50 protein-coding genes and 2 pseudogenes (1 of these 52 running past the window's edge) are annotated in these 56,948 nt (G+C 72.5%); 15 read left to right on the top strand and 37 right to left on the bottom strand.

Going from position 1 to position 56,948, the window contains the following annotated elements:
- Positions 1–99, bottom strand: the 5' portion of a protein-coding gene (locus ACZ7D7_RS32635) for a YbaB/EbfC family nucleoid-associated protein (protein ID WP_470829061.1). It extends 243 nt beyond the left edge of the window; only the first 99 of its 342 coding nucleotides appear in the window; its start codon is at positions 97–99; its stop codon lies beyond the left edge, outside the window.
- A gap of 275 nt (positions 100–374) precedes the next feature.
- Here ACZ7D7_RS32635 and ACZ7D7_RS32630 point away from each other — a divergent pair, with 275 nt between their 5' ends.
- Positions 375–1,124, top strand: coding sequence for an SLATT domain-containing protein (locus ACZ7D7_RS32630; protein ID WP_470829060.1), 750 nt, complete (start codon positions 375–377; stop codon positions 1,122–1,124).
- Positions 1,125–1,266: 142 nt separating this feature from the next.
- Complete coding sequence (locus tag ACZ7D7_RS32625; RefSeq protein ID WP_470829058.1) at positions 1,267–3,972, top strand: type 1 periplasmic-binding domain-containing protein; 2,706 nt, start codon at positions 1,267–1,269, stop codon at positions 3,970–3,972.
- Between the two features lie 22 nt (positions 3,973–3,994).
- Here the strand turns inward: ACZ7D7_RS32625 and ACZ7D7_RS32620 are convergent.
- From ACZ7D7_RS32620 to ACZ7D7_RS32605, 4 genes and pseudogenes are all read right to left on the bottom strand, one after another.
- Positions 3,995–4,459: pseudogene (locus tag ACZ7D7_RS32620) on the bottom strand (type 2 periplasmic-binding domain-containing protein); the annotation flags it as partial.
- A 244-nt stretch (positions 4,460–4,703) separates the two neighbouring features.
- Positions 4,704–7,040, bottom strand: coding sequence for a protein kinase domain-containing protein (locus tag ACZ7D7_RS32615; protein ID WP_470829056.1), 2,337 nt, complete (start codon positions 7,038–7,040; stop codon positions 4,704–4,706).
- A 76-nt stretch (positions 7,041–7,116) separates the two neighbouring features.
- Positions 7,117–7,584, bottom strand: a complete 468-nt coding sequence (locus ACZ7D7_RS32610; protein WP_470829054.1) for a MarR family winged helix-turn-helix transcriptional regulator — start codon at positions 7,582–7,584, stop codon at positions 7,117–7,119.
- A complete protein-coding gene (locus ACZ7D7_RS32605; protein ID WP_470829052.1) occupies positions 7,581–8,207 on the bottom strand; it encodes a type 1 glutamine amidotransferase family protein in 627 nt (208 codons plus the stop codon). The genes ACZ7D7_RS32610 and ACZ7D7_RS32605 overlap by 4 nt, the downstream gene beginning before the upstream one ends.
- A 205-nt stretch (positions 8,208–8,412) precedes the next feature.
- Between ACZ7D7_RS32605 and ACZ7D7_RS32600 the strand changes: the two genes are divergently transcribed.
- From ACZ7D7_RS32600 to ACZ7D7_RS32590, 3 genes are all read left to right on the top strand, one after another.
- On the top strand, positions 8,413–9,768 hold the full coding sequence (locus ACZ7D7_RS32600; RefSeq protein ID WP_470829051.1) for an aminotransferase class III-fold pyridoxal phosphate-dependent enzyme: 1,356 nt from the start codon (positions 8,413–8,415) through the stop codon (positions 9,766–9,768).
- 255 nt (positions 9,769–10,023) lie between these two features.
- Positions 10,024–10,764, top strand: a complete 741-nt coding sequence (locus ACZ7D7_RS32595) for a GntR family transcriptional regulator (RefSeq protein ID WP_470829049.1) — start codon at positions 10,024–10,026, stop codon at positions 10,762–10,764.
- 218 nt (positions 10,765–10,982) lie between these two features.
- Entirely contained in the window at positions 10,983–11,633 is a 651-nt protein-coding gene (locus ACZ7D7_RS32590) for a hypothetical protein (protein ID WP_470829048.1), read from the top strand.
- A gap of 21 nt (positions 11,634–11,654) precedes the next feature.
- Here ACZ7D7_RS32590 and ACZ7D7_RS32585 read toward each other — a convergent pair whose 3' ends face one another.
- The gene (locus ACZ7D7_RS32585) at positions 11,655–11,948 is read right to left on the bottom strand and encodes a hypothetical protein (protein ID WP_470829047.1); all 294 of its coding nucleotides are present in this window, start codon (positions 11,946–11,948) and stop codon (positions 11,655–11,657) included.
- A 130-nt stretch (positions 11,949–12,078) separates the two neighbouring features.
- Here ACZ7D7_RS32585 and ACZ7D7_RS32580 point away from each other — a divergent pair, with 130 nt between their 5' ends.
- Positions 12,079–13,914 carry a serine/threonine-protein kinase gene (locus tag ACZ7D7_RS32580; protein ID WP_470829045.1) on the top strand — a complete coding sequence of 612 codons (1,836 nt, stop codon included), beginning with the start codon at positions 12,079–12,081 and terminating at the stop codon, positions 13,912–13,914.
- Between the two features lie 57 nt (positions 13,915–13,971).
- Here ACZ7D7_RS32580 and ACZ7D7_RS32575 read toward each other — a convergent pair whose 3' ends face one another.
- Positions 13,972–15,255: an adenylosuccinate synthase gene (locus ACZ7D7_RS32575; protein WP_470829043.1), complete on the bottom strand. Its 1,284-nt coding sequence runs from the start codon at positions 15,253–15,255 to the stop codon at positions 13,972–13,974.
- Positions 15,256–15,448: 193 nt separating this feature from the next.
- On the opposite strand from ACZ7D7_RS32575, the gene ACZ7D7_RS32570 reads away from it, so the two are divergent.
- The gene (locus ACZ7D7_RS32570) at positions 15,449–16,303 is read left to right on the top strand and encodes a diacylglycerol kinase family protein (protein WP_470829041.1); all 855 of its coding nucleotides are present in this window, start codon (positions 15,449–15,451) and stop codon (positions 16,301–16,303) included.
- 32 nt (positions 16,304–16,335) lie between these two features.
- Here the strand turns inward: ACZ7D7_RS32570 and ACZ7D7_RS32565 are convergent, their stop codons facing one another.
- Positions 16,336–16,845, bottom strand: coding sequence for a GbsR/MarR family transcriptional regulator (locus ACZ7D7_RS32565; RefSeq protein WP_470829040.1), 510 nt, complete (start codon positions 16,843–16,845; stop codon positions 16,336–16,338).
- Positions 16,846–16,949: 104 nt separating this feature from the next.
- Between ACZ7D7_RS32565 and ACZ7D7_RS32560 the strand changes: the two genes are divergently transcribed.
- Positions 16,950–17,900 (top strand): ABC transporter ATP-binding protein, encoded by a 951-nt coding sequence (locus tag ACZ7D7_RS32560; protein WP_470829039.1) that lies wholly within the window; start codon positions 16,950–16,952, stop codon positions 17,898–17,900.
- Entirely contained in the window at positions 17,897–19,501 is a 1,605-nt protein-coding gene (locus ACZ7D7_RS32555; RefSeq protein ID WP_470829038.1) for an ABC transporter permease, read from the top strand. The genes ACZ7D7_RS32560 and ACZ7D7_RS32555 overlap by 4 nt, the downstream gene beginning before the upstream one ends.
- A gap of 57 nt (positions 19,502–19,558) precedes the next feature.
- Here ACZ7D7_RS32555 and ACZ7D7_RS32550 read toward each other — a convergent pair whose 3' ends face one another.
- The 6 genes from ACZ7D7_RS32550 to ACZ7D7_RS32525 form a co-directional block, all read right to left on the bottom strand.
- Positions 19,559–20,761, bottom strand: a complete 1,203-nt coding sequence (locus ACZ7D7_RS32550) for a cytochrome P450 (protein ID WP_470829036.1) — start codon at positions 20,759–20,761, stop codon at positions 19,559–19,561.
- A 138-nt stretch (positions 20,762–20,899) separates the two neighbouring features.
- On the bottom strand, positions 20,900–21,790 hold the full coding sequence (locus ACZ7D7_RS32545; RefSeq protein ID WP_470829035.1) for a S1 family peptidase: 891 nt from the start codon (positions 21,788–21,790) through the stop codon (positions 20,900–20,902).
- 287 nt (positions 21,791–22,077) lie between these two features.
- A complete protein-coding gene (locus ACZ7D7_RS32540) occupies positions 22,078–22,743 on the bottom strand; it encodes a response regulator (protein WP_470829034.1) in 666 nt (221 codons plus the stop codon).
- On the bottom strand, positions 22,740–24,071 hold the full coding sequence (locus tag ACZ7D7_RS32535) for a sensor histidine kinase (RefSeq protein ID WP_470829032.1): 1,332 nt from the start codon (positions 24,069–24,071) through the stop codon (positions 22,740–22,742). Before ACZ7D7_RS32535 ends, ACZ7D7_RS32540 begins: the two co-directional genes overlap by 4 nt.
- Positions 24,072–24,158: 87 nt before the next feature.
- The gene (locus tag ACZ7D7_RS32530; protein WP_470829031.1) at positions 24,159–26,060 is read right to left on the bottom strand and encodes a serine/threonine-protein kinase; all 1,902 of its coding nucleotides are present in this window, start codon (positions 26,058–26,060) and stop codon (positions 24,159–24,161) included.
- A 105-nt stretch (positions 26,061–26,165) separates the two neighbouring features.
- On the bottom strand, positions 26,166–27,092 hold the full coding sequence (locus tag ACZ7D7_RS32525) for an alpha/beta hydrolase (protein WP_470829030.1): 927 nt from the start codon (positions 27,090–27,092) through the stop codon (positions 26,166–26,168).
- A 182-nt stretch (positions 27,093–27,274) separates the two neighbouring features.
- Here ACZ7D7_RS32525 and ACZ7D7_RS32520 point away from each other — a divergent pair, with 182 nt between their 5' ends.
- The gene (locus tag ACZ7D7_RS32520; protein WP_470829028.1) at positions 27,275–27,925 is read left to right on the top strand and encodes a TetR/AcrR family transcriptional regulator; all 651 of its coding nucleotides are present in this window, start codon (positions 27,275–27,277) and stop codon (positions 27,923–27,925) included.
- Positions 27,926–27,952: 27 nt separating this feature from the next.
- On the opposite strand, the gene kynU is transcribed toward ACZ7D7_RS32520, so the two are convergent.
- The 12 genes from kynU to ACZ7D7_RS32460 form a co-directional block, all read right to left on the bottom strand.
- On the bottom strand, positions 27,953–29,152 hold the full coding sequence (gene kynU, locus ACZ7D7_RS32515) for a kynureninase (RefSeq protein ID WP_470829027.1): 1,200 nt from the start codon (positions 29,150–29,152) through the stop codon (positions 27,953–27,955).
- Positions 29,145–29,993: a tryptophan 2,3-dioxygenase family protein gene (locus tag ACZ7D7_RS32510; protein ID WP_470829025.1), complete on the bottom strand. Its 849-nt coding sequence runs from the start codon at positions 29,991–29,993 to the stop codon at positions 29,145–29,147. Before ACZ7D7_RS32510 ends, kynU begins: the two co-directional genes overlap by 8 nt.
- Positions 29,994–30,138: 145 nt before the next feature.
- Positions 30,139–30,552, bottom strand: a complete 414-nt coding sequence (locus tag ACZ7D7_RS32505) for a DUF3151 domain-containing protein (RefSeq protein WP_470829024.1) — start codon at positions 30,550–30,552, stop codon at positions 30,139–30,141.
- A 74-nt stretch (positions 30,553–30,626) separates the two neighbouring features.
- Positions 30,627–32,075, bottom strand: coding sequence for an MFS transporter (locus tag ACZ7D7_RS32500; protein WP_470829023.1), 1,449 nt, complete (start codon positions 32,073–32,075; stop codon positions 30,627–30,629).
- Positions 32,076–32,157: 82 nt separating this feature from the next.
- Positions 32,158–33,189, bottom strand: coding sequence for a class II fructose-bisphosphate aldolase (fbaA, locus tag ACZ7D7_RS32495; protein WP_470829022.1), 1,032 nt, complete (start codon positions 33,187–33,189; stop codon positions 32,158–32,160).
- 177 nt (positions 33,190–33,366) lie between these two features.
- Positions 33,367–33,918 (bottom strand): orotate phosphoribosyltransferase, encoded by a 552-nt coding sequence (gene pyrE, locus ACZ7D7_RS32490; protein WP_470829020.1) that lies wholly within the window; start codon positions 33,916–33,918, stop codon positions 33,367–33,369.
- Positions 33,919–33,928: 10 nt separating this feature from the next.
- Complete coding sequence (locus ACZ7D7_RS32485) at positions 33,929–34,717, bottom strand: aldose epimerase family protein (RefSeq protein WP_470829019.1); 789 nt, start codon at positions 34,715–34,717, stop codon at positions 33,929–33,931.
- 61 nt (positions 34,718–34,778) lie between these two features.
- Positions 34,779–35,765 (bottom strand): SRPBCC domain-containing protein, encoded by a 987-nt coding sequence (locus ACZ7D7_RS32480; protein WP_470829018.1) that lies wholly within the window; start codon positions 35,763–35,765, stop codon positions 34,779–34,781.
- 128 nt (positions 35,766–35,893) lie between these two features.
- Positions 35,894–37,594, bottom strand: a complete 1,701-nt coding sequence (locus ACZ7D7_RS32475; protein WP_470829017.1) for a polyamine aminopropyltransferase — start codon at positions 37,592–37,594, stop codon at positions 35,894–35,896.
- A 145-nt stretch (positions 37,595–37,739) separates the two neighbouring features.
- A complete protein-coding gene (locus ACZ7D7_RS32470; protein ID WP_470829016.1) occupies positions 37,740–38,360 on the bottom strand; it encodes a DUF2617 family protein in 621 nt (206 codons plus the stop codon).
- A gap of 343 nt (positions 38,361–38,703) precedes the next feature.
- Positions 38,704–39,006, bottom strand: a complete 303-nt coding sequence (locus ACZ7D7_RS32465; protein ID WP_470829015.1) for a hypothetical protein — start codon at positions 39,004–39,006, stop codon at positions 38,704–38,706.
- 153 nt (positions 39,007–39,159) lie between these two features.
- Positions 39,160–39,561, bottom strand: a complete 402-nt coding sequence (locus ACZ7D7_RS32460) for a VOC family protein (RefSeq protein WP_470829014.1) — start codon at positions 39,559–39,561, stop codon at positions 39,160–39,162.
- 159 nt (positions 39,562–39,720) lie between these two features.
- On the opposite strand from ACZ7D7_RS32460, the gene ACZ7D7_RS32455 reads away from it, so the two are divergent.
- Entirely contained in the window at positions 39,721–40,905 is a 1,185-nt protein-coding gene (locus ACZ7D7_RS32455) for a pyridoxal phosphate-dependent aminotransferase (protein WP_470829013.1), read from the top strand.
- Positions 40,906–41,032: 127 nt separating this feature from the next.
- Here the strand turns inward: ACZ7D7_RS32455 and ACZ7D7_RS32450 are convergent, their stop codons facing one another.
- Both ACZ7D7_RS32450 and clpB read right to left on the bottom strand, forming a co-directional pair.
- Complete coding sequence (locus tag ACZ7D7_RS32450) at positions 41,033–41,587, bottom strand: YbjN domain-containing protein (protein ID WP_470829011.1); 555 nt, start codon at positions 41,585–41,587, stop codon at positions 41,033–41,035.
- A 167-nt stretch (positions 41,588–41,754) separates the two neighbouring features.
- The gene (clpB, locus tag ACZ7D7_RS32445) at positions 41,755–44,376 is read right to left on the bottom strand and encodes an ATP-dependent chaperone ClpB (protein ID WP_470829009.1); all 2,622 of its coding nucleotides are present in this window, start codon (positions 44,374–44,376) and stop codon (positions 41,755–41,757) included.
- Between the two features lie 179 nt (positions 44,377–44,555).
- Between clpB and ACZ7D7_RS32440 the strand changes: the two genes are divergently transcribed.
- Entirely contained in the window at positions 44,556–44,972 is a 417-nt protein-coding gene (locus ACZ7D7_RS32440; protein ID WP_470829008.1) for a pyridoxamine 5'-phosphate oxidase family protein, read from the top strand.
- A gap of 111 nt (positions 44,973–45,083) precedes the next feature.
- Here ACZ7D7_RS32440 and ACZ7D7_RS32435 read toward each other — a convergent pair whose 3' ends face one another.
- The gene (locus tag ACZ7D7_RS32435) at positions 45,084–45,425 is read right to left on the bottom strand and encodes a hypothetical protein (RefSeq protein WP_470829006.1); all 342 of its coding nucleotides are present in this window, start codon (positions 45,423–45,425) and stop codon (positions 45,084–45,086) included.
- Positions 45,426–45,430: 5 nt separating this feature from the next.
- Positions 45,431–45,616 carry a hypothetical protein gene (locus tag ACZ7D7_RS32430; protein WP_470829004.1) on the bottom strand — a complete coding sequence of 62 codons (186 nt, stop codon included), beginning with the start codon at positions 45,614–45,616 and terminating at the stop codon, positions 45,431–45,433.
- Between the two features lie 104 nt (positions 45,617–45,720).
- On the opposite strand from ACZ7D7_RS32430, the gene ACZ7D7_RS32425 reads away from it, so the two are divergent.
- Both ACZ7D7_RS32425 and ACZ7D7_RS32420 read left to right on the top strand, forming a co-directional pair.
- Positions 45,721–46,734 carry a helix-turn-helix transcriptional regulator gene (locus ACZ7D7_RS32425; protein WP_470829002.1) on the top strand — a complete coding sequence of 338 codons (1,014 nt, stop codon included), beginning with the start codon at positions 45,721–45,723 and terminating at the stop codon, positions 46,732–46,734.
- A 37-nt stretch (positions 46,735–46,771) separates the two neighbouring features.
- Positions 46,772–47,770 carry a helix-turn-helix transcriptional regulator gene (locus tag ACZ7D7_RS32420; protein WP_470829001.1) on the top strand — a complete coding sequence of 333 codons (999 nt, stop codon included), beginning with the start codon at positions 46,772–46,774 and terminating at the stop codon, positions 47,768–47,770.
- Positions 47,771–47,797: 27 nt separating this feature from the next.
- Here ACZ7D7_RS32420 and ACZ7D7_RS32415 read toward each other — a convergent pair whose 3' ends face one another.
- From ACZ7D7_RS32415 to ACZ7D7_RS32385, 7 genes are all read right to left on the bottom strand, one after another.
- Positions 47,798–48,835 carry a helix-turn-helix transcriptional regulator gene (locus ACZ7D7_RS32415; RefSeq protein WP_470828999.1) on the bottom strand — a complete coding sequence of 346 codons (1,038 nt, stop codon included), beginning with the start codon at positions 48,833–48,835 and terminating at the stop codon, positions 47,798–47,800.
- Positions 48,836–49,026: 191 nt separating this feature from the next.
- Entirely contained in the window at positions 49,027–50,136 is a 1,110-nt protein-coding gene (locus ACZ7D7_RS32410; protein WP_470829103.1) for a sugar ABC transporter substrate-binding protein, read from the bottom strand.
- A 399-nt stretch (positions 50,137–50,535) separates the two neighbouring features.
- On the bottom strand, positions 50,536–50,985 hold the full coding sequence (locus tag ACZ7D7_RS32405) for a heat shock protein transcriptional repressor HspR (RefSeq protein ID WP_470828997.1): 450 nt from the start codon (positions 50,983–50,985) through the stop codon (positions 50,536–50,538).
- Between the two features lie 5 nt (positions 50,986–50,990).
- Complete coding sequence (gene dnaJ, locus ACZ7D7_RS32400) at positions 50,991–52,160, bottom strand: molecular chaperone DnaJ (protein ID WP_470828995.1); 1,170 nt, start codon at positions 52,158–52,160, stop codon at positions 50,991–50,993.
- 36 nt (positions 52,161–52,196) lie between these two features.
- Entirely contained in the window at positions 52,197–52,883 is a 687-nt protein-coding gene (gene grpE, locus ACZ7D7_RS32395) for a nucleotide exchange factor GrpE (RefSeq protein ID WP_470828993.1), read from the bottom strand.
- On the bottom strand, positions 52,880–54,721 hold the full coding sequence (gene dnaK / locus ACZ7D7_RS32390) for a molecular chaperone DnaK (RefSeq protein ID WP_470828991.1): 1,842 nt from the start codon (positions 54,719–54,721) through the stop codon (positions 52,880–52,882). Before dnaK ends, grpE begins: the two co-directional genes overlap by 4 nt.
- Before the next feature lie 93 nt (positions 54,722–54,814).
- A complete protein-coding gene (locus tag ACZ7D7_RS32385) occupies positions 54,815–55,843 on the bottom strand; it encodes an MraY family glycosyltransferase (protein ID WP_470828989.1) in 1,029 nt (342 codons plus the stop codon).
- Positions 55,844–56,118: 275 nt separating this feature from the next.
- Between ACZ7D7_RS32385 and ACZ7D7_RS32380 the strand changes: the two are divergent.
- Positions 56,119–56,948, top strand: a pseudogene (locus ACZ7D7_RS32380) (Fe-S oxidoreductase); the annotation flags it as partial.

The following is a 56,948-nucleotide window of genomic DNA, read 5'->3' as shown; positions in this document are numbered from 1 at the left end:
CTGCGCCAGTTCCTCCTGCGCCCGCTGCAGGTCCTGCTGCATCTTCTGGGCCTGCTGGAGCAGTTGCTGCATGTTGGGCTGGCCACCACCGGGGATCACGATCAGCTCCTCTTCGGGGCACGTACGACACGGGATTTCCGCGCTTTTCCGTTCGGCACGAGCCTACGTGGTCACCACGGGCGATGCCCCGCCACTCTTTCGAGTGATGCGCATCCGACTCCCATACCTGATCAAGCGCCACTTCCGGGCGGAAAGGCAGCGAAACCCGCCTCATCGCCACCCATTGGGCGGTAGGAAGGGGGCCGTCGCAACGGCATCAGGTGTCACAGCAGCTCCACAGAGCGTCACGCACCGTGATCAGTAGGGAGTGCCGGGTGGGTCAGCCGGAGATGCAGCCCGAGGGTCCGCCACAGGACGGCCGGGGCGAGGGCGCCGCCCGCGTGCGGCCGGGCGACCTCACGGGCCGGCCCTTTCCGCTCGGCGACTGGGAGGAACCCGCCCAGCGACTGGACGAGCTGTACCGGTGGGTGGAACGCGGCGCGCTGGACACGGCGGCCTGGTACCTCGCCGACCGGGTGTGGAAGCGGCGCGGGGCGCGGACCCTGCGCTGCGGTGCCGCCGCCGGCGCGGTCACCGGGGCCGCGCTGCCCCTGCTGGACCTGACCGGAGTCCTGGGCGGCGCCGCCCCCTGGGGATACCTGGCGCTGCTGCTGGCGGCGGCGTGCGTGGCCACCGACCGGTTCTTCGGGGTGACGTCCGGCTGGATAAGGGACGTCGCGACCGCCCAGGCGGTACAGCGGCGGCTCCAGGCGCTCCAGTTCGACTGGGCCTCCGAGTGCGTGCGGGAGGTCCTCGGGCCGACGGAGGGCACCGCCGGGGAGGCCGCCGAGCGGTGCCTGGGCGTGCTGCGGCGCTTCTCGGAGGACGTGACGGAGCTGGTGCGCGCCGAGACCGCCGACTGGATGGTGGAGTTCCGCACCGGCGCCGCGCCGCTCGGCATCCAGGCGGTCGCGCCCGGCGGCTCCCGGCCCGAGCCGGGCGCGCCGAACGGCCGCTTCCCGCTGCCGCCGGGGGCCGCCGCCCGCCCGAACATGCCCCGGCAGCGCCCGCCCGAGCCGCGCTGACCCCGTCGGCGCGAGGGCACGGGCCCCGGGCCGTCGTCACGCTTCGAGGAACGCGCACATACCCGTTGTGACCGGGCCACCCGACGCGTACCCTCTCCAATTCCCAACACGGCGACGGCAGTTGGCAACGGGGGCCTTGCGCATGACGCCATTTCGGAGCGATTCCGACGAGCTCTTTCCCGACCCGGAGAACGCCAGGGCGGACCTCTTCGTCGGCGAGTACCCGACCGCGGTCGCACCCTCCGACCCCGCCCGGCTGGCCACCCGGCCACCCCTGATCCTCTTCCGCATCGACGCCGAGGGCAGCACGTACGCGAGCGGCACCGCCCGCGTCCTGGCGGCGCTGCACCGGCCCCTGGACGACCGCGGCAAGCTCGTCCCGTACGCCCTCGTGCACGCCGACACCGAGCCCGTGCTGCTCACCGAGGCGGCCGGCGTGGCGCTCGCGGACGGCACGCCGCGCCGCATGACACCCGACCGGTACCCGCACTTCAACGCGGTCCTGTCGCTCGTCACCCACATCCGGACCAACCCCGGACAGCCGGCCGGCGGACGCGCCGAGGAACTGCGCCGGCACGCCTACGACAGCCGGCAGCGGGAACGGCGCGGCCTGATCGGGCACCTGCCGCGCCCCGCCTCGACCGATCTGACACCCGACGGCGGCGGTGTGCGGGACTGGCTGTTCAAGGTCTTCTGGCTCTCCTTCACCTACTACCTGCCGCGCCGGATCTGGACCGCGTGGACCTCGCGGAAGGTGATGCGGCGCTGGCTCGGCGCCATGCGGGAGGCCGGCGGCCGCCGGGACCTGTACGAGGTGATGGCGCACGTCGCCGCCACCCAGGCGCCCCGGCTGCGCGGCGCACCCGGCGGGCAGCGCCACGAGGAGGCCCTCCACTCCCTGGAGAAGCTGCTGCTGCGCGCGCTGCTGGAGGACCTCGCCACCCCGAAGGCCGGCCGGCGCCTGCCCAAGCGGCGCCGCCGCACCGCCCGGCCCGTGCTGCTCGTCGAGGTGCCGCCGGACGGCGCCGACGGCGCCCCGCGCGCCGAGCGCTTCCTGCGCGTCCTGCACGAGCTGCGCGACACCGCCCCGCGCCCGGGGCCGCTCGTCGTCGCCGTCGGCAGCCCGTCCGCCGCGCTGATCGCCGAACTCCAGCCGCGCGAGTGCACCTTCCCGCAGGCCGCCTCCGCGCTCGGCGCGCAGGACGGCACGCCCGTCATGGCGACCTTCCCCGCGGCGTCCCTGACCCGGCCGGGTCTGCCCGTCGAACGGGTCAGGCCGCGCAAGACGTTCCGCACCGGCTGGCGCACCACGACGTCGCTCCTCGCCGCCACCGCCGCGCTCGCCCTCACGGCGACGGCCGTCTTCGTCGTCGACCGCCGGGGCGGCGACGACCGCGCCTGCCTCGGCGGCAGCGTGTCCGTCGCCCCCGAGGCCCGCACCGAGCCCGTGCCCCTGGACTCCAAGGGCTGGTACGACGCCGCGCTGCGGGCCATCGGCGAGCAGAACCGGCGTGCCGAGGACTACGCCCGTCAGGGCCGCGCCGTGCGCACCGTCGTCGTCTTCGTCTCCAGCCGGCCGCGCACCGAGGACGAGGCACGCTTCGACGGGACGATCCCGGAGCTGCGCGGCATCGCCATGTGGCAGCAGAAGCTGAACGGCGACGCCTCCTCCGACGAGAACCTCGTACCGCTGCGCGTCGACGTGCGGCCCACCGGGGAGGCGTACCGCGACGCGGTGCCCGAGGCCCGGAAGCTGGTCGCCGAGGTCCGCGCCGAGGACTCCGGGCCCGACCACGAGAAGGTCGTCGGCGTCCTCGCGTACGCGCAGAGCCGCGAGGAGACGCGGGCCGCGCTGGAGGTGCTCGGCGCGGCCCGCATCCCCACCGTCGGCACCACCGCCACGGCCAACGAGATGCTCGCCGGGGACGCCAGCCTCAGCTACTGGCCGTTCACCCCGGACAACGGGCGAGAGGCGCGCATCGAGGCGGACTTCGCGAGCAGTTCGCCCATCATCGCCCGGCGCGACGACGGCGACCGCTGCACCTCCGCCGGGCACGCCGTCGTGATCGAGTCCTCCGCCGACCTCTACAGCCGCAGCCTCGCCGGACGGTTCGTGGCGGCCTTCCCCGGCACCACGCAGATCTTCAACTTCAACCAGGACGGCGACTTCGACCCGGAACCGCCGGGCGGCGCGCCCAACCTGTCCAGCGCCAACGTGCTCGCCGAGCAGCTCTGCCTGGCGCTCGCCGAGAAGCCGGACTCCGTCGTGTACTGGTCGGCGCGGGCCAAGGACTTCACCGCGTTCGTCACGGCCATGGACACCAACGGGACCTGTCTCGATCACCCGATCACGGTGCTCGGCGGGAACGAGCTGACCAACGTGGCGCAGACCGGCGTCTTCGCCAACAAGAACTGGCTCAGGCTGTACTACTCGGCGCACCGGCTGCCCGTCACCAGCGAGTTCGCCACCGTCAAGACCAAGCAGTTCGTGGCCGCGTACGACGAGTTCGTGGAGAACACGACGCGCGGCACCGACCCGTGGCGGCAGGACGGCCACTCGGCGGTGTCCTACGACGCCTTCCACGTCCTGTCGCAGGCGGTGGCCCGGGCGTGGCTGCTCGACGAGGAGGTCGACCGGCGTTCGGTGCTGATCGCGCTCAGCGGCGGACTCGCCTTCAACGGCGCCACCGGGCACATCGCCTACGGCAAGGGCGGCAACGCCCCGCCCGTCGACAAGACGCTGGTGATCCTGCGCCAACTCGGCGACCGGCCGCAGGCCGTGCTGGTGTGCGGCGCCTACGACGAGGGCGTGTCGAGCGACGAGCAGGGGCCCCCGTGCGCCCCGTGACCGGACGACGGCCCGGGCGTCGTCAGGGCCCGGCGCACAGCCGCAGGCCCTCCGAGGTCCAGCACGGCAGATGGCCGTGGGTGCGGATGATGTCCTGGCCGTTGCCCCGGCCGAGGTAGGTCAGGAAGCTGGAGACGAGGGAGTCGGCGGGCGGCCGTCCGTACGTGTAGGCGTACTCCAGCTCGCGGTACGGGTAGTCGCTGGTGCCGTCCTCGATGGCGTCCACGGACGGATCCTGGCCGTCGAGCCGCACGAGGTGCAGGCCGCGGGCGTCCTGGGCGGCGTTGAACTCGCTGTAGCCGACGGCCCCGGGGATGTCGGCGACGGTGTTCAGCACCTGCTGGGTGGAGTCGAGTTCGCAGCGGACGACCGGTGAGGCAGGGTAGTCCTTGTGGCGGCAGTCGACGGAGGTGTTGGCGATCTCGCTGCCGCCGAGCACGCGACGCTGGAAGACCTGACGCGTACCGGAGTTGGCGTCCCGGCCGAGCCGACGCGTTTGCGGCGCGGGACCCGGCGCTCGTACCAGACCATGACGCCCGAGGCGACGATGCCGAGCAACGCCGTCGCCACGGCCACGAGGTTCTCCGCGCTCAGCCACTCCATCGTGGGTGCCCCCGCCACTTCCCGGAGTCCGACAGGGCGATCACCGTACGGCCGCGGGGGCACGCGATCAGGACACGTCGCCGGAAGTTCTTCCGGCGTTCAACGGCCTTGTGTCCACGGCCACTTGGTCACTCCCGGCGGTAGACGAGCCGCTCCCCGCTGCTGGAGTTGAAGCGCTCCAGCGCGCCGTCCTGCCGCAGCGTGACCTCGGTGGCGGCGCCCGGGGAGCACGCGGTGGCGGGCTGTCCGCTGCGCACGGTGGACGGGCCGATGGCCAGGGCCCCGTCGGCGCCGGGCTTCTCGCTCAACTCGGCGACGAACACGCACCGGTAGTCGCCGCCGCCGTCGACGGGCCCCTCGGCGACAAGGGTCAGGACGGTGTCGCCCACCTCGCCCTGCTGGATGGTCAGCCGCCGGGGGTGCCGCCCGGACGCGTTGTCGATGGCGGTGGTCCAGGTGCCGAGGTATCCGGTGGGAATCGCGCCGTCGGCCGACGGGGAGGGGGAGCCGGTGGCGGGGTCGGAACCCGGCCCGGACGAGCCGGGGTCGGCGGACTCGCGCTCGTCACCGACGGTCGGGCCGGGTCCGGGGCCGGCGCCGGTCCGGTCGTCCCCGCGGTTCATCAGCGCGTACACGGACCCGCCGGCGGCGAGCGCGACGACCAGCGCGATGACGACGAGCAGCACGGTGGAACGCCCGCCGCCGTGCGGTGGGTTCTGCGGGGGGTGCGGGTCGTGGAGGTGGGTCGGGATGCCTGCGGCCGGGTGGCCGTAGGGGTGGTGGGGCGGGCTGCCTTGCGGGGGCGTGGCGTAGGGCGGGGGCTGGGTGGCGTACGGCGCGCCGTACGGCTGGGGCACTGTGCCGTACGCCGGGGACGGCGTGCCGTACGGCTGGGGCTGCGCGGCGTACGGCGGAGGTGGGGTGGCGGGGCCGCCGGGGGCGGCCGGCCGGGTGCCCGGGCTCGGTATCGGCGTGGAGGTCGGGGTCGGCGGCCCGGCGGCCGGGGCGGGTGCGGGTGTGGGTGTGGGCCGGGGGGTGCCCGGCGTCGGCGGAGGCGTGTGGGCCTGCCGGCCGGCGACGAGCGTGGGCAGGTTGTTCAGCGAATCCGGACCGCCCGCCACACCACCGGGGCCCGAGGCGAGCGAATCCCGACCGTCCGCCACGCCACCGGGGCCCGAGGCGAGCGAATCCCGACCGCCCGGCGCACCACCGGGGCCCGAGGCAGCCGAAGCCGCCGAAGCGCCCGCGGCTCCCGGAGGGCCCTCAGCCCCCGAAGGGCCCGAAGCCCCCGCACGGGCGTCGTCCCCGCGAGCGGCCGGCTGCGCGGGCACCGTGGGCGCGGCGGAGCCGTCCGGGTCGGCGGTCCCGCCCGGCGCGACGGCGGCCGCCCCCGCCACGGCACCCGCACCCGCACCCGCCGGCATGGCAGCCCTCGGCGTCGCGGCCCCCGGCGTCGCAGCCCGTGCCGGGGCCGGAGCGGAGACCGGGGCCGGAGCGGAGGCCGGGGTCGGTGCGGAGGCGGGGGTCGGTGCGGAGGCCGGGGCCGTCGGGTCCTCCGTGTCCAGCAGGCTCACCGCGTGCCGCCCCAGTTGGGCGACCAGGGAGGCCGGGAGCCACGGGTCGCGGGAGCGGCCGCCGGACACCGTGTCCTCCGCTCCCGTGCGCTCCAGGACACGGGCCGGCGTCGGCCGGGCGCCCGGGTCCTTCTTGAGGCAGTCGCGGACCAGGTCGGCGATGCCCTCGGGCACGCCCTCCAGGTCGGGCTCCTCCTGGGCGATGCGGAACATCAGCGCGTGCACACCGCTGTCGGCCGAGCCGAAGGGCAGCCTGCCGGTGGCGGCGTAGGCGAGCACCGAGCCGAGACAGAAGACGTCGCACGCCGGTGTGATCCGGTCGCCGCGCACCTGCTCGGGCGCCATGAAGCCCGGCGAGCCGACGACCGCGCCGGCCCGGGTCAGTCCCCCGTCGGTGACGGTCTCCAGCGCCCGCGCTATCCCGAAGTCGATGACGCGCGGCCCGTCGATGGTCACGAGCACGTTGGAGGGCTTGAGGTCGCGGTGGACGATCCCGGCGGCGTGGATGTCCTTCAGCGCGTGCGCGAGCCCGGCGGCGAGGGTGCGCACCGAGCGTTCCGGCAGCGCCCCGTGGTCGTGGCCGACGATCTGCTGGAGGCTCGGCCCGGCGACGTACCCGGTGGCCACCCACGGCACCGTCGCCTCCGTGTCCGCGTCGAGCACCGGCGCGGTCCAGAACCCGCCGACCTGCCGGGCGGCCCGTACCTCCTGCCGGAACCGCGCGCGGAACTCCTCCTGCCGGGACAGTTCCGCGCGCACGAGCTTCACGGCCACGGTGCGCCCGCGGTCCGACCGGGCGAGGTAGACGTGCCCCATGCCCCCTGCGCCGAGCCGCCCCAGCAACCGGTAGGCACCGATCACCTGCGGATCCCCCGGCCCGAGCTTCTCCATCAACCCGCCGCCTTCCCCCACACGAGCAACAGGCCGAGGATAGTGCCGGTCCGGGGCGGTGTGAGGCGGACGCCGTCTACGGTTCGGCAACAGGGGGTCCGAGGTCGTCCAGCACCTCGGACAGCCGTTCCAACACCTCGACCGTCCTTGCCAGTTCCGCCTCGCCGAGGGCATCCGCGAGACGGGCGGCGTACGCGGCGTGCCCGGGGTCGATGCGGCCGACCGCGGCGCGCCCGGCGTCGGTCGGCACGAGGAGCTTGGCGCGGCGGTGGGCGGGGTTGGGCCGGTACTCGGCGAGGCCCTTGTCGACCAGCAGGTCGGCGACGCGCTGCACGCTCTGCCGGGTGATGCCCATGGCGCGCGCGATCCCGGACACCGACAGCGGCTCCCGGAGGACCGCGCCCAGCACCTGCCACCAGGCGGCGGTCAGCCCGGCGGGCCGGGCCAACTCCTCGGCGACCGCGAGGACCTGCCCGTTCAGCCGGAACACCCCGAGGGCGCTGCGACTGAACAGGTCCTGGAGTTCCCGGCGTTCGGGGCTCACGCCGCACCCGCCTCGGCCAGCACCGCGTAGGCCTCCGGGTCGGAGTCGTGGAACAGCCGGTACCAGGCGTCGAGCAGTTCGCCGTCGTACACGCCGAGAAGGCGGAGGATCTCGCGGGCGAAGGCGACCGGCTCGGTGGGTCCGGCGGTGATCAGCGTGCCGTCGGTGACGGCGTCTGCCTCCACGTAGTGCGCGCCGCCCGCGTAGCCGGTGGCGGCGAGGTAGAACGAGACCGCGCCGGTGTGCCGGCGGTCGTCGAGCAGGCCCTCGCGGGCGAGTCCGGCGGTGGCGCCGCAGATCGCGGCGACGGGGACGCCGGCGTCGAGGAAGGCGCGGGCCTTGCGGGCGAAGGGCGCCAGGTCGTCGCCCGTGTCCCAGAGGTCGGCGCCCGGCAGGATCAGCAGGGAGCTGTCCTCGGGGCGCACGTCGTCCAGGGCGAGGTCGGGCAGGACGCGCAGCCCGCCGATGCTGGTGACGGGGTCGGTGCTCGGGCCGACGGTCCGGACCGGGTGGCCGGCGCGGGCCAGGTGCGCGGTGGCGTGGCCGGTCTCCCAGTCGGCGAGGGTGTCGTAGACCGCGAGGTGGACGGGCTTGCGGGCGGTGCCGGGAGTGCTGCTGTTCATGGCTTCTCCTCACGCCGTTGCGTATGACAGAAAGCTGTCATTTATGCAGCACACTGTCAAGGCCTTACGCGGCACGCTGTCCGTGCCCCCGGGCCCTCCCCGGCCGCACCCGGCCGCCCGTGTCGACAACCTGTCGCGGAAACCCCCGCACCGCAGACAGGACGCCCATACCGTCCGCGTCCGGCGGACATCTACGCTCGGCCGCATGACCCCTCAGCCCCGCCCCGAGGCCGGCGCCGCCGTGAAGGCCGCGGACCGCGCGCACGTGTTCCACTCCTGGTCCGCCCAGGAACTCATCGACCCGCTCGCCGTCGCCGGCGCGGAGGGCTCGTACTTCTGGGACTACGACGGCAAGCGGTACCTCGACTTCACCAGCGGCCTCGTCTTCACGAACATCGGCTACCAGCACCCCAAGGTCGTCGCCGCGATCCAGGAGCAGGCCGCGCGGATGACGACGTTCGCGCCCGCGTTCGCCGTCGAGGCCCGCTCCGAGGCGGCCCGGCTGATCGCCGAGCGCACGCCCGGCGACCTGGACAAGATCTTCTTCACCAACGGCGGCGCGGACGCCGTCGAGCACGCGGTGCGCATGGCCCGGCTGCACACGGGCCGCCCGAAGGTGCTCTCGGCGTACCGCAGCTACCACGGCGGCACCCAGCAGGCCGTGAACCTCACCGGCGACCCCCGCCGCTGGGCCTCCGACAGCGGCTCGGCCGGTGTCGTGCACTTCTGGGCGCCGTTCCTGTACCGCTCGCGCTTCTACGCCGAGACCGAGGAGCAGGAGTGCGCGCGGGCCCTGGAGCACCTGGAGACGACGATCGCCTTCGAGGGCCCGTCGACCGTCGCCGCGATCGTGCTGGAGACCATCCCGGGCACCGCCGGGATCATGGTGCCGCCGCCGGGCTATCTGGCCGGGGTCCGCGAGATCTGCGACAAGTACGGCATCGTCTTCGTACTCGACGAGGTGATGGCCGGGTTCGGGCGGACCGGCACGTGGTTCGCGGCCGACCTGTTCGGTGTCGTGCCGGACCTGATGACCTTCGCCAAGGGCGTCAACTCCGGCTACGTGCCGCTCGGCGGCGTGGCCATCTCCGGGGAGATCGCCGAGACGTTCGCGAAGCGGCCCTACCCGGGCGGCCTGACGTACTCCGGGCACCCGCTGGCCTGCGCGGCGGCCGTCGCGACGATCAACGTGATGGCCGAGGAGGGCGTGGTCGAGAACGCGGCCCGGCTGGGCACCGACGTGGTCGGCCCCGCGCTGCGCGCGCTGGCGGAGCGGCACCCGAGCGTGGGCGAGGTGCGCGGCGCCGGCATGTTCTGGGCGCTGGACCTGGTGCGCGACCGCGAGACGCGCGAGCCGCTGGTGCCGTACAACGCGACGGGGGAGGCGAACGCGGCGATGGCGGCGTTCGGCGCCGCCGCGAAGGCCGAGGGCCTGTGGCCGTTCGTCAACATGAACCGCACGCACGTGGTCCCGCCGTGCAACGTCACGGAGGCCGAGCTGAAGGAGGGCTTCGCGGCGCTGGACGCGGCCCTGACGGTGGCCGACACGTACACACGGTGACCAGGGCGTGACCGTCCGGCTCCGCCCGGGTGTCGGGCGTCACGCGGCCGGCCGCAAGGGGGAGCCGAACGCGTAAGGTGGCGTGCTCGAAGGCATGCGCGAACCTGCACGAGGCGGGCGCGGGCCGCACGCGGGGCGACACGATGTGAGCATCATCGCGGACAGGCGTGTCCCACCCATGGCGTCGCCCGCCCGGCCGTGGAACACGCCCCGGATCCGCGCACGCCACCGAACGCGACGAGGAGATCCCCGACCATGTCCGGCAGCAGCGGCCCCGGCGGCGTCACGCGCAGCACTCTGCGGCAGCAGATCGCCGACGCGCTCCGCGACGAGGTGCTGGCGGGACGGCTGAAACCCGGGCAGGAGTTCACGGTCAAGGAGATCGCCGAGCAGTACGGCGTCTCCGCCACGCCGGTCCGCGAAGCGCTCGTCGACCTGTCGGCGCAGGGCCTGCTGGAGGCCGACCAGCACCGCGGGTTCCGGGTGCCGCAGCACTCGCCCCAGGACCTGCGCGCCATGCTGGAGGCCCGCAGCCTCGTCACCGAGGGCATCTTCCGCGCCATGGCCGCGCGCACCGACCTGGACGCCGCGGCGGTGCCCGCCATGGTCGAGGCGATCAGCGTCGTCAAGCGCCGCGGCGAGGAGGCGCAGCGGGCCGCCCTCGCCGGTGACCTGACCGTGCTCGTCGGCTACGACCTGCGGTTCTGGCGCGAGCTCGGCATCCTGTTCGGCAACCCCTACCTCGGGGACTTCCTGCACCGGCTGCGCGTGCAGACCTGGGTGTGCACCGTGCAGCACCTGCGCCGGGTGACCGACCTGCGCGGCCGGCTGTGGTCCGGTCACGCCGACCTGGTGGACGCGCTGGCCCGCCTCGACACCAAGGAGGCGTACGCCATCGTCGAGTCGTACAACCGGCACGCCTTCGGCATGATCGAGCTGCTCCAGCAGCAGGACGCGGACGCCGCGTCGGAGGCGCCGGACGGCCCCGGGCAGTGACCGCCCGACCCCGCGCACCGCGCTTCCTGCCGCCCGGCGGCGTCAGCGACGGCCGGGCGGGTAAGGAACGGGCACGGGGGAACCCGCCCCGCGCGAGGAAGCCGAGCGCGCGGGTGACCGACGTCGGCCCGCACCGATTACGCTGCCATGACCACGCGTCCGCCCGACCCGTGGTCCGACCGCCCGCCCACGTGCTGTGCGCTAGCGAGGAGCCCTCTTTGGCCTGTGACCTGTGGCTGGTACCGCTCGTCGACGTGTTGTGCCACACGCCGGACAACCCCTTCGCCGAGGAACTCGCGCAATACAACAAGGTGCTGGCCGAGGCCGGACTCCCGCCGGTGCCGGTGTACCAGTACATGCCGGGCCTGTCCGGCGACGTCGCCCCGGTGGCCGGCTTCGACTACGACGCGCTGCACTTCCTGCGCCGCGCCTACCTGCTCCAGGTGTGCGGGCTGCCGGTCACCCCCGTGGACGAACTGGGCGGCGACTACGAGCAGTTGCTGGAGATGTTCGAGTCCACGGCCCAGCAGTCCCACCTGGTCTGGCACTACGACCACGCGGGCACCTACGTCCCGGTCGACTTCCCGCACCCGCTGTCCAACGACGAACTCCTCGCCGGCGGCGGCCCGTTGGGCTCGTCCCAGGCACTGCTCAGGGAGCTGGAGCTGGTGGCCGCGGCCATCGGCATCGACCCGGCCAACCCACCGGCCGCGCCCGAACCGCCCATGTCGCCCACGGAGTTGGAGGAACCGGCCATCCCGGCACCGTACGACCCCAGCCCCTTCTCCCGGGAACGCCACGTCTGGCTGGGCCTGCACGCCGCGGCGACGCGCAGCCTGGCGCAGGGTTCGATGATCGTGTTCAGCTGAGCCGCCCGGCCCGCCGGCGCCTCAGCGCCCGAGTTCGGCCAGGCCCTTCTTCACGTCGTCGACGTTCATCACCGGCGTGTAGGTGATCTCGGCGTTGAGCTGGAGGAAGAACGGCTCACTGATGACCGGCATCTGCGAGCTGTCCTGCATGTCGAAGACGATGTAGGCGGTCCGCTTGCCGCGCTCGGACGTGAAGTACGCCGCCTCGGGCTTGATCTGCTCCAACGACTCCTGGATCAACTTCCCCAGGGTGCCGTTCCTGATGGCCTCGTTGGCCTTCTCGGTGTCCATGGACGCCTTGAGCAGTACGCGCATCGCACTCACCTTCTCCGGTCGACGCACGCGGGGTTCTGGACTCAGCCTATGCCCGGTCACCGAGGCCCGCGCGGGCGTCGGGACCCAACACGGCCATGGCCCGGGTCGTTCTCTGGAATGATCCCGAGCCATGCAGTCCTTGGCTCCCGATGACCCGGCCCGGATAGGCCCGTACCGACTGTTGTCCCGGCTGGGAGCGGGCGGCATGGGCCGGGTCTACCTGGCCTGGCGGACCGACGAGGACGGTGAGGAGGACGACGGCGGCGGCAGTCCCACCGCCACTGTCGTCGCGGTCAAGTTGGTCCGTACCGACCCCGATGTCGACCACGACGCGTTCCGGAGCCGGTTCACCCGCGAGGTGGCCGCCGCGCGACGGGTCAGCGGAAAGTGGACCGCACGGGTCCTGGACGCGGACACGGACTCGGAGCACCCCTGGGTGGCCACCGAGTACGTCCCCGGGCCTACTCTGAGAGCCGTCGTTCGCGGTGACTTCGGTCCCTTGCCCTCTGCCTCCACGCATGTGCTGGCCCACCGCCTCGCACAAGCCCTGGACGCCATCCACACTGCCGGCCTCGTCCACCGGGACCTCAAACCGTCCAACATCCTGCTCACCGCCGACGGCCCACGCGTCATCGACTTCGGCATAGCCCGCGCCTTCGACGGCACCGCCGACACGACGCTCACCCGCACCGGACACCTGATCGGCACACCGGAGTTCATGTCCCCCGAGCAGGTCCGCGGCGAGCGGGTCACACCGGCCGGCGACGTGTTCGCCCTCGGCAGCGTCCTGACGTACGCCGCCACGGGGCGCTCCCCCTTCCGGGGCACCGGTGAGGGGGGAGTGCACGCCCTCCTGTTCCGCATCGCCTACGAGGAACCGGACCTCACCGGTGTGCCTGAGGTGATCACCGATCTGGTGCGCCGGTGTCTGGCGAAGGACCCGGACGACAGACCCGACGTGGCGGAACTGGTGGAACTGACGCGCCGGGCCCCCGCCGGGGCGTGGCTGCCGACGTCCCTCCTGGTCCGCCTCGACCGTGTGGCCGCGGAGCCCTTGCCCAAGGCCCCCCAGCGGGCGGAGACACCCGGGGAGGAACCTGCGGAGATCCCGGAGTTCCCAGACGTCCCCGACGCCCTCGCGCCCCTGAAACCGATCCTCAGACGCGACCCACTGGACGTGCCGGAGAGAGGCATCGCCCCGCCCCGGATCCGGCGCAGGCCGCTGTCGCGGGCGGGACTCGTCAGGCAGCGACTGTCGGGCGCGGTGCTGGCGACCATCGCCGTGCTCTCGGTCGCGGTGGGTGGTACCACGGTGTGGGGCGCATTCGCGGAGGACGAACCCGACGTCATTGGACCGGAGGCGGCGCACGCTGGTGACAGCATTACCTCCCCCTACGGGGAACGGGATGCCTACGTGAACGAGTACCTGGGACAGCGGCCTTTCAGCCTGCATCTCTCCCTCCACGACCCCGCGAAGGCGCGCTACATCGCCGGGACTGCCGTGGCGGTGTGCGAGGGCAGTTTCGGTGAAGTGGTCGAGAAGGCCGACGGCTTGGAGCTGAAAATTCCCACCCGCTCGGTGATCTTGCCCGAGGGCGCGCCGACAAGCATGTGCCCACAACTCAAGACGATCCGGGTGAAATCGTTTAACGGAGACCTCGTGTGGGACCGGGCACCCTTCGACGAGGCCGCTCACCTGAGACTGGGTGGCCGCCCGGGCGACCCTGTCCAGGCATCCTTCGTCGGCACCCGAACGGTCCGCGGCTGGAGCGTGGAGGTGCGGGAGGGCCCCATCGGCGCGCCCCTGGTCACCGGAACACGGGAAAAGTCGGGCCTGCGCTGCACCTGGCAGGCCGTTGTCCTGGACGCGAACACCGCCCTGCGGACCACCCCGCCCGTACTCGACGAGGCCCGTTCCGACCCGGGTTGCGTGGCGCCGAAGTCCCCGGTGGGCTGGGACGAGTGACGAAATACGCCCTCAGTCGCCAAAGCACCGACTGAGGGCGTATCGAAGCACCGTGTCCTACAGGAACGAGTTGATCTCGATCGTCTCGTCGCGGCCCGGGCCCACGCCGATCGCGGAGATCGGGGCGCCGGACATCTCCTCCAGCGCCTTGACGTACGCCTGGGCGTTCTTCGGCAGGTCGGCGAAGGTCTTCGCCTTGCTGATGTCCTCGCTCCAGCCCGGCAGCATCTCGTAGACCGGCTTGGCGTGGTGGAAGTCGGTCTGGGAGTACGGGAGTTCCTCGACGCGCTTGCCGTCGATCTCGTACGCCACGCAGACCGGGATCTGCTCCCAGCCGGTCAGGACGTCCAGCTTGGTGAGGAAGAAGTCCGTCAGGCCGTTCACGCGGGTCGCGTAGCGGGCGATGACCGCGTCGAACCAGCCGCAGCGGCGGTCGCGGCCCGTGGTGACGCCCCGCTCGCCGCCGATGCGGCGCAGCGCCTCGCCGTCCTCGTCGAAGAGTTCGGTCGGGAAGGGCCCGGCGCCGACGCGGGTCGTGTACGCCTTGAGGATGCCGATGACGCGGCTGATCTTCGTCGGGCCCACGCCGGCACCGGTGCAGGCGCCGCCCGCGGTCGGGTTCGACGAGGTGACGAAGGGGTACGTGCCGTGGTCGATGTCCAGCAGGGTGCCCTGGCCGCCCTCGAAGAGGACCACCTTGTCCTGCTCCAGCGCCTGGTTCAGCACCAGGACCGTGTCCGCCACGTACGGCGCGAGCTTGTCGGCGTAGCCCAGCAGCTCCTCGACCACCTGGTCGACGGCGATGGCGCGCCGGTTGTAGAGCTTGGTGAGGATCTGGTTCTTGACGTCGAGCGCCGCCTCCACCTTCTGGGTGAGGATCGACTCGTCGTACAGGTCCTGGACGCGGATGCCGACGCGGTTGATCTTGTCGGCGTAGGTCGGGCCGATGCCGCGCCCGGTGGTCCCGATCTTGCGCTTGCCGAGGAAACGCTCCGTGACCTTGTCCACGGTGACGTTGTACGGCGTGATGATGTGCGCGTTTCCGCTGATCAGGAGCTTGGACGTGTCGACGCCGCGCTCGTTCAGCCCGCTCAGCTCGGAGAACAGGACCGACGGGTCGACGACGACGCCGTTACCGATGACCGGCGTACAGCCGGGAGACAGGATTCCGGAAGGGAGCAGGTGCAGGGCGTACTTCTGGTCGCCCACGACCACCGTGTGGCCGGCGTTGTTGCCGCCCTGGTAACGCACCACATAGTCGACGGAGCCGCCGAGCAGGTCCGTCGCCTTTCCCTTGCCTTCGTCACCCCACTGAGCACCGAGCAGCACAAGTGCGGGCACGCGCGTACACCCCTTCCGGGCGGGGCATGTCCTGGGTCAGGGGCGTACGCGGAGGGTTTCCGCCGCGTGCCCCGCGGCCGTCGTTGGCCGCAACCGTCGGACCGGATGCCCCGGAATAGACGAAGCCCCTGGCGCAATAGCGCAAGGGGCTCTTGCACAAAGATGCTACCCGAGGAAGCGAGGCAGGACCGAGGTGGCGACATATCCGACGTCCGACCAGCTGCTCGTGGTGATCGACCCGGTCGCCCGTCGGGCCGACGGCGAATCGGTGCGGATCGCGAAAGACGTGCTCAGCGCGGGTGCGACGACGAAGGTCTGCCTGCCGGACGGGCCGGAGGAATTCGCCCGCGTCCTGGCGCGGCGGGGCTCGCGCCGCCCGGTCGTCATCGGCGACGACCGGACGCTGATCCGCGCGGTGTCGCTGCTCCACCGGCACCGGGAGCTGGCCGGATGTGCGCTGTCGATGGTGCCGGTCGGCGGCGACGTCCGGCTCGCCCGGTCGCTGGGCGTGCCCACGGGCGCGGTCGCGGCGGCGCGCGCCGTGCTGGACGGCGCGGCCCGGCGCCGTGACCTGCTCGTGGACGACAGCGGCGGGGTCGTGCTGGGCGCGGTGGGGATACCCCCGCTGCGGGACACCCCGGCGGGTGACCCGCAGGCGTCGCCGGACCCGGCCCGCCCCTGGCTGCGCACCTGCCAGTCCCTCGTACGGACGCTGGTCCCGCCCCGCCCGGCCCGGCTCGCGTCCCCCGCCGGCTCCGGCCCGTCCCGGCTGCGGATCGAGGTCGACGGCGCCACCGTGGTGGACCTGGACCAGCCGGTGGCGGGCCTGTCCCTGTGCCCGGGCGCCTCCGGGGTGGCCGCGCTCGAGGTGCGCCCGGTGTCGGTGGGCGCGGAGGCCTCCCCGGTCCTGGCGGAGGGCCGCACGGTCACGGTGTCGGGCACGGACTTCCACTACCGCGCGGACGCATCGGTCTCCGGCCCCGTCCGCCGCAGGACCTGGACGGTACGGGAGGCGGCCTGGTCCTTGACGCTGCCGCGGGCCGGGTGAGGCGGTGACGCCGCCCTCGGCCCGGACCGCGGTCAGCCGGTGCCGAACAGCTTCGCGCGGTGGGCGCGCCAGCGTTCCATCATGTCCGCCACGTCGTGCTCGACGAACTCGAAGAACGCCAGCGTCTCGGCGAGTCTGCGGCCCGCCGGGGTGTCCGGGCCGAGGCCGGCCACGCCCTCGCGCAGGGCGTCCTCCCAGCGCTTGATGATCGCCTCGCGGTTGGTGAGCGCCTCGTACCACTGGTCGCTGTGCACCCGGTAGCGCTCGCGGCGCGACCCCGGCTCGCGCTCGCGGGAGACCAGGTGGACCTGGGCGAGGTAGCGCACCGCGCCCGAGACCGCGGCGGGGCTGATCCTCAGCTGCTCGCCGAGGTCGGCGGAGGTCAGGGTGCCCGCGTCGGAGGCGAGCAGCGCGGCGAAGACGCGGGCCGGCATCCGCGGGACGCCCGCCTCGACGAGCTGCGCCGCGAAGTTCTCCACGAACCGCGAGACCGTCTCCGGATCCCGCCCGTCCGGCCGGCCCTGGGCCGTCGCTTCCGTCATGCCCGGATCATCTCCCCTGCTCGTGCCCGCTTCCCCGAGTCTACGGCCGATTCATACGCTTCCTTAACTTCACAAATTTCTGAAGGAAGCGTAGCTTCCGAGGCATGACCAAGGCCATCACCGTCTCCGGACTCCACAAGTCGTTCGGCCGGACGCACGCCCTCGACGGACTCGACCTCGACGTCGAGAGCGGCGAGGTGCACGGCTTCCTCGGCCCCAACGGCGCCGGGAAGTCCACCACCATCCGCGTCCTGCTCGGCCTGCTGCGCGCCGACGCCGGCGCGGCCCAGGTCCTCGGGCGCGACCCGTGGGCGGACGCGGTGGAGGTGCACCGCCGCATCGCCTACGTCCCCGGCGACGTCACCCTGTGGCGCAACCTCTCCGGAGGCGAGGTCATCGACCTGTACGGCCGGCTGCGCGGCGGGCTGGACGCCCGGCGCCGGGCCGACCTGATCGAGCGGTTCGAACTGGACCCGACGAAGAAGGGCCGGACGTACTCCAAGGGCAACCGGCAGAAGGTCGCCCTGGTCGCCGCGTTCGCCTCGGACGTCGACCTGCTGATCCTCGACGAGCCCACCAGCGGCCTCGACCCGCTGATGGAGGAGGTCTTCCAGACCTGCGTCGGGGAGGAGCGCGACCGCGGCCGGACCGTCCTGCTCTCCTCGCACATCCTCAGCGAGGTCGAGGAGCTCTGCGACCGCGTGAGCATCATCCGCAAGGGCCGCACCGTCGAGAGCGGCTCGCTCGCCGACCTGCGCCACCTGACCCGCACCAGCGTGACCGCCGACCTCGCCGGTCCGCCCGACGGCCTGTCCCGCCTGCCCGGCGTCCACGACCTCGACGTCCGGGGCAACCGCGTCCGGCTCCAGGTCGACACCGACAAACTCGACGCCGTCCTGCGCTCGCTCGGCGAGTCCGGCGTGCGCTCGCTGACGTCGACGCCGCCCACCCTGGAGGAGCTGTTCCTGCGGCATTACGTCGACGGGGCGGCCGGGGCGAGCGGGAGCGCCGAGTCGGACGAGTCCGGCGAGTCGACCGGGGCGGGCGCCCGATGACCGCCGCGGCCTGGGGCGTACGCCCCCGAAGCTCCCGCCGGCTGGCCGGCACCGGCACGCTGCTGCGGTTCGCGCTGCGCCGCGACCGCGTGATGATCCCCGTCTGGATCGCCGTGAACGCCCTCATGGTGCTGTCCATGCCGAACACCCTGAAGGGCCTGTACGCCACCCCGGCCGAGCGCGCCGACCTGATCGGCCAGGCGGCGGCCAACTCCTCCCTGCGCGCCATGGTCGGCCCCGTCTTCGGCGACTCGATCGGCGCGCTGACCGCCTGGCGCGTCGGCGTCTACGCCGCCGCCCTCGCCGCCGTGATGAGCCTGGCGATCGTCGTACGGCACACCCGCGACGAGGAGGAGAGCGGCCGCCAGGAACTCGTGGCGTCCGGCATGGTCGGCCGCCGGGCCTCCCTGACGGCGGCGCTGCTCGCGGCGGCCGTCGCCAACGCCGTCCTCGCCCTGCTCGTCACCGCCGGGCTCGCCGGCCACGGCACGTCGGGGGCGGTGGCCCTCGGGCTCGGCATCGCGGGCGTCGGCATGGTCTTCGCGACGATCGCGGCGATCGTCGCCCAGCTCACCGAGAGCGCCCGGCTCGCGCGAGGGCTGACGGCGGCGGTACTCGGCGCGGCGTTCGTGCTGCGCGCGGCGGGCGACTCGGCCACCGACGACGGCTCGTCGGTGCTGACGTGGGTGTCGCCGCTGGGCTGGCTGGAGAACCTGCGGGCCTTCGCCGGGGAACGCTGGTGGGTGCTCGCCCTGCCGGCCGCGGCCGTCCTCGTCCAGGCCGCGGTGGCCTTCGAGCTCACCGGGCGCCGGGACGTCGGCATGAGCTTCCTGTCCTCCCGGCCCGGACCGGCGACCGGCCGTCTCGCCACGGCGGGCGCGCTGGCCTGGCGGCTCCAGCGCGGCAGCGTGCTCGGCTGGAGCATCGGCTTCTTCCTCGCCGGCGTCGTCTACGGCTCGCTCGCCGACGGCGCGGCCGAGCTGGTCGGCGACAACGCGAACGCCCGCGAGATCATCGAGCGCATGGGCGGGCAGTCCGGCATCACGGACGCGTTCCTGTCCGCGATGATCGGCATGCTCGGCCTGATCGCCGCCCTGTACGTCGTCGCGTCCGTGCTGCGGCTGCACGGCGAGGAGACCTCCCAACGCGCCGAGCCGGTGCTGGCGGGCGCCGTCGGACGGCTGCGCTGGGCCGCCGGCCATCTGGTGGTCGCCTTCGGCGGGGCCGCCCTGATCATGCTGGTCGCGGGCGCGGGCTTCGCCGTCGGCCACGGCGAGGAGATCGTGCCGATCCTCGGCGCCTGCCTCGCGCAACTGCCCGCGGTGTGGGTGATCGGCGGCGTGGCGGTCCTGCTGCTCGGCGCACTGCCGCGCGCGGCGACGGCGGCGTGGGCGGTCGCCGGCGCGGTCCTGCTGCTCGGCTGGGTCGGCCCCGCCCTGGACGTCCCGCAGGCGGCCTTGAACCTCTCCCCCTTCGGCCACCTGCCCAAGCTGCCGGGTGGCGACATGCGCTGGACACCGGTCCTCGTCCTCACGGCGCTCGCGGCGACCCTGGTGACGGCGGGGCTCGGGGCACTGCGCAGGCGCGACATGACGACGTGAGCGGGGGGGGTGTTCGCCCGGGTCCGGAAGGGCTCCCCCGGCTCCCCCGGCTCCCGCTCACACCGTGACCGGGAGTCCTTCCAGCCCTCGGATCACGAAGTGGGGCTTGCGGGCCGGTTCCGCGGCGAGGGCCAGGGTCGGCGCCTTCTCCAGCAGCGCCCTCATCGACGCCGCCAGTTCGATGCGGGCCAGCGGGGCGCCGATGCAGTAGTGGATGCCCGCGCTGAAGGAGATGTGCGGATTGTCGCGGCGAGCCAGGTCCAGCCCGGCGGGCTCGGCGAAGACGGCCGGGTCGTGGTTGGCCGACCCGAACAGCATCGCGATCTCGGCGCCGCGCGGGACGGTGGTCCCGTCGATCTCGATCTCGTCCAGCACCCACCGCTCGAACAGCTGGAGCGGGGTGTCGTACCGCATCAGCTCCTCGATCGCGGTGGGCACGAGGGAGTGGTCCGCGCGCAGCGCCGCCAGCTGCCCGGGGTGGCGGAAGAGGGCGTACCAGCCGTTCACCGTCGCGTTCACGGTGGCCTCGTGACCCGCGTTGAGCAGCAGCACGGCCGTCGAGATCATCTCCTGCTCGGTGAGCCGGTCACCCTCGTCGTGGGCCGCGATGAGCCCGGAGATCAGGTCGTCACCGGGCCGCTTGCGGCGCTCCGCGATCAGCCCGAGCAGATACTCGGAGAACTCCACGGAGGCCCTCACGGCCCTCGCCGCGGCCTCCTCGGACGGGTTGAGCTCGTACATCCCGCAGATGTCGGCGGACCAGGGCCTCAGCGGCGCCCGGTCCGACTCCGGGAGGCCCAGCATCTCGGCGATCACGGCCACGGGCAGGGGCTCCGCGACGTCCGTGAGCAGGTCCCCGCCACCGGCCGCCACCAGCCCGTCCACCAGTTCCGCGGCGAGCCGCTCGACGTAGGGCCGGAGCCGCTCGACGGTGCGCGGCGTGAACGCCTTCGACACCAGGCGCCGGATGCGCGTGTGGTCCGGCGGTTCCAGGTCCAGCATCCCGTGGTCGTTCAGCGTGTGGAACGGCTCGTGCTCCGGCGGCGGCGCCGTCCGCCCGAACTCCTCGTGCGAGAACCGGTGCAGATACGTCCGCCCGAGCCGCCGGTCGCGCAGCAGCGCGGACACGTCCGCGTGATGCGGCACGAGCCACTGGTCGGTGGCCTCGTAGTGGATCACCCGGCCCCGCGCACGCAGCTCGGCGTAGGCGGGGTACGGGTCGGCGACGAACGCGGGGTCCCACGGGTCGAAGGCTGCCATGCGGGGACGCTAACCCGGCGGAACGCTACCGGCCAGGGGTACCGCCAGCAGTTCTGGAACGCACGCTGTCCCCGACCGGTGAACCGGGCGGGGACAGTGCTCAGGCCAGTGGACAGCTCACCCGAGCCGGAGGCGGGCTCAGTAGACGTTCACCCCGTAGGCGTTGAGCGCCTCGATGACGGGCTGGAAGAACGTGGTGCCGCCCCAGGTGCAGTTGCCGCTGCCGCCGGACGTCAGGCCGAGCGCCGCGGTGCCGGCGAACAGCGGGCCACCGCTGTCGCCGGGCTCGGCGCAGACGTTGGTCTGGATCATGCCGTAGACGACGCCGGAGGAACCGTAGTTGACGGTGGCGTTGAGGCCGGTGACGGTGCCGCCGCGCAGGCCGGTGGTGCTGCCGCTGCGCCTGACGGACTGGCCGACGTAGGCGTTGGCGGCGTGGGTGATGTCCTGGTACGTGCCGTTGTAGAGATAGACACGACCGTCGGCGTTGGCCGGGTTGGAGTGCCGGATGATGCCGTAGTCGTTGCCGGGGAAGCTGGACCCGGCGGTGGTGCCGATGGACCACGAGCTGCCGATGTTGGTGCAGTGACCGGCGGTCAGCGCGTACTTGGTGCCCGCGCTGTTCTGCACGTTGAAGCCGAGGGAGCACCGGGACCCGCCCGTGGTGATGGCCTCGCCACCGGCGATGTACTTGGTGAACTTGCCAGGGGTGTGCTTGATCACGAGAGCGTCGGCCTTCGCACCGGCCTCGTGCTTGATCTCGGCGATCTCGGCCTTGCTGACCGTGCTGTCGACCGTGACGACGACCTTGCCCGACGTGGCGTCGGTGTACCAGGCGGTACCGCCGATGTCGGCGTTGAGCACGGATTCGTTCACCTGCTGGAGCTCGGCGGCGCTGAACGTCTTCGGGGCCGGCTGGGCCGACGCGCTGGCGGCGGGGACCGCCAGCGCCGCGGTGGCCGCGAGACCGGTCGCCGTGGCGATCAGCCGTGCGCGTCGCGAGAGGTTGCGGGAGCGAGGGAGTCGCACTGTCGTCCTCCAGGTTATGGGGAACCGGGGAGGGGCGTTGGATGGACGCCCCCATGACGTGCCACCAGGAACACGCCGCTTTGTTGGCGTGACCCTGACAAGTTCGTTCCGCCATGGTGAACAGGACGGCGCGTCCGCACAAGACCGGGTACGGGGACTGGCCGAGTAGTGGTCGCCCCATTTCCTCCAATACGCCGTCAAAGCGGTGGATCGGTTGCCATGAGAGGAGGGGACGATGACGGAAACCAAGCGGCACACACAGCCGCCGCCCCCGGGTGGGCCCACGCCTAACGCGGCGTCACGAGCCTGGCCTCGTAGGCGAACACCGCCGCCTGGGTGCGGTCCCGCAGGCCCAGCTTGACGAGGATCCGGCTGACGTGGGTCTTGATCGTCGACTCCGCCACCACCAGGCGGCCGGCGATCTCGGCGTTCGACAGGCCCTGCGCGATGAGGACCAGCACCTCCGTCTCCCGCTCGGTCAGCTCGCCGTACGCCGCCTGCCCGGCCGGCATCGGGCGCGGGGCGTCGGACAGCTTGGAGAACTCCGTGATCAGCCGCCTGGTGACCGACGGGGCCAGCAGCGCCTCGCCCGACGCCACCACCCGCACTCCGTCCGCGAGTTGACGCGCCGAGGCGTCCTTCAGGAGGAAGCCGGAGGCACCCGCCCGCAACGCCTGGTACACGTACTCGTCGAGGTCGAACGTGGTCAGCACCAGCACCTTCGCCGAACCGTCCGCGGCGACGATCTCCCGCGTCGCCTCGATGCCGTTCAGCTCGGGCATGCGGATGTCCATCAGCACGACGTCCGGGGCGAGTTCGCGCACCTTCTCGACCGCCTCCCGCCCGTTGACCGCCTCGCCCACGACCTCGATGCCGGGCATCGCGTTCAGCAGGACGGAGAAGCCCTCGCGCACCATCATCTGGTCGTCGGCGACCAGCACCCGGATCGTCATGCGGCACCGTCGCCCACCGCGGCGACCGGCAGGAACACCGCCACCTCGTAACCCCCGTCGTCCGTCGCGCCCGCCGTCATCTCGCCGCTCAGCATGGAGACCCGCTCGCGCATGCCGGTGATGCCGTGGCCCGCGCCGGGCGAGGGCTTGACCAGGGACGGCTCGGGCGGCGCGCCGTTGACTATCCGCAGGCCGAGTCCGCCGAGGACGTAACCGATCTCGACGCGGGCGCTCGCGCCGGGCGCGTGCCGCAGCGAGTTGCTCAGCGCCTCCTGCACGATGCGGTACGCCGACAGCTCCACGCCCTGCGGCAGCTCCCGCACCGCTCCCGTCACCGCCTTCTCCACCGTCAGCCCCGCGTCGCGCACGTTGGCCAGCAGGGCGTCCAGGTCGGCGAGGGTGGGCTGCGGGGCGTCGGGCGCCTCGTAGTCCTCCGCCCGCACGACGCCCAGCACGCGGCGCAGCTCGGTCAGCGCCGCGACCGCGTTCTCCCGGATGGTCGCGAAGGCCCGCTCCAGCTCCGGCGGCGGGTTCTCCACCCGGTAGGGCGCGGCCTCCGCCTGGATGGCGACCACCGACATGTGGTGGGCGACCACGTCGTGCAGCTCACGGGCGATGGTCGTGCGCTCCTCCAGCAGGGTCCGCCGCGACCGCTCGTGCGCGGTCACCGTCTGCTGCGCGGTCACCTCCTGCTGGGCCTCGCGACGGGTGTGCCGTACGGCGACCACGAGCAGGGCGAGCGCCGACAGGACCAGCATGGGCCCGGTGTTGTCGGAATCCCGTCCGCTGCCGAACACCACCTCCGCGAGGAAGCCGTAGGCGAGGGTCAGCACCCACATCCAGGCGGCCGTGCGCGGCCGGGTGCGCAGGGCCACGACGATCAGCACCGTCAGGTGGCAGATGAACGCGCCCGGCGTCCACGGCCAGTCGCCCCAGGCCCCGTCGAGCACCGACACCACCGGGGTCACGGCCAGGGACAGCCAGAACGCGCCGACCGGCCGCACCAGCGTGGCCAGCACGGGCACCGCGCACAACAGGCCCGTCACCAGCGCGGGCAGGCCCGAGTAGCCGCTGTTGCCGACGTATCCGCCGTACAGCGCGAGCAGCGCGGCACCCGTGACCGCCGCGTGCGGCAGGTACGCGGCCCGCGCCCTGAACCGCGCGGGCAGCGCCCGCGTCACGGGCCCGTCCGTCGCCATGGGCGGCAGCGGCCGGTAGGCGAAGGCGTCCTGCATCAGGTCCTGCCGCAGCCCGCGCACGGCGTCCTGCGCCAGCCGGTACTCGGGGCTGCGCGCCCTGTCGTCGTCCATGTGCGTCGTCTCGGTCACGCCCACACGGTAGGCCTGGGGCGAGGACGGGGTCGTCCCCGTGGAGACGGGTTCCGGGGGTCCGTCTCAGGTACTAGACGCGCGGCGTCACGCCTGGGGACACGGTGTGGGGGGCGGGCTGGAGGACTCGCCCGCCATCAGGTCCTTGAGGTGGCGGTCGTACAGCTTCCACCAGCTCCTGGGATGCCCGGGGGCGCGGGTCAGCACCCTGCGCACCGCCTCGCACACCCCCCGCCTCAGGTCGGTCCTGCCCTTCGCCAGGGCGACGCCGTACTTCTGGTGGTCGCCGGGGAACGACAGTACTTTCGTGGAGTCCTCGCGCTTGGAGTGCAGACCCCGCAGGATCGCCTCGTCGGTGACGACGCCGTAGACCTTGGACGTGTCGTCGAGCAGCGCCTGCACACACCCCTCGTACGTCTCGCGGGTCTCCGTGTGGGGCCCCAAGTGCTCTTCCTTCAGCAGCTTGATGTACGTCTTCGACCCGGACGCGGTGCACACATGGGTGTCCTGCGGGTCCGCTGCCCGCAGCTCGCCCAGATCCCTGAAATCGCGCCGCCCCTTTGACCGTACGAGGACGGCGCCCAACGTGCTCATGTAGTGGCCGGCGAACTCGGCTTCCTTCTGGTTCGTGGCGTTGATGCTGTACGTCGCGAGCACCATCTCCACATGGCCCGGGATGTCGGGCTGGAGTTTGTCGTCGCGGTTCTCCGAGGTGACCGTCCGGAACTCGAAGTCCTGGCCCTCCTCCTCGAAGCCGAGCTCCTTGGCGATCTCCCTCGCCAGGTCGGGCTCGAACCCCTCGTAGAGGCCCTTCTCCAGCTGGCTCAGCCCCGGTTGGGTCGCCTTCACTCCGATCTGGAGCACGCCGTCGTGGCCCGCCAGTTCCTTGGCCAACTCCTCGGCCGAGAGCGTGGGCGGCTTCCGCGACGTCGTGTCCGACGGGTCGGTGCCGTCGAAGTGCCGCCAGGTCAGCACGCCCGCGGCGAGGGCGAGGGCCGTGCCCAGGGCGACGGCCGGCATCCTCCAGCGGGGCGGCGCGGGCGCACCGGGCGGGCCGGCCGGACCGGACGCACCGGGTGTGCCGGGCAGGGACGGGGTTCCCGGGGACGTTTCCGCGGCCCGGTGCTCGGCGACGTCGCCCAGGATCCGCTCGACGGTGTCCGGTGCGGGCCGGTCCTCGGGGTTCTTCGCCAGCAACTGCCCGATGAGCGCGGTCAGCGGCCCGGCGAACAGGGGCGGCGGCGGGTCCTCCTCCTGGATCGCGTAGACGACCCCGAACCCGTTGCCCTCGAAGGGCAGCCTGCCCTCGACCATCTCGTACAGCGTGACGCCCAGCGACCACAGGTCGGAGGCGACGGACGGGGAGGGGGCGTCCGCCGGGCCCCGTTTGACGAGTTCGGGCGCCATGTAGGCGACGGAGCCGACCTGCTCGTGGGGGAGGGTGACGCGCGTCACGTCGGGCATGACGGCGATGCCGAAATCCATCAACAGGGCACGCCCGTCGGGGCGGTAGACGATGTTGGACGGTTTGACGTCCCGGTGCATGACGCCGACCGCGTGCGCGGCGCGCAGGCCGTGCAGCACTTGCAGGGCGATCCGGGCGGCGTGCGGCACGGCCAGCTGGCTGTGCGGTCCGCGCAGCAGGTCGGCGACCGTCCGGCCGTCGACGAGCTCCATCACGATCCCGATGTCCCCGCCGTCCTCGATGAAGTCGTGGACGGCGACCACGTTCTCGTGCCGGACCTTGGCCAGGGCGCGGGCCTCACTGCGGGCCCGGCTCAGCCACCGGGCCTGTTCCTCATCGCCGTCGAAGGTCCTGAGCAGGCCCTTGACCGCGACCTGACGGTCGAGGGAGATGTCGTGGGCCTCCCAGACCACGCCCATGCCGCCCCGGCCCAACTCGCGCTCCAGGCGGTAACGGCGCGCGACCATCCGGCCCGCCCGGTACCGTCCGCCCCCGTCGTCGGAGCCAGGCGTCTCATCGGACACGGTCTCGCTCATCCGCTCCCCCAGATCTCACTGCCAGGGACAGCAAGATTAGCCGCGTTCGGTTCTGACGGACCGTCTGACGCCGTACCGGCGATCACATCGCGGTCACCACGCCAGCTGGGCGATCTCCTCCGCCACCACCGCGCACGCGTCCGCCGCCGGGTCGATGAGGGGGAAGTGGCCGACGTCCTCCAGCAGCGTCAGCCCCACCACCTCGCCCGCCCTGGCCGCCGCGTCGGCGTACGACTCGGCGACCGCCTGCGGCACGTCGAGGTCGGCGCGGCCCTGGACCAGCGTCGTCGCGATGCCGGTGGGCAGCAGCAGCGCCGGGTCGGCGTACGGGCGGCGCTCGTCGAACGCCGCGTCGCCGCCGAGGAGTTGACGTGCCGCGCCCCCGCACACGTCCAGCGTGTCGGCGACCGTGAGGTCGGCGATCGGGGCGAGCGCGACGACGCCGCGCAGCGGTGCGGGCCGGTCGGTGCGCCACGGGGCGTCGGCGGGCAGCAGGTGCCGGGCCGCCACCCACAGGGCGAGGTGCCCGCCCGCCGAGTGACCGGTCACGACGACGCGGCGCGCGTCGGCGTCCGGCAGCGCCTCCCGGGCCAGGGCGGGCAGCGCGTCCAGCGCGGCGGCGACGTCGTCGAAGGTCTCGGGCCACCGGCCGGCGACCCCGCCCTCGGCCCCCGCGCCCACGGCCGGGCCCGCGCCCGCGTCCCCGCCGCCGGCCGCTCCGCGCCGGTACTCGACGCTGGCCACCGCGAAGCCGCGACGGGCGAGGAAGGCGGCGAAGGGGCTGATGTGGAGGCGGTCGTGGGGGGCACGCCAGGCCCCGCCGTGCAGGACCACGACCAGCGGGGCCGGGACACCGGGGACCGCCTCGCGGCGCGGGGCGTAGAAGTCGATCACCTGGTCGGGGTGGTCGCCGTACGCGGCACGTGCGTCGGGGTCGACCGTCGGGTGGGAGAAGGCCGACTTCTCCTCGGCGGCGGCCCTGGCGGCGGCGTTCCCCGGTGCTGCGGCGTCGTCCGGCATGCTCCAACCTCTCAGCGATGAAACGGATTTGGCGGACCAGGAGAGATAATCGGCCGTTGGCCGGGACGGTACCAGGCCGGTGACGTGCGCGGACCCGAAGACGTCACGCTCGGTGAGCGGCAAACGGTTCTGGCGTTTCGTTACGCTGGCGTGGTGACCCGCAACGCGGCAAGGAGGCCGATATGTCCGCCGAACCCGGCACGGCACGCCCCGGAGGGCATGCGTCCGAACCGGGCACCGTACGCCCCGGTGGCCGGACCGCCCGCGTCCGCGCGGCCGTGCTGCGGGCGGCCGGGGACGTGCTCGCCGAGCGCGGATTCGCGCACCTCGACCTCGCGGACGTGGCCCGGCGGGCCGAGGTCGGCAAGACGACCGTCTACCGGCGCTGGGGCACCCCGACCGCTCTGGTCGCGGACCTGCTCGCCGACATGGCCGAGCAGTCGCTGCCCCGCACCGAGACGGGCACCGTCCTCGGCGACCTGCGCGCCAACGCGGACCTGGTCCGGCGCACGCTGGCCGACCCGCGCCAGGGCCCGCTGTTCCGCGCGGTCATCGCCGCGGCGAGCTGCGACGACCGCACCGCCGACGCGCTGCGGCGGTTCTACGACGTGCGGGTCGCCGAGTGGGCGCCGTGCGTGGAACAGGGCATTGGGCGGGGCGAGTTGCCGGCCGGGACCGACGCGGCGGCGGTCGTCCGCGCCGTGTCGGCCCCGCTGTACTACGCCCTGCTGACCACCGGCCAGGCACCGGACCCGGCCGCCGCGGACCGCGCGGCCCGCGCCGCGTTCGCCGCCGCGGCGGCCGGGGTGTACGTCACCGACCGGGAGGCGTGACCCCCACGCCGACCCTCACGCCGACGCTCACGCCGGTACCTCCGCCAGCACCTCCGCCAGCACCCGCGCCGCCCGCTCCGCGTCCGCGAAGCCGACGTACAGCGGGGTGAAGCCGAAGCGGAGCACGTCCGGGGCCCGGAAGTCGCCGATCACGCCCCGCTCGATCAGCCGCTTCATCGCCTCACCGGCGTCCGCACAGCGCAGCGCGACCTGACTGCCGCGTTCCGCGTGGGCGAGCGGCGTCACGCACTCCACCCGGCCCTCGGGCACGTACGCCGTGACGCACTCCAGGAAGAAGTCCGTCAGGGCGAGGGACTTGGCGCGCACGGCCTCGATCCCGACGCCGTCCCACACCTCCAGCGCCGCCTCCAGGGCCAGCATGGACAGGATGTCCGGCGTGCCCACCCGGCCGCGCCGCGCACCGGGCGCCGCCTCGTACTCCGGGCGCATCCCGAACGGCTCGGCGTGCGAGTTCCAGCCGGGCAGCGGGGAGTCGAACCGGTCCTGGAGGCCGCGGCGCACGTACAGGTAGGCCGGGGAGCCCGGCCCGCCGTTGAGGTACTTGTACGTGCAGCCGACCGCCAGGTCCACGCCGTGCTCGTCGAGGCCGACCGGCAGCGCGCCCGCGCTGTGGCACAGGTCCCACACGGCGTACGCGCCCGCCTCGTGCACGGCGGCCGTCAGGCCCGGCAGGTCGTGCAGCCGGCCGGTGCGGTAGTCGACGTGGTTGAGCAGCACCGCGGCGGTGCGCGGGCCGAGCGCGGCCGGGACCTCGGAGGGCGCCACGGGGCGCAGGGTGCGGCCGGTCAGCCGGGCGGCCGACTCGGCGATGTACCCGTCCGTGGGGAAGGTGGTGGCGTCGACCAGGACCTCGTCCCGCTCGTCGCCCGCCAGCCGCACCGCGCCCACGAGTGCCTTGAACACGTTGACACTCGTCGAGTCGCCCACGACGATCTGCCCGGCGTCCGCGCCCACCAGCGGGGCGATCCGGTCGCCGATCCGCTCGGGCGCCGTCCACCAGCCGCTCTCCTCCCAGGACCGGATGCGCAGCTCGCCCCACTGGCGGCGTACGACGTCCGCGACCCGGTCGGGCACCGCGGCGGGCAGCGCGCCCAGCGAGTTGCCGTCGAGGTAGACCTCGTCGCCGTCGAGCACGAACCGGGAGCGCAGCCCGGCCAGCTCGTCGGCGGCGTCCAGCTCTTTCGCCCGCAAGGCCAGTTCAGACATACGACCGCGCCGTCCACAGCTCGGGGAACACGTTCTTCTGTGCCCGCTTCTCCAGCCAGGCCACTCCGGCGGAGCCGCCCGTACCCGCCTTGGAGCCCATCGCGCGGCGGGTCGCGACCAGATGGTCGTTGCGCCAACGCCACACCAGTTCGGCCACGTTGGTCAAGGCCTCGCCGAGCCGGGCGACTTCGGCGTTCTGGTCGCCGGAGTAGACGGCCGCCCAGGCCGCCTCGACCTCGGGCGACGGCTCGTAGCGCCGGGACACGTCACGGCGCAGCACGGCGTCGGGGATGTCGTACCCCTGGCGGGCGAGCAGCCTCACGACCTCGTCGTACAGGCTGGGCTCGTGCAGGGCCTTCTCCAGTTCCGCGTGGGCGCGCGGCGCGCCCCGGTGCGGGACCAGCATGGACGCGGACTTCTCGCCGAGCAGGAACTCCAGGCGGCGGTACATCGCCGACTGGAAGCCGGAGCCCTCGCCGAGGGCGGAACGGTACGAGTTGAACTGCGCCGGCGTGAGCTGGGCCAGCGGCGTCCAGGAGGCGTTCAGCGCCTCCAGCTCGCGGACGGAACGCTTCAGCGCGGCGATCGCCGTCGGGATGTCGTCCTGGCGCAGGGCGTGCGCGGCGGTCTCCCACTCGTGGACGATGACGGTGAACCACAGCTCCATGACCTGGGTCGTGACCAGGAAGACCATCTCTCCGGGATCGTCGGAGAGGGTCTGCTGGAGGTGCGTGAGCACGTCCGCCTTGACGTAGTCCTCGTACGGTGTGGTGCCGGCGAAGTCGAGATGCGGGGTCTCGGGCTCGTGAGCCTGGTCAGCCTGGTGAGCCTGGTGGGACATCGCTGTCTCCTGTTTGTACTCCGGGTAGCGGTCCGCCCCTGCCGATGCCGGCACGGGGGCCCCGGTCCCCACTCGCATCCTCCGCAATCGTCCCCCACATGAGCAAGGCCCGCCTGGTCACAGGCGGGCCCGCGATGCCGTGGACCTAGCCCAGGGTCTGGGCGGCCGTCGGGGAGGAGTCCGTCAGGAACTGCGAGCAGCGCTCGTACTCCTCCTGCTCGCCGATCGCCTGCGCGGCGCGGGCGAGGGCGTGCAGGGCGCGCAGGAAGCCGCGGTTCGGCTCGTGCTCCCAGGGGACCGGGCCGTGGCCCTTCCAGCCGCTGCGGCGCAGGGAGTCCAGGCCACGGTGGTAGCCCGTACGGGCGTAAGCGTACGACTCGACGACACTGCCGCGCTCGAACGCCTCGTCGGCCAGCTGGGCCCAGGCCAGGGAGGAGGTCGGGTGCTTCGCGGCGACGTCGGAGGGCGACGTGCCGGCGGCGAGGAGCTCGCGGGGCTCCGGGTCGTCGGGGAGGTGGGTCGGGGGAGGTCCCCCGAGGAGGTTCTCGTGAATGGCCATGGGCCCAGTCTCCCGCACACCCCACCCCGACGACGAAAGCCCCGCCTTTCACCCGGCGGCCGGGCACCCTCCTCCTATCCCTCCCGCTCCAGCGGCGGCACCGCCACGCTCCCGTGGGTGCGGCATTCCGGGCGGCGGCAGCCGGGGGCCGGGTGGCGGACCGTGACGCAGGCGACTACGGCACCCGCGACCAGGACCGCCGCGCACAGCACCATCGCCCGGCCGAACGCCACGTCGAACGCGGCCGGCCTGCGGTACGCCTCCGGCCCCATCCCGGCCAGCAGCGGCAGGGCGGCGACGGCGACGAGGCCGGCCGCGCGGGCCGCCGCGTTGTTGATGCCGCTGGCCAGCCCCGCCCGCGCAGTGTCCACGGACGCCAGGACGGTCGCCGTCAGCGGCGCGACCAGCGTGACCATGCCGAGGCCGAGGACGAGCAGCGCGGGCAGGACGTCGGCGGCGTAGGACGCGCCGGGGCCCACCCTCAGCATCAGCAGCAGTCCCGCCGCGCACAGCAGCGGCCCGACGGTGAGCGGGACGCGCGGGCCGATGCGGTCGCCGAGTTCGCCGGAGCGGGCGGACAGCAGCAGCATCAGGGCCGTGGTCGGCAGCAGCGCCGTCCCGGCCGCCAGCGCCGAGTAGCCGACGACGACCTGGAGCTGGAGCGCGGCCAGGAAGAAGAAGCCGCCGAACGCCGCGTACACGCACAGCGTGACCAGGTTGACCGCGGTGAACTGGCGGGACGCGAAGATGTCCAGCGGCATCATCGGCTCGGGCCGGCGCCGCTCGACCAGCACGAAGGCGACGGCCGCCGCGAGCCCGGCGAGCGCCGCGAGGACGACGGCCGGCGAACCGCCGCGCGCCTCGATCAGCGCGTACGTCAGCAGCGCGAGGGCGAGCGCCCCGAGCCCCGCGCCGAGCACGTCGAAGCGGCCGTGGGCGCGCGGGTCCGCCGACTCCGGCACGTGCCGTACGGCGATCGGGGCGCACAGCAGGGCCAGCGGCACGTTGAGCAGGAACACCCACCGCCAGCCGGGGCCGTCCACCAGCCAGCCTCCGACGAACGGCCCGACGGCCGCGCCGATCCCGCCGAAGCCGGACCACAGGCCGACCGCGCGACCCCGGTCGTCGGGGTGGAAGGAGGCCTGGATGAGCGCGAGCGAGCCGGGCGTGAGCAGCGCGCCGCCGATGCCCTGGAGGGCGCGGGCGGCGACGAGCAGACCGGCGTTCGGCGCGAGCCCGCACAGCAGGGACGCCGCCGCGAACCACAGCACGCCGATCACGAAGATCCGCCGCCGCCCGAACCAGTCCCCGAGTGCGCCGCCGAGCAGGATCAGCCCGGCCAGCGTGACCATGTACGCGTTGACGGTCCACTGCAGGGCCGCGAGGTCGGCGTCGAGGTCGCGGCCGATGCGGGGCAGGGCGACGTTGACGACGGTCGAGTCCAGCAGGGCCATGCTGGAGCCGAGGATCGTGGTGAGCAGGATCCACTTGCCCTGGGGCGAGGCCAGCCTGACATCGGGCATAAGGGGAGCATACGGAAGGCGGGCCGCGCGCATGCGGAAGGGCCCGGCACCTGAGCAGGTGCCGGGCCCGACCGACGCGGGACTACTTGATCTTCGTGCCGGCGGAACGCAGGTGCCCGCAGGCCTCGACGACGCGCGCGGCCATCGACGCCTCGGCGAGCTTGCCCCAGGTGCGCGGGTCGTAGGTCTTCTTGTTGCCGACCTCGCCGTCGACCTTCAGGACGCCGTCGTAGTTGCGGAACACGTGGTCCACGACCGGGCGGGTGAAGGCGTACTGGGTGTCCGTGTCGATGTTCATCTTCACCACGCCGTTCTCCAGCGCGGTGGCGATCTCCTCCGCCGTGGAGCCGGAACCGCCGTGGAAGACGAAGTCGAACGGCTGCGCGCCGGCCGGCTTGCCGTACTTGGCGGCGACGCCCTCGTTGAGCTCCTTCAGCAGCTCGGGGCGGAGCACGACGTTGCCCGGCTTGTAGACGCCGTGGACGTTGCCGAAGGACGCGGCCAGCAGGTAGCGGCCCTTCTCGCCCAGGCCGAGCGCCTCAGCGGTGCGGACGGCGTCGTCGACCGTCGTGTAGAGGGAGTCGTTGATCTCGTGGGAGACGCCGTCCTCCTCGCCACCGGTCGGGGTGATCTCCACCTCGAGGATGATCCTGGCGGCGCGGGCGCGCTCCAGCAGCTCCTGCGCGATGGACAGGTTGTCGGCCAGGGTCTCCGCCGAGCCGTCCCACATGTGGGACTGGAACAGCGGGTTGCGGCCGGCCTTGACGCGCTCCTCGGAGACCGCGAGCAGCGGACGTACGTACCCGTCGAGCTTGTCCTTCGGGCAGTGGTCCGTGTGCAGCGCGACGGTGATGTCGTACTTGTCGGCGACGATGTGCGCGAACTCGGCGAGGGCGACCGCGCCCGTCACCATGTCCTTCTTGTGCTGGCCACCCAGGAACTCGGCACCGCCGGTCGAGATCTGGATGATGCCGTCGCTCTCCGCCTCCGCGAAACCGCGCAGGGCCGCGTGCAGGGTCTGGGAGGAGGTCACGTTGATGGCCGGGTAGGCGAACTTGCCTGCCTTCGCCCGGTCCAGCATCTCGTTGTAGACCTCGGGAGTTGCGATGGGCATCTGTCCGCTCCTTGTATGTGCGGGAGGTGTTCTGCGTACTTACGGCCCTGACCTAGAACCTTGGGTGCGACGCCATTGTCGGCCCCATCCTTCCAGACTCGGCCGGATGGTCCACGGCACAGTCCGAGGACTGGTCGGTACGGTCCGCGCCCCGGGCCGGCCGGGGCCGGGCCCCGGTCAGTCCAGGCCCAGCTCGTCCTTCGAGTACGCGAAGAGGTACGGCACGCCCGCGCCCTCGCGGATCTTCTCGGCGGCGCCGGTCGCCCGGTCGACGATCGTCGCGACGGCCACGACCTCGGCGCCGGCCTCGCGGACCGCCTCGACCGCGGTGAGCGGCGAGCCGCCGGTGGTGGACGTGTCCTCCACGACGAGGACACGGCGGCCCTCGATGTCCGGGCCCTCGACACGGCGCTGCAGGCCGTGCGCCTTGGCGGCCTTGCGCACGACGAACGCATCCAGCTTCCGGCCCCGGGCGGCGGCCGCGTGCAGCATGGCTGCGGCGACCGGGTCGGCGCCCATGGTCAGGCCACCGACGGCGTCGAAGTCGAGCTCGGCGGTCAGGTCCAGCAGCACCTGGCCGACGAGCGGGGCGGCCTCGCCGTCGAGGGTGACGCGGCGCAGGTCGACGTAGTAGTCGGCCTCCAGGCCCGAGGAGAGGGTCACCTTGCCGTGCACCACGGCCTTGTCCTTGATCTGCTGCAGCAGCGCGCCGCGTACGTCGTCGGTCATGCCAGTCAGCTTAAAGGCGCCGCCAGGACCAGGTCGTCGTGGCCTCCAGCGGCTCCAGGGGCGTGACCAGGCGCGGGAGGGTGTTGAGCCCGTCCGGCGGACCCGTCTGCGGCTCCACGCACACGGCCTCGCTCTGCTCGTCGTAGACGACGACCCACTCCTCGCGGCTGGCGACCTTCAGCTCCAGCCGCCCCGGCCAGGTGAGGGTGACGTCGACGCCGCCGGGCATGCCGAAGCAGTCGTCCCAGGGGCCGGGCTTCGGGTCGACGCGGTTGCCGGTCGGCAGGTGGTCGGCGCCGCGCTCCTCCTGCCAGACCGGGTCGAAGTCGATCCGCACGTCCTGGCCGCCGAGGCTGCGGTTGAACCACGGGTGCCAGCCGATCTGCGCCGGGAACGACGACTCGTACGTCTCCACCGACATCGTCAGCGTCAGGGCGTCCTCCGTGAGCGCGACCACCTGGGTGACGCGGCCGGGGTGCGGCCAGGGCTCGACCAGGTCGTACGTGATCACGGCCTCGGTGCCGCTCGCGCGGGCCGTGCGCCAGGCGCCGTCGCGCGCGGTGCCGTGGATGGCGTGCGGCGGGGCGTTGAGCGGGAGCTGGTGGACGACGGCGCCGTCCCGGAAGCGGCCCTCGCGGGTCCGGCCGCACCAGGGGACCATCGGGAAGCAGCCGTAGCGCTCGCCCTGCCTCAGCAGCTCCGTGCCGCCGACGCGGAGCCCGCCGATCCGCCCGCCGTTGCCCGGCAGGACGGTCACCTCCGCGTCACCCGCGGTCAGCGTGATGGGTTCGTTACTCACGTGACGACCCTACTTGGACGATCAAGAGGGCGTATCCGGCCGCCCGGCCCCCGGCCCGGCCTCACCGGCGTTTGCGCAGGACCCGTCCGACCACGATCGCGGACGCCAGCACCACGGCCGCCGCCGGGGCCGCCCAGCGCAGCGGGGTCTGCGCGGCGACGCTCTGCGGGGCGGGGACGGGGGCGTACCGGCCGCGCGGCGGGGCGTGGTCCACCTCCTCGGCGCTGCGCCCGATCATCGTCCGGCGCGCGTGCGCGGCCTCGGCGATGTCCTCGCCGTCGATGTCGCCGTCGATGTCGCCGTCGATCTCGCCGTGGAGTCCGGTCCCGCTCTCGGCGGCCGTCTCGGCGCCGGCGTCGAACTCGTCGTCGGCGTCGGGGTCGAGGGACGGCGGCGGCACCTCGGTGTCGAACACGGACGACCGCGCCTCGTCCGCGGGTGCCTGTTCTGCGGCGGCGGGCCGGGCGTCGTCCGCCGGGGTGGGATCGCCGGTGGGCCGGGCGTCGTCCCCCGTGTCGTCGGCAGAGGGCTGGTCGGCCTCGGGGGCCGAGGGGGTCGCGGGGGCCGAGGGGGCCGAGGGGGCCGCAGGGGTCGTCGGGGCGGGGGCCGGGGCCGGGGGTTCCTCGCCCGCCGCCGCGCCCAGGTTCTCCGCGAAGCGGTCCAGCAGCCGCAGCACGGCCGACGTCACCGCGTCCGGCGGCAGTTCCGTGACGCGTCCGTCGGCGGACGCCGTGCCCGTGAAGGTGACGGTGCTGCCGCCGTCGGTGTCGCGGACGCGGACCGTGACGGCGAGCTCGGCGGCGCCGGAGCCGCGCGACTCGGTCGCGTCGCCCTCGACGGCGTAGGCACCGTCGTCCTGTCCGGTGACGCGGACGGAGCCGCGGTACGTGATGGAGTGGCTGCCGATGCGCAGCTTCAGCCGCCCGGTGACGGGCTCGGCGCCGGCGTCCTGCTGGAGCCCGGGGACCGCCCGGGCGACACGCGCGGGGTCGGCCAGCGCCTGCCTGAGCCGCTCGGCCGGAAACGGAACGAACACCTCGTGCTCCATGTCGACGGAGCCTACCCAGTCGGCGGCGAACTGCACCCTCCCGTCGCCAGGAAGTCCCGGCCCGTCCGGACGGACAGTCAAACCCCGCACGCGAGGACCGAGGCGGGCCGCGAAACGCCCCGCGCCGGTCAGCCCGCGTACCGCGGATGCATCAGCGTCGACGGCGGCAGCCCCGGCACGCGGGTGCGGGCGGCGGCGCGGGCGGCCCCGCGCAGCGACTCCGGCGTGAGGGTGGCCGGGCGGGGCCCGTCGGCGTCGAGGCGCAGCGGCGGGCGCGCGCGGGCGGCCAGCACGAGCCCCCAGTCGTCGGGCGCGTCGTCGGCGCCGGTGGCCGTACGGTCGGGACCGCCCGCGAAGCCGGAGTCGCGCCCGCCCACCCGGTACGGCGCGGTCCGCAGCCCGGCGGCCCGGATCGTCGCCTCCACCGTCCAGAACACCGTCGGCCGCGCGGAGACCGGCCCGGCGTGCACGACGAGCCTCCCGGAGTCGGCGAGCGCCCGCCTGACCAGCCCGTAGAACTCCTGCGCGTACAGCTTGGCGCTCGCGGTGATGCCGGGGTCCGGCAGGTCCGAGATCACCACGTCGTACGGCGTCGTCGGCGCCGCCCGCAGCCGCCGGAAGGCGTCGTCGGTGATGACGCGGACGCGCGGGTCGTCGTAGGCGTGGCCGTTCAGCCGGGAGAGGGCCGGGTCGCCGGCGGCCAGCCGGACGAGTCCGGGGTCGAGCTCCACGATGTCGAGCCGGCGCACGTCCGGGTGGCGCAGGACCTCGCGGGCGGCCATGCCGTCACCGCCGCCGAGGACGAGCACGCGCGCGTGCGGGCCGGCGGCCATCGCGGGGTGGACCAGTGCCTCGTGGTAGCGGCGCTCGTCCCGGCCGCTGATCCGCAGCCGCCCGTCGACGAACAGGTCCAGGGGCCGGCCGTCGGTGCCGCCGGTGAGGACCACTTCCTGGACGTCGGTCTGCAGCGCGACGCGCACGTCCCCGCCGAACACGGCCTGCCGCGCGGCCCGTTCGAAGTCGTCGACGAGGACGGTGGCGGAGCCGAGGACGGCAAGCACGAGCAGGTTGGCGGTCAGCAGCAGCCAGCGGGCCCGGCGCGTGAGGTCCCGGCGGAACAGACCGAGCACCAGGGCGCCCCCGGCGACGACGTTGACCGCGCCGGTGAGCAGGGCGCCGGTCAACTGGCCCAGGAACGGCAGGAGGAGGAAGGGGAAGGCGAGTCCGCCGACGAGCGCGCCGACGTAGTCCGCGGCGAACAGGTCGGCGACGGCGCCGCCCGCGTCCTGCCGGCGGATGCGCTGGATGAGCTCCATCAGCAACGGGACTTCGGCGCCGATGAGCAGGCCGATGGCGAGGGAGAACGCGACGAGCAGCCAGCGCGGCCCGTCGCCCCACAGCCCGCCCCAGTCGCCGGTCCAGGCGAAGACCGCGTACAGGGCCATCGCGCTGCAGCCGCCGACGAGGGCGAGCGCGGCCTCGACGGCGGCGAATCCCGCCGCGGCGTGCCAGCGCAGCCGTTTGGCGGCGAGGGAGCCGATGCCCATCGCGAAGACCATGACGGACAGGACGACGGACGCCTGGGTGACCGAGTCGCCGATCAAGTAGGAGGCGAGGGCGACGAGTTCGAGTTCGTACACGAGTCCGCAGGCGGCGCAGACGAACACGCAGGCGAGGACGAGGAAGCGTCCCGTGTCCGGCCGGACCGGCAGCCGCACCGCGGGGCCGGGCTCCTCGGACGTGTCGGTTCCGTCGCCGCCCGCTCCGCCGGGCACCCCGTGTTTCCACGGCGGGACGCCCGACGGGGTGCGTGTTGACGGATCGATCACGCTGTGACGTTACGTTACTTCAGCGGCGCGCTTCGTCACCCACACGTGTGGAAATGCCCCCCGCCGGGTCACCGCAGGTTTGCGGCACGGCAACCCCTGCGACACCGGACGAACCGGTCCCGCAGGGGCTTTCGCACCGGTCGGATCACACGGCGGACGGACTGAGCCGGGAGCGCTCGCACCCCCGCCCGCCCGGAGCACCGGGAGAGCCCGTGCCGGCCGCCCCGCCCGCCGCGTCCTCCGCACCGGCCGCGTTCGGCGCCACCCGTACCCCCACGCGGGTGCGCGTCGCGACCAACTGCCCGTCCTGCGGATAGGCGTGCCAGGTGCGCCAGGTGACCTGCCCGTGCTGGCGGTTGGCCAGCATCGCGGTGAAGGCGTGCGGGCTGCCGGGGAAGACGCCGGCGAGGCCCTGCGGGTGGTCGGAGACGAGGGCCAGCAACTCCTGCGCGCGGCCCGCGAACGCGCCCGGCGCCAGGACCTCGACGCGGGCCGCGAACTCGTACTCCCAGTCGCCGACCCGCTTGGCGACGCCCAGCGGCAGGGGTGTGCTGCTGCCCGGGAGGCAGGCGACCGTCTCCGAACAGGTGCCCCGGTCCTCCTCCAGCAGTACCTGGTGGGACGCGCCGAGCAGCCTCAACTGGACTTTGGCAGCGTCCAGTTCGAGGTCGAGCGTGGCCAGCGCCGGGAGGGGCTCGCGCCCCAGGGCCCAGGCGAGGTCGGCCGCGCGTGTGTCGGTGTAGGAGGTGTTCAGGGTCGTGAGCATGGAACGGCTCCGCTGGCACACGTGGAGAGGTAGGTGCAGGTCCGGCGCACCCCCGGTCACACCGGGGGATTCGGCCCGGTTCAGCCCTGTCGGCCGGTCGGAAGGGGGTCCGCGGACGGCACGCGAGGCTGCGTTGGTGAGTTAGAGGGAATCATGAACTGTGGCGGCGCCACAGCGTTTTTACCCAACTTCGGTTGGTTTCCATCCCTCAGGGGGGCTACTCAGTTCACGTGTTCAACCGGGGCGTGCGCTGTTGGCGTCAAGGCGCACGCCGGGGCGCGCGAGCGCCCGCCGGGAGCGGTTCCCGGCGGGCGCTCGTGGTTCGGAGCTCGGCTGCCCCGTGTCAGCTGCCTCCGCCGCATCCGCCGCCGCCCCCGCCACCGCAGGACGAACCGCCCGAGGACGAGCCGCAGGAGTGCCCCCCGCCGCCCCCGTCGTGACCGCCGGACGACCCCGCGTCCCCCGCCGACGCGACGGCCCACCAGCTCGCGTCGCTGTTGTGGCTGGTGCTGCTGCCGCCGCTCCCGCGCCGCGTCCGCCCGCCGACCCGCGTCGAGCGCGTCGCGGCCCGGTTGACGGCGAACACGACGACCGCCGCGACCACCACGAACAGACAGACCACCGCCAGGATGATGCCGATGACCATGGCGCCACCCTCCTTCCGTTTCCCCCGAAGCGGCCCCCCGTGGGCGCCTCGCTCAGTGCGTGACACGGAGATGCCCGCCCCGCATCACGGCCAAAGCAGAGTTGAGCAACTTCAGAGGTCGGCTCGACCCGGTCATGGAGACCGCGGCGGCCTCTAGCGATCGCCCTCGATCGAGAAGACGTTCCCGTCGGGATCCTTGAACCAGGCGACTCTGCCGCCGCCGGCGCGGGGGGAGATCCCCTTCTCGTCGGTCCCGTAGTCGAAGCCGCTCTCGAGCACGCCTTCGTACTGCTCGAAGCTCACGCCGTGCGAGGTCATCTCGTCCACCACCTGCTCGACGTCGTCGACGTACCAGGTCGCAAGGGTGGCGCTCGACCGGCCTGCGTGCTCGGGAGACGGGTAGACAACCAGCGACTCGACACCGCCCGACACATAGACCTTGCTTCCGTCGGCATCGGTCCGCACCACCTGGAGACCGAGCTTCCCCTCGTAGAACTCCTCCGCCCGTGCCATGTCGGTGACCGCGATGAACGCGTTCAGTCTGTAGTTGCTCAAGCCCATTGCTCCTCCTCGCCCCGGAGCCCGCGCCGTTCCCCCGTCCGTACGGTTTCTCCACTCCCGAGCTTCCAGCAGCCCCGACACCGACGCCACCGCACGCCCCTGGGGCCGCGCGAGCCCCCGGGCAGTTGAGGAACTCCGGCGCTTCGGCGCAGGATGGCCGGCATGACCTCCAGTGCCCGCCCGCTGCTCAACCGCCGGCTCGCCGAGTTCGGGACGACGATCTTCGCCGAGATGTCCGCGCTCGCCCTGCGCACCGGGGCGATCAACCTCGGCCAGGGCCTCCCCGACACCGACGGGCCCGAGGAGGTCAGGGAGGCCGCCGTCCGGGCCCTGCGGGACGGGCGGGGCAACCAGTACCCGCCGGGGCCCGGCGTCCCGGAGCTGCGCACGGCGGTCGCGGCGCACCAGCTGCGCCGGTACGGGCTGTCGTACGACCCGGACACGGAGGTGCTCGTCACCGCGGGCGCGACCGAGGCGATCGCCGCCTCGCTGCTGGCGCTGCTGGAGCCGGGCGACGAGGTGATCGCCTTCGAGCCGTACTACGACTCCTACGCGGCGTCCATCGCCATGGCGGGCGGCACGCGCGTGCCGGTCACGCTGCGCCCGGACGGCGACTGCTTCCGGCTGGACCTCGACGAGCTGCGCGCCGCCGTCACCGACCGCACCCGGCTGCTGCTGATCAACACCCCGCACAACCCGACCGGCACCGTCCTCACCCGCGCGGAGCTCGCGGCGATCGCGGAGCTGGCGGTGGAGCGGGACCTGCTGGTGGTGACGGACGAGGTCTACGAGCACCTGGTCTTCGACGACGCCGAGCACGTGCCGCTCGCCACGTTCCCGGGAATGCGCGAGCGCACGGTGACGATCGGTTCGAACGGCAAGACGTTCTCGTTCACGGGCTGGAAGGTCGGCTGGATCACGGCGGCGCCGCCCCTGGTCACGGCCGTGCGGTCGGCCAAGCAGTACCTGACGTACGTCTCGGCGGGACCCTTCCAGTACGCGGTGGCGGAGGCGCTGGCGCTGCCGGAGTCGTACTTCACGGGCTTGCGCGAGGACATGCTGGCCAAGCGGGACCTGCTGGCGGCAGGGCTCGCGGAGGCCGGGTTCCGGGTGTTCCGGCCGGCCGGCACCTACTTCGTCACCACCGACATCCGGCCGCTCGGCGAGACGGACGGCTTCGCCTTCTGCCGCGCCCTGCCGGAACGCGCCGGGGTCGTCGCCATCCCGAACGCCGTGTTCTACGACCACCGGGAGGCGGGCGCGCCGTTCGTGCGGTTCGCGTTCTGCAAGCGGACCGAGGTGCTCCAGGAGGCGGCCAAGCGGCTGGCGGCGCTGTAGGGAGGGCTGCCGCGGGGAGGGCGCTGGAGGCCTGGAGGGCCGGAAATGGCCGGAGCCCGGCCCCGGCGCGCGACCGTGTGGTCGGCGCCCGGCCGGGCTCCAAAGGGCCTGGAGGACTGGCTGCCGGCTACTTGCCGTCCTCGGTGCCCTCAGTGCCTTCGGTGCCTTCGGGCTTGTCCGCTTCGTTGACCTCCTGCTCGAGGCCGAGCTGCTCCACGAGCCACTTGTCGAACTCGATGGCCGCCCGCACCCAGCTGACCGTCGACGACACGAAGTGCTCAAGGCTCACGCCCATGCCGATCAGCATCTGCGCCTCGCCGATGAGGCGGACCGTGCCGTCGTCGTGGGTGTGGGTGTAGACCTTGGGCCACAGGGTCCGACGGTTCCAGTCGTCGATGGACTCCAGCAGCTGGGGCTTCTCGTCGATCTTGTGGGGCCGGTCGTAGAACGTCCGCACCGAGAAGACCTGCTGCTCACCCTCGCCGCGGAACATGAAGTACGTACGGAACTGCTCCCACGGCGCCGCGAGGTCACCCTCTTCGTCGACGACGTACTTCAGCTCCATCTGCTCAAGGAGCTGCTTCACGAGGTCCTGATCCGGCACGACGGGGCCCGCCGGTCCTTGGGGCTGCGGCTCGGGCTGGCCCCCGAAGTTCGGAATCGAGGACGGGTCGATGCTCACCGTGATTTTCCCTTCGTACGGATCCCGCCATCCTCCCTCATCCGGGGAGGGGGGTGGCAAGCCCCGCCGGGGCCTGTCAGCCTTCGGCTGACATGATCTGGCCGGTCGGGGGACCTACGTTACGCGGAGTGGAGCGGCGTGAACGCCCCGTTCACCCGCCCGCCCCCTCAGAGCGCCGTCCCCTTCGCCGGTCCCACGGTCAAGCCGTCCTCGGCGCGGTCCACCCGGACCGTGTCGCCGTCCTTGATCTCGCCGGAGAGGATCTCCTTGGCCAGGCGGTCGCCGATGGCGGTCTGGACGAGGCGGCGCAGCGGACGCGCCCCGTAGGCCGGGTCCATGCCCTCGTCGGCGAGCCAGGCCAGCGCCTCGTCGGTGACCTCCAGGGTGAGGCGGCGTTCGGCGAGCCGGCGGGCCAGCGCGTCGATCTGGAGCCGCGCGATCCGGCTCAGCTCGTCCTTGGCCAGCGCCGAGAAGACCACCAGGTCGTCGAGCCGGTTGAGGAACTCCGGCTTGAAGGAGGCGCGGACCACCTCCAGGACCTGCTCCTTCTTCTCCTGCTCGGTGCTGATCGGGTCGATCAGGAACTGGCTGCCCAGGTTGGACGTCAGCACCAGGATCGCGTTGCGGAAGTCGACCGTGCGGCCCTGACCGTCCGTCAGCCGCCCGTCGTCCAGCACCTGGAGCAGGATGTCGAAGACCTCGGGGTGCGCCTTCTCCACCTCGTCCAGCAGCACCACGCTGTACGGCCTGCGCCGCACGGCCTCGGTGAGCTGGCCGCCCTCCTCGTAGCCGACGTAGCCGGGCGGGGCGCCGACGAGGCGGGCCACGCTGTGCTTCTCGCTGTACTCCGACATGTCGATGCGGACCATCGCCCGCTCGTCGTCGAAGAGGAAGTCGGCGAGCGCCTTGGCCAGTTCGGTCTTGCCGACGCCGGTCGGGCCGAGGAAGAGGAAGGAGCCGGTCGGCCGGTCCGGGTCGGAGATCCCGGCGCGGCTGCGGCGCACGGCGTCCGAGACGGCGCGTACGGCCTCGGTCTGGCCGATGAGCCGCCTGCCGATCTCCTCCTCCATGCGCAGCAGCTTCTGCGTCTCGCCCTCCAGCAGCCGCCCGGCGGGGATGCCGGTCCAGGAGGCGACGACGTCCGCGATGTCGTCGGAGCCGACCTCCTCCTTGACCATGGTGTCGCGGGCGCCCCCGCCGGAGGCGGAAGTAGACAACGCTTCCTCGGCCTCGGAGGCGGCCTCCAGGTCCCGCTCCAGGGCGGGGATCTCGCCGTACAGCAGCTTGGACGCGGTGTCGAAGTCGCCGTCGCGCTGGGCCCGTTCGGCCTGTCCGCGCAGTTCGTCCAGCTTCTCCTTCAGCTCACCGACGCGGTTGAGGGACTGCTTCTCCTTCTCCCAGCGGGCCGTGAGGCCGCGCAGCTCCTCCTCCTTGTCGGCGAGGTCGCGGCGCAGTCGCTCCAGGCGCTCCTTGGAGGCCTGGTCGGTCTCCTTGCTGAGGGCGAGCTCCTCCATCTTCAACCGGTCGACGGCGCGCTGGAGTTCGTCGATCTCGACGGGTGAGGAGTCGATCTCCATGCGGAGCCGGGAGGCCGCCTCGTCCACGAGGTCGATGGCCTTGTCGGGCAGGAAGCGGGAGGTGATGTACCGGTCGGACAGGGTGGCCGCCGCGACCAGCGCGGCGTCCGCGATCTGCACCTTGTGGTGGGCCTCGTACCGGCCCTTGAGCCCGCGCAGGATGGCGATGCTGTCCTCGACGGACGGCTCGGCGACCAGCACCTGCTGGAAGCGCCGCTCCAGCGCCGGGTCCTTCTCGATCCGCTCGCGGTACTCGTCCAGGGTGGTGGCGCCGACCATGCGCAGTTCGCCGCGCGCCAGCATCGGCTTGAGCATGTTGCCGGCGTCCATGGCGGAGTCGCCGCCCGCGCCGGCCCCGACGACGGTGTGCAGCTCGTCGATGAACGTGATGATCTGCCCGTCGGAGTCCTTGATCTCGGCGAGGACGGTCTTCAGCCGCTCCTCGAACTCGCCCCGGTACTTCGCCCCGGCGACCATCGCGCCCAGGTCCAGCGCGACCAGCCGCTTGTTCTTCAGCGACTCCGGCACGTCGCCCTTCACGATCCGCTGGGCGAGCCCTTCGACGACGGCGGTCTTGCCGACGCCGGGCTCGCCGATGAGGACGGGGTTGTTCTTGGTCCGGCGCGACAGCACCTGCACGACGCGGCGGATCTCGGTGTCCCGGCCGATGACCGGGTCGAGCTTGCCCTCGCGCGCGGCGGCCGTGAGGTCGGTGCCGAACTTCTCCAGCGCCTTGTACTGACCCTCGGGGTCGGCAGTGGTCACGCGGCGCCCTCCCCTCGCCTTCCGGAAGGCGTCCAGCAGCTTCTTCGCGGTCGCTCCCTGCCCGGAGAGTACGTCACCGGCGGCGCCGCCCTTCGCGGCGAGGCCGATGAGGAGGTGCTCGGTGGACAGGTACTCGTCGCCGAGCTCCTGGGCGCGGCTCTGCGCGTCGGCGACGACGGCGAGCAGCTCGCGGTTGGGCTGGGGCGGCGCGACGGTGGACCCGGTCACGCTGGGCAGACCGGCGAGGATCTTCTCCGCGCCGGCCCGGACGGCGGCCTGGTCGGCGTCGACGGCGGCCAGCAGGTCGGTGATGTTCTCGTTCTCCTGCCCCTGGAGCAGAGCGAGGAGCAGGTGGGCGGGGGTGAGGTCGGGGTGCCCCTCGGTCACGGCGCGGTTGCTCGCGGCGTTGATCGCGTCCCGGCTCCGGTTGGTCAGCTCGGCGTCCACGTGTCCGTTCTCCTCCTGTGCGTCAGCCGTGTGTCACGTCTCCCGGCGCTTTCCGTCCTGACAAAGCCAGCGTACACAAAGTTGAGTCGATTCCACTCAAGAAGTCGGGAGGGGGCGCCGGTGGGGCGATCCGGGAGCCCGGTCCCGCCGTACCGGCCGCGAGCGGTTAGGTTCGCCCCATGAGCAGCACCTACTCCGTGGACCCGGGCGAGCCGGACGAGCCGTACCTCGCCTTCTGGCGTGAGCGGCACCTGTGCACGCTGACCACCCCGCGCCCGGACGGCACACCCCACGTAGTACCCGTGGGCGTCACCTACGACCCCGCGGCGCGGCTCGCGCGGGTCATCACCAACAAGACGAGCGCGAAGGTGGCCCACGTCCTGGCGGCGGGCCCGGAGGGCGCCCCGGTCGCCGTGTGCCAGGTCGACGGCGGGCGCTGGGCGACGCTGGAGGGCCGCGCGACGGTCCACGCGGAGCCGGACCGGGTGGCCGAGGCGGTACGCCGCTACGCGGAGCGCTACGGCCGGCAGCCGTCGCCGAATCCGCTGCGCGTGGTGATCGAGATCGAGCTGACGCGGGCCATGGGGCGCGGCTGAGAGGCAGTCGGAAACCGGCCAGAAACTGCAGCGGCGTCACCGTGTTCAGGTCACGGTGACGCCGCTGCGGGGGGAAGCACCTGAGCGATCTTTTACGACGGGGGAATCGCGTCAGGCACTGCGGGGGGTGGCCGAGATGGTTCTGGTCCTGGAGTCGGCGGCCTCCGACTGCGCCAGCTGGTGGTCCCGCTGGTCGAGGTTCACGAAAATCATTCCGTACCGGATGGCACACCGAACGGGCTGGGGCGCGCCCCGGGGCCGGCGCAGGCACCGGTACGCCCGGACGTCGTCGTCCTCGTCCCGCGTGACGACGACCGGCTCACCGAACACGGTGACCATCAGCGAGTCACCGCTGTGGGGGATGGCGGTGGCCAGATCGATGAAGTGCCAGCCGGAGCGGTAGGCGGATGCCATTTCGCGGCGGAAGGACCGGTCGTCGGGCGGTGTGGTCATCGCGATCAGTCCCACCTGGTGTCGAGAGGGCTGTCCTGCGTTTCACCGCCGGCCGTCTCGACCAACACGGACTGAGCAGCTCCCGCCTTGTGCACGTCGCTCTTCGCACCGGAGAGGCCAGCCAGCGTTCCGAAGGCCACAACGGCGGAGAAGGCGGCAACAAGTACCGAGCGAAGCATTCTCTTACTCATAGTCGGCTTCGTCCTCACTTGAAGGTCCCCTCTTCCCCCGTCGGATAAGACGATGGCTCATTCAGGCACGTAATGGCCACACGAACGGTGCATCATGTTCCTGCATGTTCAGGACCCTGGGGGGTGGAGATTTGGCAACAAACCGGACTAAGGAGACACATCCCCATGCGGTAACCGAGCTGTGCGAGGAGGGCGGTCGTCTCTATGCGAACGCCCTGCGCACAGGCCGCATCCTGCGGGCGGATGTCGAGCCCGCTCCTTGCCTGATGGAGTTCGCCCTCCTCCACCCGGACCCCGACGACGCGAACTGGCTGCGCCCGGTTCCCCCTTCGGTGGCCCTGGCGCAGCGGCTGCACCCCATCGAGCGTGAAATCACCGAGCACCGGCGGCAGTCCATCGCGCTCACCGAGGTCTTCGAACCGTTCCTCGCCCTGAGCACGCAGGAGACCGCCCCTACCCACTCCATCACCGTCCTGGAGGGCCTCGACCGCATCAACTCGGCGCTCGACCTGGCGACCGCGCAGTGCCGGACCGAGGTCCTCACGGTCCAGCCCAGCGGCCGGCGCAGCCCCGAGAACAGGATCCTGGAGGCCCTGGAGCGCGACAAGCCGCTCATCGAACGCGGCGTGCGCATCCGCACCCTCTACCAGCACACGGCCCGCTTCCTGCCCGACAAGCTCGGCTACGTCGACCAGTTCGAGGAGGGCAAGGTCGAGTACCGCACCATCGACGAGCTCGTCGAACGCCTCATCATCTGCGACGAGACCGTCGCCTTCATCCCCACCCGCGAGGACCGGCAGGTCGCCCTGGAACTGCGTCACCCGGGCCTGGTGCGCTACCTGGTGAAGGTCTTCGAGTTCATGTGGGGCCGCGCCGTCCCGCTGCGCCCCGGCAGCCCGTACGAGACCGACCCCGACGGCATCACCGACATCCAGCACTCCATCGCCAAGCTGCTGGTGGAGGGCCACGTCGACGAGGCCATCGCCCGCCGCCTGGGCATGAACGTCCGCACCTGCCGGGCCCACATCGCCAAGCTCGCCTCGGCCCTGGGCAGCGGCAGCAGGGCCCAGCTCGGCTACCTCATCGCCCAGTCCGGGATACTCGACAAGAATCACTGATCCCGGGGCGGTCCCCCGGACAGGAGGGAGCTACCGAGTGACGTCGGCGCCCCACCCGGAGCACGGCGTGGAAGACCTGTGCTCCGAAGGAACCGAGCTGTACGAAAGAGCCCTGCGGGACGGGCACGTACCGGCCCGGGACACGCACCGCGCGCCCTGCCTGGTCGACTTCGGCCTGCTGCACCCGGCCGTCGACGACCTGAGCCGGATGGAACCCGTCGCCCCGGCCGTCGCCCTGCACCGCCTCCTGCGCCGCTCCCAGGAGCGCATCGCGGACGAACGGCGGCGCGAGGAGCGCCTCGCCGAGACGTTCGCCGCCCTGATGCGGATCGGCGGCAGCGGCCCCGCCGGCACCGACAGCCCCGCGATCCGCGTCCTCAGCGGCACGGCCCGGATCAACCAGGCCATCACCGAGGCGATGGCCGACACCACCAGCGAACTGCTCTGCATCCAGCCCAACGCCCACTACACCGGCCGCCGCGGCGAGGCCGCCCAGGCCGTCTCCCTCGACCGCGACCAGGCGCTGCTCGACCGGGGCGGCCGCATCCGCACCCTCTACCAGCACACGCAGCGCCACCTGCCCATGGTCCGGGCCCGCTACGAGCGGCTGCGCGGCGACGCGGAGGCCCGCACCCTCGACGAGACACCCGACCGGCTCATCCTCGTCGACCGCGACGTCGCCTTCCTCCCGGCCGACAAGGAGAGCCTCCTCGCCCTGGAGGTCCGCCACCCGGCGCTGGTCTCCTACCTCGCCACCGCCTTCGACCGGCTGTGGCGCCTGGCGACCCCGATGTACCCGCAGGACGTCCGGCAGCCCACCCTCAACGGCATCACCGCCCGCCAGCGCACCATCGCCGCGCTGCTCGTCGAGGGCCACACCGACGCCGTCATCGCCGAACGCCTCGGCATGAACGTCCGCACCGCCCGCGTCCACATAGCCAAGCTCGCCGCGACCCTGGGCAGCGAGAGCCGCGCCCAACTCGGCTACCTCATCGGCAGGTCGGGGATCCTCGACCAGGAGGGCACCGACGGCTGACCTCCCGCCCGGCCCGGCCCCGTCCGCTCACCGCGCGGTCGGCGACCCCTGGTCCGGCACCCGCACGGCCGGCTCCGCGCGAGGCGGACCGTCCAGACCCACCTGCGCGATCCGCACACCGAGCTGGGTACGGCTCGCCGCGCCCAGCGTCTCCGACAGGCGCGCGATGTGCGCACGGCAGGTGCGGACGCTGATGCCCAGACGCTCCGCGATGACCGCGTCCTGGTGGCCCTCCGCCAGCAGCGCCGCGATCGACCGCTCCCGGTGCGAGATGCCCTCGATGCCGGTGTCCGGCAGCGGCGCGGTCAGCGGCAGCGCCAGTCGCCACAACCGGTCGAAGACCGTGCCCAGATACTCGACCAGCGCCGGGTGGCGCAGCTCCAGCGCCATCGTGCGGTCGGAGTTGGCGGGGATGAACGCGACCGTCCGGTCGAACAGGATGAGCCGGTCGATGACCTCGTCGAGGGTGCGCGCCTCGACCGCGTCGCCCATCAGCTCCAGGTAGTTCAGCAGCCCCTGCCCGTGCCGCGCCACGTGTGTGTAGAGGTCCCGCATCCGCACCCCGCGCCCGCGCAGCTGCAACGCCCGGTGCAGGCCCTCCGCCAGCTCGTGCTCGGGCCGGATACCGCCCGGCTGCACGGTCAGCACCTCGGCCGTGCAGGCCTGCGTCGCCTCGTCCATGGCCGCCTGGATGCGGGACAGGCCGTCCAGGACGCGGATCGCGGTGCCCTCCCCGGCGAGCGGCGAGGACGCGGGACGGCCGCCCAGACCGGCGTACCACTCGACGGCGGCCACCACCGAGCCCACCCGGCGCTGGCTGGCCCGGACCTCGTCGTGGACGCCGCGCAGCAGCCGCGTCATGACCTCCTGGGGCGCCGTCGGCACCAGCCAGTCCATGTCGTCGGGGTCGGGATGCAGCAGGGCCAGGTCGAGGAGGCAGGGCACCGGTTCCGCGTCGCGGCGCGACACCCGGCCGCGCCGTACGGCCCGGGAATACACGCGATCCCCGGCCTCGCACAGTCGGTCAGCACCGTGTGGATGCCCGTCCGTCCCGTGCCCGGTCATCGCCCATCCCACCCCCGGTTCCGCTCTTCCGCAGCGCAACTATGCGCGTACCGAACGTGGTCCGCAACACGGCTCCCCCGGCGCCGAGCGCCGGAAAGCACCGGTTCGTGGCGTTATGTCGTGCCCTCAGGAAGGAGTTGTTGCAACAAGATGGCGGGTGGGTTCCGGACAAGCCCGAACGGCCACGGCCGTCAGGGCTTGAGGCCGATCTCGGCGCAGGCGCTCGCGTACTTCGCGGTGCAGATGTCCGACACCTCGTAGATGCCGTCCGCGACGACGGTGTCCTCGATGTTGTCCTGCGTCAGGGCGACCACCGGCACGAGCTGGGCCGGAATGTTCTTGTGCGTGGGGCTGTCGACGCTCTGCCGGGTCAGCGCGTCGAACTGGATGTCCTTGCCCTGGACCTTCGCCACGGCCATCTCGGCCGCGTTCTCGGCCTCCTGGGGGTAGGACTTGTAGACACTCATGTACTGCTCGCCGGTCACGATCCGCTGCACGGCGGCCAGTTCCGCGTCCTGTCCGGTCACCGGAGGCAGTTCGGTCACGCCGGCGGCCTCCAGCGCGTCGATGACGCCGCCCGCCATGCCGTCGTTGGCGGCGTAGACGGCCGCGATCCTGTTCGCGCCGATCGCGTTGATCGCCGCCGTCATGTTCGCGCGGGCGTTCTCCGGCTTCCAGTCCTTCGTGTCGTAGGACTTGGCGATCCGCACCTTGCCGTTCAGCTCGGACAGCGCGCCCGCCTTGAACTGCTTGGCGTTCGGGTCCGTGGGCGAGCCGTTCATCATGACGATCTGCGTCGAGGCGCCGGTGTCGCCGCCCAGGGCCTCCAGCAGCGAACGGCCCTGCACCTCGCCGACGAGCTCGTTGTCGAAGGAGATGTACGCGTCGATCGGGCCCTCGGCCAGCCGGTCGTAGGCGATGACCGGGATGCCCGCGTCCTTGGCCTTCTTCACGCCGTCCGCGATGGCGTGCGCGTCGACCGCGTCCAGCAGGATCACGTCGACCTTGTCCTCGACCATCTCCGCCAGCTGGGCCGCCTGCCGGCCCGCGTCCGCCTCGGCGTTGGAGTACACGACACGGCCCTGGTCCCGCGTCAGCGCGGCGACCTTCTTCTTGATGATGGGGTAGTCGAACTGCTCGTACCGCGTGTTGGCCTTCTCCGGCAGCAGCAGCCCGACGGTGATGCCGTTGCCCTTCGCCGGGCTGGCGTCGTCGCTGCTCCCCGACGCGCCCAGCCCACCACAGGCGGCCAGCGAGAAGGTCATCGTGGACACGGCCACGGATATGGCGATACGACGCATACAGGTGCTCACTTCTGGTGTCTTCCGGACGCGGGCGCAGCTTTGCGACCCGAGTGACTGAAAAGCCAACGCGCCACGGCCCCCCAGCGTCAAGCACATGCACTTAACGAGATGGCAACACCACGCTCCGCAGTGCTTGTAAAGACGCAATGGAACAACCTGCAGCCCTTTTCCACCGCCTCTTCATCGAACGACACCCCCGGGAGCGCGGTCGTTTACCGCACAACCAACCCATTCACCGCGAGTCGTGATCTTGAACGGCCCGCCACCGTCCATCGCCGCCCGCCGGGCATCGCCCGTGTGACCGAACAATCTCGGCCATCCGCCGATCGGCACGAAAAGGACCCCGGAGGACAAGCCTCCGGGGTCCTTCGAAACGTTCTGAGCCTCCTGGCGGCCTCAGTCCGACTGCTGCCGCTTCGGCCGCCACACGACCAGCGCGCTGGTCTGCTGGACCTCCTGATACGGCACCAGGTCCCGCCGGTACGACGCGTGCACCGCGGCCTCGCGCTGCCGCATGGCCGCCGCCGCCCCGTCCAGCGCCGCCTCCAGCTCCGCCACGCGGGACTGGAGCGCGGCGACCTGGTTCTCCAGTTCGATGATGCGCTTGATGCCCGCCAGGTTGATGCCCTCGTCCTGCGACAGCTGCTGCACCTGACGGAGCAGCTCGATGTCACGGGCCGAGTAGCGGCGGCCCCGGCCGGCGGTGCGGTCCGGGGACACCAGTCCCAGGCGGTCGTACTGACGCAGTGTCTGCGGGTGCAGGCCGGAGAGCTGGGCCGCCACCGAGATGACGTAGACCGGGGTGTCCTCGGTCAGCTCATACGGGTTGCGTCGACGGCCGTCCATCTCCATCAAGCTCCCTTCGCGGCCTGGAACAGCTCCGCCCGCGGATCCTCACCCGCGGTCGCCTCGCGATACGCCTCGAGCGCGTCACGAGCCTTCCCCGACACGTCCTTCGGAACACTCACCTCCACGGTGACCAACAGGTCCCCGCGGGTGCCGTCCTTGCGGACCGCGCCCTTGCCCCGGGCGCGCATCGTGCGCCCGTTCGGCGTGCCGGGCGGCAGCTTCAGCGTCACCGCCGGACCGCCCAGGGTCGGCACCCGGACCTCGCCGCCGAGGGCCGCCTCGGCGAACGTGACCGGCACGGTCACGGTGAGGTTGTCGCCCTTGCGGCCGAACACCGGGTGGGAGTCGACGTGCACCACCACGTACAGGTCGCCCGCGGGGCCGCCGCGCTCACCCGGAGCGCCCTTGCCCCGCAGCCGGATGCGCTGCCCGTCCGCGACCCCGGCCGGGATGCGGACCTGCATCGTGCGCGACGACTTGGCGCGGCCGCTGCCCTTGCAGACCTCGCAGGCGTCCTCGGCGATCAGGCCGCGGCCCTTGCAGTCCGGGCAGGGGTCCGTGAGCGAGAAGCCGCCGCCGGAGCCCCGCGCGACCTGGCCGGTGCCGACGCAGGTCGGGCACACCCGCGGCGTGCCGTTCTTGTCGCCGGTGCCCGAACAGGCCTTGCAGGGCGACTGCGAGGACATCCTGAGCGGGACCGTCGCGCCCTCGATCGCCTCCGTGAAGCTGAGGGTGACCTCCGACTCGACGTCCTGGCCGCGCCTCGGCTGCACCCGGCTCGTGCCGGAGCTGCCGCGGTTGAACAGGCCCCCGAAGACGTCACCGATGCCGCCGCCGAAGCCACCCGGCTGGGCGCCCTGGCCGCCGAACAGGTCACCGAGGTCGAAGTTGAACGAGCCGCCGCCCGCGCCCGGCCCCGGGCGGAAGCCGCCGTTGCCGAACAGGGCGCGGGCCTCGTCGTACTCCTTGCGCTTCTTGGGGTCGCCGAGGATGTCGTTCGCCTCGGAGATCTCCTTGAACCGCTCCTCCGCCTTCGCGTTCCCCTTGTTGGCGTCCGGGTGGTACTCGCGGGCGAGCTTCCGGTACGCCTTCTTGATCTCGGCCTCGGTGGCGTCCTTGGGGACGCCGAGGACCTTGTAGTAGTCCTTCTCGATGAAGTCCTTGGTGCTCATCCCCGACGTCCCTCCTTTCCTGCCTCGTGTGTCACGTCAGCCCTCGTCCGGGCCACCGCTCTCCTTGTCGTCCGACTGCTCGGCCGCCTCGGCCTTGTCGGCCGGTGCGCTCTCCTCGGCCGGCTTGACCGTCTGCGCGCCGGGCTGCGGCTCGGCCACGGCCACCCGCGCGGGGCGGATGGTGCGCTCGCCGATGCGGTACCCGGGCTGCAGGATCGCCACGCAGGTCGTCTCGGTGACGTCCGGCGCGTAGGAGTGCATCAGGGCCTCGTGGATCGTCGGGTCGAAGGGCTCGCCCTCCTTGCCGAACTGCTGCAGGCCCATCTTCGCCACGACGGTCTCCAGCGACTCGCCGACGGACTTGAAGCCGCCGACCAGCTCGCCGTGCTCCCGCGCGCGGCCGATGTCGTCGAGCACGGGAAGGAGCTCGGTCAGGAGGTTCGCCACGGCGATCTCCCGCACCGCGATCCGGTCCCGCTCGACCCGGCGGCGGTAGTTCTGGAACTCGGCCTGCAGCCGCTGGAGGTCGGCGGTGCGCTCACCGAGCGCGGAACGCGCCTGGTCGAGCTGGGCCACCAGACCCGCCGTCTGTCCCGTGTCCCCGGCCGGGGCCGCCCCCTCCTCCGGGGAGGAGGAGGCGGCCTTCGGCTCGGCGTCTTCGGAGGTGGCGCCGGAGGGGACGTCGGGCTGCTGCTCGTCGAAGCCCGGGGTCTCCTCCGTCACGCGGCACCGTCCTTCCGCTCGTCGTCGACGATCTCGGCGTCCACGACGTCGTCGTCCGCGGCCTTGGCCTGGCCGTCACCGGCGTCGCCCGCGGCCTGCGCGCCCTGGGCGTCGGCGTACATCGCCTGGCCCAGCTTCTGCGAGACGGCGGCGACCTTCTCCGTCGCGGTGCGGATCTCGGCGGTGTCCTCGCCCTTGAGCTTCTCCTTCAGCTCGGAGAGGGCCTCCTCGACCTCGGTCTTGACGTCGCCCGGGACCTTGTCCTCGTTGTCCTTGAGGAACTTCTCCGTCTGGTAGACGAGCTGCTCGCCCTGGTTGCGGGTCTCGGCGGCCTCGCGGCGCTTGTGGTCCTCCTCCGCGTAGCGCTCGGCCTCCTCGCGCATGCGGTCGACCTCGTCCTTCGGCAGCGAGGAGCCGCCGGTGACGGTCATCTTCTGCTCCTTGCCGGTGCCGAGGTCCTTCGCCGTGACGTGCATGATGCCGTTGGCGTCGATGTCGAAGGACACCTCGATCTGCGGGACGCCGCGCGGCGCCGGGGGCAGACCGGTCAGCTCGAACATGCCGAGCTTCTTGTTGTACGCCGCGATCTCGCGCTCGCCCTGGTAGACCTGGATCTGCACCGACGGCTGGTTGTCCTCGGCCGTCGTGAAGATCTCCGAACGCTTCGTCGGGATCGTGGTGTTGCGCTCGATCAGCTTGGTCATGATGCCGCCCTTGGTCTCGATGCCGAGGGACAGCGGGGTGACGTCGAGGAGCAGGACGTCCTTGACCTCGCCCTTGAGGACACCGGCCTGGAGCGAGGCGCCGATGGCGACGACCTCGTCCGGGTTCACACCCTTGTTGGCCTCCTTGCCGCCGGTCAGCTCCTTGACGAGCTCGGCGACGGCGGGCATGCGGGTGGAGCCGCCGACGAGGACGACGTGGTCGATCTCGCTGATGGAGATGCCGGCGTCCTTGATGACGTTGTGGAACGGCGTCTTGCAGCGCTCCAGCAGGTCCGCGGTCAGCTGCTGGAACTGCGCGCGGGTGAGCTTCTCGTCCAGGTGCAGCGGGCCCTCGGCGGACGCCGTGATGTAGGGCAGGTTGATCGAGGTCTCGGTGGAGGAGGACAGCTCGATCTTCGCCTTCTCGGCGGCCTCGCGCAGACGCTGGAGCGCCATCTTGTCCTTGGACAGGTCCACGCCGTGACCCGACTGGAACTGCTTGACCAGGTAGTCGACGACGCGCTGGTCCCAGTCGTCACCACCGAGGTGGTTGTCGCCGTTGGTCGCCTTCACCTCGACGACGCCGTCGCCGATCTCCAGCAGCGAGACGTCGAAGGTGCCGCCACCGAGGTCGAAGACGAGGATCGTCTGGTCGTCCTTGTCGAGGCCGTACGCCAGGGCGGCGGCCGTCGGCTCGTTGACGATGCGCAGGACGTTCAGACCGGCGATCTCGCCGGCCTCCTTCGTCGCCTGGCGCTCGGCGTCGTTGAAGTACGCGGGGACGGTGATGACCGCGTCGGTCACCTTCTCGCCCAGGTAGGACTCGGCGTCCCGCTTCAGCTTCTGCAGCACGAAGGCGCTGATCTGCTGCGGGTTGAAGTCCTTGCCGTCGAGCTGGATCTTCCAGTCCGTGCCCATGTGACGCTTGACCGAGCGGATGGTCCGGTCCACGTTCGTGACCGCCTGGCGCTTGGCCACCTCACCCACGAGCACTTCGCCGTTCTTGGCGAAGGCGACGACGGACGGCGTGGTCCTGGCGCCCTCGGCGTTGGTGATGACGGTGGGCTCGCCGCCCTCCAGAACGCTGACGACGGAGTTAGTCGTGCCCAGGTCGATGCCGACCGCACGTGCCATGGTGATTCCTCCAGCTGACTTGAGTGGAACAGGCTCAAGTGTGCACGAGGCTCAGCGCTGGGTCAACAGACCTGAGTCGGACGGACTCAACTCTTATCCATTCCTTACACGCAACTGCGCTCCGACCTGCGAAGACGTCACGGGAGATCGCCTGCGGGGCCCGTACACCGGGACCCTCAGCAGTGCCAGTACGACGACCGCGGCCACCGCCGCCACCCACAGCACGGCCCCCTCACCCGCCGCGCCGGTCTGCACCAGCACCCCGACGAGTACCCCGGAGCCGCCGCCGATGCCGAGCAGCACGGCCGCGCCCTGCGCGGTGAGCCCGAGCCTGCGCAGCCGGTGCGCGAGGTGGTCGGGGCCGCGCCGCAGCAGGGGCCGCCCGGCCAGCCGCCGCGACAGCAGGACGAGCACGGCGTCGGCCGCCGCGACCGCGGTGAGCGCGAACAGCACCCCGGCGCTCGGCAGCAGGTCCTGCCCGGCCCGCGTCACGACCAGGCCCCCGGCGAGCAGGAAACCGACGAACAGGGCGCCGCCCGCGCCGAGTCCGGCCCGCGCGGGCGGCCAGTTGTGCATGAGGAACCCGGTCAGGGCCGCCGCCAGCACGCTCAGCAGCATGGCGAGCCCGTCCATCACCTCGGCGGCGGCGCACGCACCCGCCCCGAAGGCGGCCAGCGCCCCGATCGCCCCGGCCGGCCCGTCGGCGTGATCCAGCCCCTTGAAGGCGACGGCGACGAACACGATCCAGCCAACGGCGAGGATCCCGCCGGGGATTCCGGTCTCGCCGTACGGCACGACGAGCGCCGCCGCGACGACCGTACCGGCGAGCAGGAAGCGGGTGCCGAGCCGCCACAGGTCCGCGGCGAGCCCCAGTACGGCGACACCCACGGCGGCGGCCAGCAACCGCCCGACGCCCTCCCCGAGCGGGGCGAGCCCGGTCCAGTCGCCGACCCCGGCGACCAGTCCGGTGGCGGCGACGACGGCCGTCCCGCCGGACAGCGGGACGGGGCGCTGCCTGCGCCGGTCGACGGCACCGAGACGCAGGGCGGGGGCACGCAGGAGCACGGTCAGCACGGCGGCGAGGGCCAGGGCGAGGGCGGCGGCGACGATTCCGTAGAGCACGAGGTCAAAGCTAAGCCGAATGTCATGATTTGTGACGAATGGCATGATGGGGTCGGCGTGGCGCGGGCGCCAGTTGGTCAGGGCCGCCTCAGCGACACAGATCACCGCCCGCCTGGCTACAGTGCGAAGAGGGATCGGGGTAGTCTCGGACGGACTGGGTAAGTTACCGCTTAGTAACGACGCCTCGCAGTCACCCCGCACGACCCCTCACAAACGCCTCGCCAGACGCTCGACAGATCCCCGAATCACCCCTCGCAGGCCCGAGGAGCCCCGAAATGCAACTCGCCGCGATCATCGTGTCGCTGGTCCTGACCGTGGTCGGCGTTGCGCTGCTCGCGCGCGCCATCGGTCAGTTCGTCCGGTACTTCAAACTCGGCCAGCCGGTACCGGCGGGCAGCCGAACGGACAATCCCTACCAGCGCAGTGTGACGCTGGTGAAGGAGTTCCTGGGGCACACCCGGATGAACCGCTGGGGCGTCGTCGGCATCGCCCACTGGTTCGTGGCCGTCGGCTTCCTCACCCTGCCGCCGACCCTGGCCCAGGCGTTCGGCCAGCTCTTCCAGGCCGACTGGATGCTGCCGGTCATCGGCGACTTCCTGCCGTTCGAGCTCTACATCGAGTTCATCGGCGTGATGACGATCCTCGGCATCGCCGTGCTCATCGTGATCCGCCTGCTGAGCCTGCCCTCGCGGCCCGGCCGCAAGTCCCGCTTCGCCGGCTCCAAGGCGGGCCAGGCGTACTTCGTCGAGTACGTCATCCTCACCATCGGCCTCGCCATCTACGTGCTGCGCGGCCTGGAGGGCGCCCTGCACCACGTGGAGCACTACGAGGCCGGGTACTTCGCCTCGTATCCGCTGGTCCTCGCCTTCAAGGGGCTCGGCGTCACCACGCTGCAGAACCTCGTCTACCTGTTCGCGATGATCAAGATCTCGACGTCCTTCATCTGGATGATCGTGGTCTCGCTCAACACGAACATGGGTGTGGCATGGCACCGGTTCCTCGCCTTCCCCAACATCTGGTTCAAGCGCGAGGCGGACGGCGGGACCGCGCTGGGGGCGCTGCAGCCGATGACGTCGGGCGGCAAGCCGATCGACTTCACCGACCC

This window comes from Streptomyces sp. NPDC037054 (assembly GCF_055606745.1).
The sequence above is the reverse complement of the archived record's forward strand: the minus strand, read 5'-3'. Positions and strand labels throughout refer to the sequence as shown.

Coding starts and splice junctions, on each gene's coding strand:
- ACZ7D7_RS32625 (WP_470829058.1), top strand. CDS start 1,267: ATGACGCCATTTCGGAGCGATTCCGACGAGCTCTTTCCCGACCCGGAG.
- ACZ7D7_RS32615 (WP_470829056.1), bottom strand. CDS start 7,040: ATGGAGAAGCTCGGGCCGGGGGATCCGCAGGTGATCGGTGCCTACCGG.
- ACZ7D7_RS32605 (WP_470829052.1), bottom strand. CDS start 8,207: ATGAACAGCAGCACTCCCGGCACCGCCCGCAAGCCCGTCCACCTCGCG.
- ACZ7D7_RS32600 (WP_470829051.1), top strand. CDS start 8,413: ATGACCCCTCAGCCCCGCCCCGAGGCCGGCGCCGCCGTGAAGGCCGCG.
- ACZ7D7_RS32595 (WP_470829049.1), top strand. CDS start 10,024: ATGTCCGGCAGCAGCGGCCCCGGCGGCGTCACGCGCAGCACTCTGCGG.
- ACZ7D7_RS32585 (WP_470829047.1), bottom strand. CDS start 11,948: ATGCGCGTACTGCTCAAGGCGTCCATGGACACCGAGAAGGCCAACGAG.
- ACZ7D7_RS32580 (WP_470829045.1), top strand. CDS start 12,079: ATGCAGTCCTTGGCTCCCGATGACCCGGCCCGGATAGGCCCGTACCGA.
- ACZ7D7_RS32565 (WP_470829040.1), bottom strand. CDS start 16,845: ATGACGGAAGCGACGGCCCAGGGCCGGCCGGACGGGCGGGATCCGGAG.
- ACZ7D7_RS32560 (WP_470829039.1), top strand. CDS start 16,950: ATGACCAAGGCCATCACCGTCTCCGGACTCCACAAGTCGTTCGGCCGG.
- ACZ7D7_RS32555 (WP_470829038.1), top strand. CDS start 17,897: ATGACCGCCGCGGCCTGGGGCGTACGCCCCCGAAGCTCCCGCCGGCTG.
- ACZ7D7_RS32550 (WP_470829036.1), bottom strand. CDS start 20,761: ATGGCAGCCTTCGACCCGTGGGACCCCGCGTTCGTCGCCGACCCGTAC.
- ACZ7D7_RS32540 (WP_470829034.1), bottom strand. CDS start 22,743: ATGACGATCCGGGTGCTGGTCGCCGACGACCAGATGATGGTGCGCGAG.
- ACZ7D7_RS32525 (WP_470829030.1), bottom strand. CDS start 27,092: ATGCCGGACGACGCCGCAGCACCGGGGAACGCCGCCGCCAGGGCCGCC.
- ACZ7D7_RS32520 (WP_470829028.1), top strand. CDS start 27,275: ATGTCCGCCGAACCCGGCACGGCACGCCCCGGAGGGCATGCGTCCGAA.
- kynU (WP_470829027.1), bottom strand. CDS start 29,152: ATGTCTGAACTGGCCTTGCGGGCGAAAGAGCTGGACGCCGCCGACGAG.
- ACZ7D7_RS32510 (WP_470829025.1), bottom strand. CDS start 29,993: ATGTCCCACCAGGCTCACCAGGCTGACCAGGCTCACGAGCCCGAGACC.
- ACZ7D7_RS32505 (WP_470829024.1), bottom strand. CDS start 30,552: ATGGCCATTCACGAGAACCTCCTCGGGGGACCTCCCCCGACCCACCTC.
- ACZ7D7_RS32500 (WP_470829023.1), bottom strand. CDS start 32,075: ATGCCCGATGTCAGGCTGGCCTCGCCCCAGGGCAAGTGGATCCTGCTC.
- fbaA (WP_470829022.1), bottom strand. CDS start 33,189: ATGCCCATCGCAACTCCCGAGGTCTACAACGAGATGCTGGACCGGGCG.
- pyrE (WP_470829020.1), bottom strand. CDS start 33,918: ATGACCGACGACGTACGCGGCGCGCTGCTGCAGCAGATCAAGGACAAG.
- ACZ7D7_RS32480 (WP_470829018.1), bottom strand. CDS start 35,765: ATGGAGCACGAGGTGTTCGTTCCGTTTCCGGCCGAGCGGCTCAGGCAG.
- ACZ7D7_RS32470 (WP_470829016.1), bottom strand. CDS start 38,360: ATGCTCACGACCCTGAACACCTCCTACACCGACACACGCGCGGCCGAC.
- ACZ7D7_RS32465 (WP_470829015.1), bottom strand. CDS start 39,006: ATGGTCATCGGCATCATCCTGGCGGTGGTCTGTCTGTTCGTGGTGGTC.
- ACZ7D7_RS32455 (WP_470829013.1), top strand. CDS start 39,721: ATGGCCGGCATGACCTCCAGTGCCCGCCCGCTGCTCAACCGCCGGCTC.
- ACZ7D7_RS32440 (WP_470829008.1), top strand. CDS start 44,556: ATGAGCAGCACCTACTCCGTGGACCCGGGCGAGCCGGACGAGCCGTAC.
- ACZ7D7_RS32435 (WP_470829006.1), bottom strand. CDS start 45,425: ATGACCACACCGCCCGACGACCGGTCCTTCCGCCGCGAAATGGCATCC.
- ACZ7D7_RS32430 (WP_470829004.1), bottom strand. CDS start 45,616: ATGAGTAAGAGAATGCTTCGCTCGGTACTTGTTGCCGCCTTCTCCGCC.
- ACZ7D7_RS32425 (WP_470829002.1), top strand. CDS start 45,721: ATGTTCAGGACCCTGGGGGGTGGAGATTTGGCAACAAACCGGACTAAG.
- ACZ7D7_RS32415 (WP_470828999.1), bottom strand. CDS start 48,835: ATGACCGGGCACGGGACGGACGGGCATCCACACGGTGCTGACCGACTG.
- ACZ7D7_RS32410 (WP_470829103.1), bottom strand. CDS start 50,136: ATGCGTCGTATCGCCATATCCGTGGCCGTGTCCACGATGACCTTCTCG.
- ACZ7D7_RS32405 (WP_470828997.1), bottom strand. CDS start 50,985: ATGGACGGCCGTCGACGCAACCCGTATGAGCTGACCGAGGACACCCCG.
- dnaJ (WP_470828995.1), bottom strand. CDS start 52,160: ATGAGCACCAAGGACTTCATCGAGAAGGACTACTACAAGGTCCTCGGC.
- dnaK (WP_470828991.1), bottom strand. CDS start 54,721: ATGGCACGTGCGGTCGGCATCGACCTGGGCACGACTAACTCCGTCGTC.